Genomic DNA, 57,671 nt, shown 5'->3' with positions numbered 1-57,671 from the left:
CCGCGTTTCCATATATGATCACTTCATGCCTGAATGCCCATTTGTTGCGGATAGAATAATGCTTCGCGCCGGCTTCTCTGATAATAGAAACCCATTCTCCTCTTTTGAAACCCCGTAAAACGGAAAGCGGCGCGTCATTTTTCACGAGATAGGATTTGGAAAACAACTTCGTCAGGTACTTGATGGAATAGTGCGCCAGTGCATTACGTTCGAGGTCGTTGATGACCAGGACAGTCTTATTTTTCATTGCAAAAGACACCAGCTCAGCAAGTTCCGCGTTCGTGAGGTGGTGACAAAACAGACAGGCGTGAATGATATCAACGCGCCCGATGTGGGAAAACAAGTTGCGATAATCGTCGCAGATCAGGCGTGTGCCGCTGCCTTTCAGGTTTTCGGTGGCATATTCAATGCAAACCGGTTTGATATCGATACCATATAAATCCAGATCAAAACCAGCCCCCCTGTTCCATTTGGCGATCCTTTTAAGAGTATCTCCGCCCCCGCAGCCAATATCCGCCAACGTGTAGGACCTGTTTTTTGACAGTACCTGCTTCAAAGCGGCAAACGAAATCGCATAACCGCCCAGCCAGTGATTGATAAAATCCAGCTCCCGAAGATTTCGAAAAAGGTCGGCCGGAGGGATTTCATCCTGATCCAGCAATTCTTTTTCGGTGCTCCTGAATCTAAACATATTGAAGCTGCATGGTTTCAATGCTGAGTCCGGGACCGAAGGCGGCGGCGAAAATCCTGTTACCCTGATGCTCCGGCTTGGCTTTTTCCAGTACTTCTTTCAGCACGAACAAAACCGTAGGCGAAGACATATTTCCGTAGTCTTTTAATACCTGATAAGTAGGTGCCAGGGCACACTTGTCCAGGCCAAGCGCGAGTGCAAAATCATCGACAATGCGCTTGCCGCCCGGATGAATCGCCCAATGCTTGAAATTAGCGACGTCCAGATTGACCGATTTCAGCATCGGCTCAATGTTTCTGCTGATCAGATCGGGCACATAAGATGATAAATTCATAATAAAACCCTTTTCAGAAAGCCGCCAGGCCATATCTGAATAACCATTGTGCAATACCATCGAATTAAAAGAAGCAATGCTTACGCTGTGGCGGTATTCGACGGAAGGTTGTGAGGTTATCAATGCGGCGACTGCCCCGTCCCCGAAAAGCAGATTGGAGAGCAGGTAATCGTCATTGTATTGTTTTTGAAAATGAATGGTACACAGCTCCGTGCATACTACAAGTACCTTGGCCTTGGGGGTGGTCCGGCAAATCGCGTCGGCTTGCTTTAAAGCGATGATTGCCGCATTGCAACCCATAAAATTGACACTGCTGCGCTGAATGATCGGGTTCAGCCGCAACTCGCGCATCAGCTCCACGTCAAGCCCCGGCGCAAACAGACCGGTGCATGTTACGGTAATCAGGTGGGTTATCTCCTTGTTAATCTGTTCGAATCCGCGGATCTTTTCAACCGCTTTAACAGAAAGCTTTGTGGCGTTTTCCTGATAAACCTGCATGCGCTGGCTCAGGCCTGGCTCGGGAAGTAAGTCCGCAGATTTACTGAAAAACTCGTATTGCCCGGGATCTTTATCAAAATCGGCGATGACCGAATACCTCGTTTCAATGCCCGTTTTACCGGCCACAATTTTGATTTTCCGTTTGTTAATCAAATCGTCTGTTGAGCCCGAGTAAAATGAAGCTAATGTTTCCTGCGAATAACGATAGTCCGGAACGGCGGTCTCGATTGCTGATATGTAACTCAAAGGAATTTTGTTAATGATAATTAGTACTATGAAACAACTATTCATGCAAATTGCCGCCACCCAGTTCATCCGCATCGTGTTCCTGAAATTTGCCTCCCTTTTGTCTTTTTTGACCAGATAAGACCAATATCCAAAGTAAGCTACGATCGGCACGAAGAACACCTGGACGATAAAAAAAATCATTCCAAGGTTTTTCGACGTAAAATACAAATAATAAAATCCATTGCAGAGCAAAAACATGAGCGCCGTAAATGCAAATGTGCCGGCATATCCCAGCTTGTAGCTCAATGTCACGATACCTTCTTTCAGGTCTTGCCGGTGCTGGTAAATCTGCGTCAAAGGGTAGGCACCTGCAATCTGAAATGAGCATCCCAGGAGCACAAAGCCATTTTCAGCGTTTAGTTCAAGCAGGTTTCCCGAGATCCCGGCAATGGACATGTAATAGGTGAACGCTCCTTGAAAAAACACAACTGTAAGAAAGCCGGCATACGGATATTTTTTCAGCCGTATCTGCCGCGAGCTGTAAGCTCTTGAAGCAGCTATATACAGGACCAGGCAAACCGCGAACGAAGTATTTACGAAAAAAACAGCCAGCAGGATCGCCGACAAATCAAGAAAAACGGTGAGATAGAAAAGCTGCTCTGTGGGCATAGGCGGTTTTTCCAGTCCGCCGATGCTGTCCTCGTCGCGGTCGACGTAGCTATTGTACCCATTACTTGACGGATATACCAGCAAATGAATAATCAAAAATGCCCAGAGCGCCTGATGGTGCAAAACCGTTTCCGCCTGACTGTATGCGAACAGAAAAAGCGGCATCAGGAAGAATGAGAATGGTATTCTCAGCAATTTGAAGGTGTTACCGTCGATGCGCATGACCTAATATAGGAAATATTCATTTCAACTGCCACGCCGCATTTTGTAAAAACAAAAAAAATTTGCGATCAAACCGAACTATAAGCGAAGTCTATCTGTATTATCAGCATATTATACACAATAGCCATACAATACCTGAACAATATTCGAAATAACACCCCTTTAAGAGAATATGACCCCCTCAGAATTCACACTTGACAAAACCGACCTCAGTATTCTCCGGCTCATGCAGGAAAATGCCCGCATTACAAATGCCGACCTGGCCCGGGAACTGGAAATGGCGCCGTCCGCAGTATTGGAACGCGTCAAAAAACTGGAACAGAAAAATGTAATTAAACAATATACTACGCGGATAAACCCCGCTGCACTGCACCAGACCATGCTCGCGTTTATTTCCATCAAATCGGCAGAGGGAATGGGGAGTAATGAGACTGCAAAAGAACTGGCGAAAATCCCCGAAGTACAGGAGGTACATCACATCGCAGGTGACGATTGCTACCTCGTGAAAGTGCGCACCACCGACTCGGCTTCCCTGATGGAACTGATGCGCAACTCGTTTAGTAAAATTCCGAAAATTTTGTCCACACGCACCACCATCGTTCTCGAAACAGTCAAAGAAGAACAACTATTAGTAATACCTGAAAAATAAATGGTCATGCAAACGGAAAACAAAACTCCTTCCGCAACCCTGGTTGTGCTGGCTTTCGCCACGGTTTATATCGTCTGGGGCTCTACTTACTTCTTTATCCAGAAAGCATTGGCTGGCTTGCCTCCGTTTTTCCTCGGCGCATTTCGGTTCATCATTGCCGGACTGATTATGCTGGCATGGAGCTTGTCCAGAGGTGAAAAAGTTTTCTCGCTAAAAGCGATCAAGCCTGCTATCATAACCGGCTTGCTGCTGCTTTTTGTGGGAAACGGGGTGGTGATCTGGGTGGAGCAGTTTCTGCCCAGCGCCATGGTAGCGATCATGGTATCGTCGTCGCCGCTCTGGTTTGTACTGCTCGACAAGCCGAAATGGTCAGAGAATTTAACCAACAGGTCGACCATCCTGGGCCTGCTGATCGGTTTTGCGGGCGTAATTTTATTGTTCAGCGAAAAAATAATGGCCTCCATGTCATCGCTCAATAGCTCCCGGGATCTCTTCGCGATGTTTTTGGTGGTATTGGGATCAATGGCCTGGGCAGGCGGTTCTTTATATTCTAAATATCAGTCCGGCTCCGATTCTGCTACGGTCAATTCTACCTGGCAAATGTTTGCTGCCGGCGTAGCATTCATTCCCGGCGTTATATTTTCGGGAGAGCTGGAAAACTTTGATCCCGCCGCTGTTCCAGCGGGTGCATGGGGTGCGGCAGTATATCTGATTATTTTCGGGTCGATTATCGGTTTCAGTGCCTACGTGTGGCTTCTGAAAGTTCAGCCTGCCACAAAAGTCAGCACCTATGCATATGTCAATCCGGTAGTCGCGGTGTTATTGGGGATATTTTTTGCCAAAGAAAGCATCAGTCCGTTGCAGATCCTGGGATTGGTCGTGATCCTGGGGAGCGTACTGCTTATTAATCTGCACAAATACCGTAAGCCAAAAGCTATGGCCGCCAACGCCGCTTAAAACGGACGATCTGTTGTAAACGCATTAACAACAGATCGTCATATCTGCTACCCTTTCTACTTTGTAAATATTACTGTTTCGGCGGATTAAAAGCATAATATGCTCAAAATCAATTAGCCGCGACACTTCGAATGCGATAATGCCGACGAATTTCTTTCCCTTACTTCTGAAATCCAGGCGCTTGATCCTGGCACCGTTCACCGATTCGACCGTGGAGGTAATTTTATGGAGATTGACTGCGTCGCGGTAAATAATCCGCAACAGGAAAATATCGTTCATTTGGATTTTGTTAAATAATGGCTAATTCCAGCTCCCTCCCGCGGGGCGCTCGCACTGACTTATAGATTTCGGTAATCGTTGCGACGACCTGATCAACCTCCTCAAAAGTGTTGAACTTACTGAATGAGAAACGCACGTTTTCCTTTTCCCGCTGACAGGGTAATGCCGCGATCACATGAGATGTACCGAGGCCGGAACATGCACTGCCGCCGGAAACCGCAATACCAGCCTGATCCAGTAATGCTACAATATTGCCGGCAGGAAGGCAAGGAAACGAAACATTTACCACATTCGGAATACTATTCTCTTCCGATTTGCTATCGCCATTGTAACAGATATCCCCTATCCGGCTGATCGCCAGCTTCGAGACCAGGTACTCCTTCAGTTTCCAAATCTTCAACTGGTTTTCTTCAAGGTTCCGGCAGGCAACTTCCAGTGCTTTCGCCAGTCCGACTATACCGATCACATTTTCGGTGCCGCCGCGCTGGCCGCGCTCCTGCCCGCCACCATGTATTTGCGGTGCAATCCTGTGTTTCTTATCAATATACAGAAACCCTACGCCTTTCGGGCCGTGGAATTTATGAGCAGACCCTACGATAAAATGGATTTCCAATCCGCTCAAATCGAAAGCGATCTTTCCTATCGTCTGCGTCGTGTCAGAGTGAAAAATTGCGTCATAACGTTCTGCCAGTTTACTGATCGCGCGAATGTCGGTCAGATTACCGATCTCATTATTGGCATGCATTAAGCTAATTAAACTCCGCGGATTGGCCCGCAGCAGGTTTTCGAGATGGTAGGTATCCACATTTCCCCGCTCATCAAGCCGGACGTAGCTAACCTCGATATCCCCCTCCTTTTCATGCGCGAGCAAAGTTTGCAATACTGCTTTATGTTCGATCCGGCTTGTGATGACGTGGCTGATCCCGTAGGCTTTTATCGCGCCTGTCAACGCAAGATTGTTCGCTTCCGTAGCACCGGAAGTGAAGTAGATCTCACCGGGGGTGGCACCAAGCAAGCCGGCAACCGCTCTCCGCGCATTTTCGACATCTTCCCTGGCCTGGCGACCTGCCCAGTGCGACGAAGATGGGTTACCAAAATTTTCTGAAAAATACGGGATGATCGCATCGATCACTTCCGGGTCCAGCGCCGTAGTTGCAGCATTGTCACAATAGATTTTCATACGCACATTTGTCTTTTCGGTAAAACATAGTTTTTCATCCGGCGACCGATAACGCGACAATCGCGCATTAAACTTTTAGCAAAAACAGCAAGCATTCCGCACGGCTGCGCAGCTATCAATCACTTTCAATTTCCTTGTAATCCGGTGGTTGGATTTCAGATTTATCAATAGAATTAGGTTGGGGCACCTTAAAAAGTCATAGGTTGCCAGAAGATCATAGAGCCTAACCTCTCCCTTCCTTCTTTATAAATCTAGTAATTCGATAGACAAAGATTACATAAAGAATCCGAATGTCCAAACAGGTGATGAAAAATTCGCAAAAATATTTTTATGGCATTGCCCAAAGGCGGCTTGGTGCTGATGCCTTTGGACAATTACGGTTTCAGTAAAAAATCGCCTGGGGTAAACGACCGTTTTGGTCTAATGGGGCAAATCGCCTAATTACTTGCCGCTGCCGTCGCAGGATAACCTTGTTTCAGCAGCGCGGAAAGCTTCTCAGCAGTACTGGTGAATTGACTATTCTTTGCCAGATTAACAAATTCGTTCGGATCTTTTTCGTGGTCGTATAGTTCAATACCCGCATTCCCGCCATCCCACTCAGTATATCGGAAACGCTCAGTACGCACGCTGCGACCGAATATCTGGCCTCTTCGTACCTGCGTATAGGCGGGCTTATTCCAAACTGCGGCAGGATTTTTCAGTAAAGGGGCTAAACTCTGCCCCTGCAATTTTTGTCCGGGACCGAGTCCGCACAGCTCTGCCAGCGTGGGATAAATATCGAGCAACTCGACGGTCCGTCCCGAAGATTTACCTTTTGACTTTCCGGGAGCCGAGATAATAAGAGGTACCCTTGCCGAATTTTCGAAAAGGCTTTGTTTCATCCATTGCCCGTGCTGACCTACGTTGTACCCGTGATCGCTCCATAGTACAATAATGGTTTTATCGGTCAGTTTCAATTTGTCCAATGCATCCAATACCCGTCCCACCTGCGCATCCATAAACGAAATTGTGGCATAGTAGGCGCGCAAAGCTTCCCTGCGCTGGCCCTCGTCCAGTCCCCAGTGAGCAGGTTTTGTAAATAACGCAGCTTCCGGGATATCATCCAGGTCGCCCGGGATTTCTTTGGGTAGCGGCACGCTTGCGAGCGGATACTGATCAAAATACTTTTGCGGTGCCACATAAGGAGAATGCGGACGATAAAATCCTACCGCCAGAAAAAACGGTTCGTCCTTATGTTCTTCCAGCAATTTGATCGCCTCGCTCGCCACCATTCCGTCTGTCTGCTCATCGTCCTTACCTTCCGTCGCACGCCAGGCGAGCGCGCTGCCCAGGCCGCGATCGGGTGTCAGGTTTTTAACAAGCGATTCCTCCGTTTTATCCCTGCCTTTCGGGTTTACCTTATGGTTCCAGGAGATAGGATCATCCAGCCCATCGGTCCCGATTTGCCCTGGAACGCCGTAATGGTAAATTTTCCCTACGCGCGCACTGTAATACTGATTGTTTTTGAAGAGTTGCGGCAGCGTAACAATGTCGGGCAAATTTTGCCGGAAATGCGTTTGCAGTTCGTAAATCTTGGTCACGTCGGGTCGCTGGCCGGTCAGCAGCGAGGACCTGCTCGGGCTGCATAATGGAAACTGCGTATAAGCCCTTTCGAACTTCACTCCTCTTTTTGCAAGACGGTCAATATTCGGGGATTTTACATAGGCATTACCATAGCAACCCAGATCATTATTCAGATCATCAACAGCAATGAAAAGTACATTGTACTTCGAACCGGCCCCCGAAGTAGCCTGTGCGTAGCCAGACGAAACGGCGATCACAAAAACCGCCAAAAAAGAAATGAATCGACTCTTTCTCATAAAGGATAAAATAACAACATTCATTCATTCTCTCACTTCCCCGCCTTCGCCTTATCGTAATCGTAAAACCATTTGAAAGTCTTGTCATACTCCTCCGCCCCGACGCGTTTGTACCAGGATTCGTATTTAGCGGCCAGCTTATCAGCGATTTCGGGTTGTTTGGCAAACTGATCGTACAACTCCGACCGATCGGTTTCCATATTGTAAAGCTGCCATTTCTCTGTTTTTTCCGCTACCAGTTTCCACTTTCCGTCGCGGATTGCACGATTACCTTCGTGCTCCCAGAAAATCGGGTTCTTCCGTGCAAGGTTTTTTCCGGTAAATGCAGGCCGCAGGCTGGTACCTTCGAGTGGCAGTACCGGCTTGCCGGCAAACTCGGTCGGATACTTCGCCCCGCCCAGGTCAACCAGCGTGGCCATGATGTCGATAATATGAGCCGGCTGTTTTTCAAATTGACCATTTCGTGCAGCCGGAATGCCCGCGGGCCAGGAAATGATACCCGGCGACGAAATCCCGCCTTCGTGTGTATGGTGTTTATATGCCCAAAAAGGTGTGCAGGCTGCCTCTGCCCAGCCCTGACCAAGGAATACCGTCGATTGGGAGTCGCCCGGCCGGGCACCTTCATACCTTCCTTCACTGCCAGGCTCTGCATTTCCACCATTATCCGACACGAAAAGGATCACAGTATCATCGAAGACCCCGCGTTTTTTCAGGCCTTCAACCAGGTCGCCAATGCTTTTGTCAAGCCTGTAAATCACTGCCGCATAGATCGCCATAATATCGTCGTACCGCTTTTTGTCCTCAGCGCTCAGACTTTCCCATTTTGGAATATTCGGATTGGAGGGCGGCAATTTCCAGGAAGCGTCGATCAATCCCAGCTTGATCTGTTTTTGGTATCGTTCCTGCCTGAGATTCTCCCAGCCTTTGAGGTACTTTCCCCGAAATCTTGCTATATCTTCTTCCGGTGCCTGCAATGGAAAATGGGGTGCATTGTGCGCGAGATACAACATAAACGGTTTCTTCTCCTGGACCGCCTCATCGATAAAACGCAAGCCGAAATCAGTCCATAAATCGGTGGAATACCAGTTTTGCGGCAGCTTTTCCGAATCATTCGCAAGCCCCTCACCGTTCAGAAATATCTTGGCATTCTTTCCGTCGCCATAATAAAATCCGCCGGCCGGTGCATTCAGCGACCGGTCAAAACCGCGCTTCCAGGGAACTGTTCCGTGCGGCTGGCCGACGTGCCATTTTCCTGTCATTGCTGTAAAATAACCGGCGCTTTTCAGCACTTCCGCAATCGTCACGCTTTTATCGTTCAGCTGGCCGCGATAGGCCGGATGTTCCGCGCCCTTATCTTCCATCATATGACCAATGCCAGCCTGATGACTGTAAACACCGGTCAGCAAAGCAGCTCTTGTGGGACAGCAACGGGCGGTATTGTAGAAGCTGGTCAACCTGATTCCGTTTTGCGCGAGCTTATCCAGATTAGGCGTAGGGATCTCACTTCCGTAGCACCCAAGATCCGAATATCCCAGATCATCAGCCAGTATGACGATGATATTAGGTTTTTTCTGTGCAAATGCGCTTATATGAATAAGAGCTGATAGTAAAAGAATGTATTTGCTGGTCGATTTCATGTGTCAAATTCAAATAATTATGATCAGGAGGAATGCGCCATTCTGAACGATTTACATTATACGCATTAGCTACCCAGGCTTTGGCAGAATCATTTTCTTAACAAACTTTCCAGTTTTTCTTTGTCCCCGTTCAGGCGACCGCTTTCCCCTTTCAGGTATCCGAAATTGTGAAGATCCTTTTCCGCATTGTCGGCTACCCAAAGCAGGAATTTCTTTGCCTCAGGATTCGTGTTTTGTCTGTCAATTGAAAAATGGATGTATTCGACCGGCACATTCTTCACCTTCTGACTTTCCAGAGCTGTAATCCATGCTTCGCGGTTGCCAAGTGCTTTCTCGTCCCTGGACACTTTTCCATTACCGTCCAGGTCAACAGGGATCACAGTCAGACCTTCCACTACCTGCCCTGTTTCGTTGTTGTAGGCCAGCCCGATTGTGGTATATGTCACGCCTGTCTCATCTTTTAACAACGCCTTGATCAGGTGTTCATCGGCACCGGCAATGCTTTTTCCTTTGATTTGCTGTTGCTCATAACCAAAGTATTTAGCAAAAGTGACGGGCGCACCGGCTTTTTGCAATCGGGTGTAGATCGTATAATTCTCCGGAAGCGCCTTGTCTTTTTCGGCGTAAATATCATGGAAAAACAGCTGTTTATAAGTCTTTTCGGTGAGTCCTTTTTCACTGTATTCTTTTGCAAATACCGATTTCGCATTCGCGACAGGTAACAAGGCATAACGCCCCAGCGACACATATTCCCGTTTCTCTTTTGGCTCCTTATTCAGCTCGTAGGCTTCGATCAGCAAATCGTATTTCTGGGGATCGGTAATTGTCCTGGTTTCTATCCTGATATTGGCCTGCGGGTTGATCGCCTTGTAATCGCTGATCCATTTCTCGACAATCGGATAAGCGAAACGAACGCCTGTAATCACGACTTCATTGGACGATTGGCCAAAGACCGGGCCATTTAAGGCAAGCAGCCCTAGTGCTGCAAGTACTGATTTTGCAATTTTCATGAGATCTTAAAAATGTGAGTGAAAGCAGTTTCCCGCCGGAAAACCGATTGAATGTTTAACCTAATAGATACATCTGTGTTTACTGGCAACAACAGACGCGCAATACAGAAAGCCGATTTGAGAAGACCACCATTGCCGCGGAAATGCGGACCGAAGAAATTGGATTCATCGATATCATAAGTTAATAATAAATGATAAACGCTTATCCCGGCTGGTGGTTAACGAGGATAATCTACTTATTTGATAGACAAAGTAAATTTAAAGAAAATGAAATAACAAGGAGTTGTATTTTTTTTCCAGAAAAATCAGGAAGCTGCGGGTGTTACCAGAGTACTCCAAGACCTTCGCTCGCGTAAGAGTGAATGGTTTTGTCGGCTGTAATCAAAGTATACTGGCTTGAAATCGCCTGCCAGATGAGTATCCTGTCAAACGGGTCTTTGTGAATCCCTGGGGGCAGGTTGTGATAGGTACTGGCTACATAGGAATCCAGCTGAAGGATTTGAAATCCAGTTGCAAGGCAAGCTTGTGGAAAAAGATCAGGACGATAGTTAGAGATTGACAACTTGCCAAGCGAATACTTCAAAGAAATTTCCCAGAAACTGATTGTGCTGACGAAAATAGTGTTCTTAGCGTCGGACAAAACCCGGCTTGCTGCCTTTGACAAATTTTCCTGCGCTGTCAATGCCCAGATTATCGTGTGTGTATCCAGCAGGTAGGTCATAATCCCAAAAATTCCTCCTCTGTCATTTTAAAATCTCCTTTAAATTCAACCTTTACCTGTTCTTTTAAGATACCAAGTTTTCTTGGCTGGGCAGGTTTATCCTTAGGCACCAGCATCGCCTTGACCTCTTTTTTCTTCCCGAAAGTAATGCCGATTTTTTCGCCCTGCTCTACTTCCTTCAATACTTTCGAAAATTGGGCTTTGAACTCGCCCACAGACATGGTTTTCATTGAATCGTTTTTTGATAAAGATAAATCAATCTTGTCAACTTGTCAAGTTGACTGGCACGATACGCTATTCTACGCGTTTTGTCAATGCATTCAATTCAGTATCAGTGGGTGTTGCGGAAGGTATGCCGTTTTCGGGCACTTCAATTTTCGCTGACCAGACAATTGCGTTCAACACCAGTTTCCTAAAATTATCATCCTTCCAATTCTTATGCATATGTCCGCCCGTAAATCCAAAACCCCGGCCGCCATCAGGCCTGTCTAATGCCCAGGCAAGTGTCTGTAATTCCTTTCTTTCGAGTACTGACTCGCGTACATATTTGTTGTTCGAATGCGTACCGTCGGGTAGTTCCAATGTTTCCTCCGGCGGTAATGCCTGTAAAACCGGTGTGATATTTTTCATTCCATCAGCGAAACGCATGTGATAATACCACTCATCCACGATTGAAAAAGGTTTAACCCCGCTGGAAACAGGGTGGTCGGGGAAACTTGCGAACCTGGCTTCCCATACCGGATTCACAGACCAATTTGTTTCAAAATACCCGCCTATCCATTTTAAGAACTGATCCCCTGCATTTCCTTTCGGAACTTCCAGCGAAAAGTGAAGGAACACCAGCCCTACACCTTTGCTTGTAAGCCTGTTGACCTGCTCCGCATGCAAAAAGGCCATATGGTTATCGCCTCCGCCATCCGAATAAATTACAATTGCATCAGCGTCTTCCAGGATCCCGGGATCTTCCGGCCAGCCATTCCGCACAATGACTGCATTGACGCCAGGCACGCTGTCGTTGATCGCTTTGGCCAGCAACGTACACCCGCCATTATGCTCATGTTCGCCTTTTCCATGACTATCGGGCCCTGAAATAAATACAATTTTTTTCTTTTCAACCTGTGTCCCGGCATGTGGCTGTGCAAATAGATGAACCGTGGTGACAGCCAGGATCAGTCCTATTTTCAATATCATTCTCATATGCTTGTCAGTTAGCAACAGCTTGGTGATTCTTAGAAGTAACATCACAGTCAAAAATCAGGCCAAGGCAGGCCGACAGCTCTCATTAAAAGCATGTTAACTGTACTATTCCGGGAAAGAACAATTTATAACGTCAATTGTCTTTTGATGAATCATTCCACACTATGGTCACTTCAAAATTCTTTGTGTCGAAATTAAACGTCAAACTTATACTACGATTCTCTAAAACGTATATATATTTAGGGCGTATAGCAGCTGCGCTCTATCCAGTCGGGCCAGGTAGTTGAAGGCATAATTTTATTACACTATACGTTCTCAGCAATTTTTAGCATTATGGAAATAGGAACAATCAAAGCTGTCCATATTTATATGCATAACAAGCTATATGTGACCGCCGAACTGGAGTTGAATGTCAAAGGGAGTAATTATTCGTTCGGCGGCGAGAGTGTTTTTGTGTCTGGTAAAAATGGAGGTGAATCATGCGACGCACCGGTATTAGGCCGGTTTTTATTCCGATGCATGCAAATCTGCGCGGTTGATAGCTGGGACCTGCTGAAAAGCCAGAAAGTTATGGTCGAAGTGTCACATGGAAAAGCAGTTGCAATAGCGAATGCTTCCGGGGACAAGTGGTTTAATCCGTCCAGCGAATTCGAAAGTCTAAGCGCAGCAAGAGAAAGTGAAATAAGCTAAACCTGCTTCCTAATCCAACCGGATTTCGTAACCATCGCCCGTGCCGTTTTCCGCTATGGTAATGGCCAGTTCTTCGGAACGGTTTTCGCGCAAATAGTTTTCAACTGCAAGAATCGCCTCGTTCTCCGATGAGGCTCCTGAAACATAAAGCGTGGCCCCTTTTTCGATTTTGCCAGACGGGTTTTTATTTTCAATTTTCGCCATTTCTTTTGAATTTAATTTCTGGGGTACGATAAAACTGTGCCGGCATTACCTTCCATGTTCATCGATATAAAAAGACCAATCCATTGCTGGACTGGCCTTTTCGGTTTGCTGCATCCAGCAAACTTATTTTTTCGGTATAGTACCACCGGTACCGGTTCCACCAGGAACGGTTGACGGAGTAGTAGTGCTGCCTGGAACGGTTGAAGACGGCTGTGTCGTACTGTTAGGCACACTTGAAGGCTCCGTTGTGTTATTTGGGATGTTGGTTCTTGGAACATTTGTCCCCGGTGTTGTAGTACTTCCCGGCACTGTGCTAGGCTGCGTCGTAGAGCCAGGCAACGATGAAGGCTGGGTAGATGTACGCGGTACAGTACTGGAAGGCTGCGTGGTGGTACCAGGCGTAGTGCTGGTAGCAGGCATATTTGTTCTGTCAGGAACAGTTCCCGGCGGCACGGATGGTTGAGTCGTTGAACTCGGAACTGTCGATGACGAAGGTTGCTGCGTAGTGCTGCCAGGTTGTGTCGCCCCGGGCAAAGTCGATGGCTGAACTGTACTTCCCGGCACCGTTTTCGGCTGCGTAGCAGAGCCTGGCGTGGTGCTGGAAGGAGTTGAAGATGGCGATGTGCTTGATGGTGTAGTTGTTTGGGCAAAAGCGATAGTCGATCCTAACAACGCCAAGCCTAACAGGTTCAATTTTAACGGTTTCATAATTTTCTATGTTTGTTGATTATTCTTTTTAATACTAAGTATTGCCGTGAAAGTATAAAAGATCGTACCAGGAGCGGTTAACACAGCCACCAGACTTATTATGCATGCATACATGAATTGGGGCCACCCCATTTTTTCCCAAATTATGTCTTATATACCCCTCTTATTATACCAGTTTACACACCCTATCTATTTGAGAATTAACAGACATTTGAAGAAAAATCAGAAATCATGGAAAAACTGGGAACACTGAATGGAAATGTAATGGCGGGCAACGATGGACACCCCGTTGTTGACAGGGAAGAGTGGACAAAGGCCCGTATTGCGCTTTTAAAGGAAGAAAAAGAACTCAGCAAACTCTCGGAGAGACTAGCCGAAAAGCGGCGCAGCCTGCCTTGGGTGAAAGTCGACAAAGATTATGTATTCGAAAGTGAGGACGGAAAAGTTAGCCTTTCTGATCTATTCAAAGGAAACAGCCAACTCTTTATATACCATTTCATGTTCGCACCGGAATGGGAAGAAGGTTGTCCTGGCTGCTCGTTCATGGCTGATCATCTCGACGGCCCCAACCTGCACATTCCGCATCACGATGTATCGATTGCCGTTGTCGCCCGCGCTCCGTTATCAAAGATACTCCCCTTCAAAAAACGAATGGGGTGGCAGTTCCCGTGGGTATCTTCGTTTGAAAGCGATTTCAATTACGATTATCACGTCTCGTTTTCCGAAGAGCAGGTAAAGTCAGGTGAGATTTACTATAATTACGAGACCCTGCCGCACGACAGCGATACAGAATCGCCTGGTGCCAGTGTGTTTTATAAAGATGCCGGCGGCCAGATCTATCATACCTATTCTACCTACTCCCGCGGACTCGATATCGTACTAGGCGCTCATCATCTGCTTGATATGACACCCAAAGGGCGAAATGAGGATAGTACGATGGACTGGATGCGCCACCACGATAAATATGACGGCGTGAAATCCGGTGGTGACTCCTGCTGTCACTAAACGCAATCCCCTGTTTTGCGAGAAGATTCGGTTTCCATTTCGCTGCTGAGGTATAGCAGCCAGGTCTATTATCTGTTTTTCTGATAAAAGTGATTAGCTTTACTAACCAAATATTAGTAGTATACAAAAGGTTAGTATTTTTCAGATAACGAGATGCAGCAAGATTCGCAAACGACATTTTCTTCGGAAGCCTGTACAGGAAAACTAAATGCATTGGGCGACGCCTTGTATGTGATTGGCGGCAAATGGAAATTAAGGGTGATCATTGCGTTGAGAGAAGGCAACAAACGTTTCAACGAGTTGCAGCGTACGATCTCCGGGATATCCGCAAGAGTACTTTCAAATGAGCTGAAAGAGCTGGAAGTCAATGGATTTGTAAAGAGAAAAGTCCAGACGGATCCTGTGGTTGTCATCGAGTACGAACTGACTGCATACAGCGATACACTAAACCCAGTTCTTGATTCACTGATCAGCTGGGGAGAGACACACAAGGCTAAGATTCGCCAGGAATGGTCTACTGCTCTGGCAGAGAAACAGTAATATGCCACATATCGCCTGAATTAGTCACTTTTTCTGTCCCCCAAACACCGGGGCCGCCGTCGGCGCGCAGGTAAACTTTGAAAACAAGTGTAGTTATTTCCGATCCTTTAACCAATATGCTCCCGCAAGCTGCTCCGTTGTCACAGTCGCCGGTAATAGCACTTTTGTCGTGAAGGATCTTCGTTTGGGTATCATCTATAAAAAGCTCCTTGTTACCCGAAAGCTTTGTTAATGTAAATGTAGGCGTTTCCAATTCCAGCTCGGTAGCAAAGCCAAGCCGCTTGTTGCCAAAATTAGTCGTGGCACCCAACCCTAAAATAGATAAAACCGGGTTACTGACCGGCCTGCTGAACTTGAGCCGCAACTTCCCGTAATAATATCTGCTCGTATCTGTCCTGGGCGAGTTCGCCGCTAACAGCGGCTTGGCAGATAAGAAGATCTGCACACCGGGATTCGTATACAAATTCACCCCCTGACCGACCGGGCCGTTGGGATGTGCCGTAAAAACTGTTCGTGTTGTATCCGTGTAATAGTAGTTACTATTCAGCACCGGAACTGATTTCATATTCGTACTGCTCGCGCCGGAAGCTGCCCCGAAAGTCATGCCGGTTACATGTTGGGGAACATTGATATAAGGCTGATCGTCGAAGCTGAACGTCAGTTGAAGGTCTTTTTCAAGCTTCTGAAAATAGATCCCTCTGTCTGAATTACCATCTTGGTTAATGAAAAACCTCAATGTTTGCGGAATGGAAGTCGGGCCTTTGAGGACGGGCGGCGAGTAACTGTTATGAGTGCCATCCTGCACAAACTCGATCGTATTCTGGCTAAAAACCGGGTTGAGGTTGCCTAGCAACAATGCCGGAAGCAATGCATAAAGCATTGAAAGGTTTAATAAAGAAAGCATGTGTAATTGAACAATATTGTTGAGAATAACTCCTTGCATTGGCAATATAGGAGTTCTGACAATAGGTTACCAACCCTCCCATCAGGCATTTTTAAATTTTACGATAAAATCCAAAATATTCAAGAATGAGTGCCAGACGCGAATTACAACCTGATTATGAAATGATTATAAAAGTCAGACAAATATATCCTGATAATAAACAATCAAAAAAATCATTAATCCATCCCTTTCTTGGCTGCGTGTTTATTCCGTATATGCCCTAAACCACCGGTAACCATATGCTTCCAGCGTGATAGTATGCCTGCCGCGATCATCCAGCTGGCTTTCAATGTTATTGCAAAGGTCAATAAGTCTCCCCGCCCCCGCCTGCTTCTCGGGCACTACCAGTTCAAGGGATGTTTCTTTGAAATTATGCCAAAGCAGCAGGATCTTATTGCGCCACATATATTTCATCCCCAGAATTTCAGTATATCCTGTGTCCATTATCTCCCAATCGCCATAACCGATTTCCGGGCATTCTTTACGCAGCCTGATCAGGGTGGTCATCCAGTTAAGAAGCGAATTGGGATCGCGGCGTTGATTTTCCACATTGGTGTGCTCGTAAGCATAGTATCCGTCCGAAACCACCGGATTAACGAGTTGTTCGGCACTGGAAAAACCTCCGTTCTTCTCACCGGACCATTGCATCGGGGTACGTACAGCCTCGCGTTCCTTAAGTGACAGGTCTTCTCCCATTCCTATCTCATCGCCGTAACGGATTACAGGTGTTCCTGGTAAGGAAAACATCAGGCTATATGCCAGCTCCGTCTGTTGCCGGTTGCCCAGCATGGGGGATAACCTTCTTCGGATCCCCCGGTGATATAATTGCATATCTTTCTCAGGCCCGAACCTTTCAAAGACTGTTTTCCTTTCTTCTTCCGAAAGCCGGCCCAGGTCCAACTCATCGTGATTTCGCAGAAAATGCGCCCACTGACTCGTTTTCGGAATACCCCGGGTCGCTTCCAGCGCTTTGATTAACGGCCTCGTGTCGCCGGTTGCAAGTGCGTAAAATGTATATTGGTTAACAAAAAAGTTGAACATCAGGTGAATACCGTCGCCTGCTTCCCCGAAATATTGCTTACTTTCTTCCGGCACTACATTCGCTTCGCCCAGCAGCACCGCATCGCCCCGTCGCCATTGTAAAAACTTGCGCATATCTTTCAGATATTCGAAATGCATAGGTGGCTTTGTCACGCCCGGGCCAGGCGATTCCAGAATAAAGGGGACCGCGTCCACCCGAAAACCTGCAATTCCCAGTTCAAGCCAATATCCCATGATTCTGGCAATCTCGGCCCTCACGCGCGGGTTGTCAGTATTTAAGTCAGGTTGAAATTCGTAGAACCGATGAAAATAGTAAGCTTTGGCTTTCTTGTCCAGTGTCCAGGTCGCCTTCTGCACCCCTGGAAAAACCATACCCTTGTTCCAATCCTTCGGCTTTTTTTCTGACCAGACATACCAGTCACGTTTGGGATTGTCTTTGGAGGAACGGGCTTCCTGAAACCAGCGGTGCTGATCCGAGGTATGATTAACAACCAGGTCGATGATTACCTTAATACCAAGTTTCCGGGCCTTATGAATAAAATCGACAAAGTCGCCACTCGATCCGTGACGCGGGTCCACTCCATAAAAGTCGCTGATATCGTAGCCATTATCCCGATTGGGAGTTGGCTGAAAAGGCGCCAGCCAAATCGTGTCCAGCCCCAGTGCATGTAAATAATCCAGTTTATTGCATAGCCCTTCGAAATCCCCCGTGCCGTCGTTGTTCCCGTCCATGAAAGTTTCCAGGTCCAGACTATATATTACTGCATTTTTGTACCAAAGGTCTTCGATCATTATTTTTATCGTTTTCCCCAGAGCATAAAAAAGCAGTGCCATGCAGCCACTTTTCACACATGAATATACTGATTATCCAATATCCCGATGTATCCATTCTTCGATATCCGAGCTATTGTGAGTAACAAGCTCCGGGCTGTAAATTTCGATAAAAAGCCGGTTTTGCTGGTCGAACTCTCCTTCACGCCATTCTTCTTCATCCACCCGTCTGAACCTGATCTGCGCGCCGTCTTCCGGCAGTTTTTTCTCTTCCATAAAAAATAGCTGGCAAAGACAGGACAACCGTCCTGCTATGCCAGCTATGAATAAAACCTTGCCCGATCAATCCTCCTGACTATACATATTAAATGCTATCAGGTGCTTTTTAAACATTTCTTCGTACTTGGTCGCCTCCGGTTCCTGGCGAGCACGCCTGCATTCCCGGACGATCGTTTGCAGGATAAAAAGATCAACATTCACATCCCGGCTGCGCTGATCACTGTTTTCCCTCAGCCAGGTAAGATTGTCATCCGACCGCCTGGCCATTATCCGCGCGGAATCCAATGCTTTCTTATTCTCCCCTACATCGAACAAAGCCCCGACAAAGCCAACAGAAACCTGGTCGAACGGGATGGTATCATCCGGCATTACCGACATGCCTTTGTCGATCACCTGTCGCGCTTTGTCCACACGTTTTTCTGCAATGAGCTGCTGGGCAAGTCTCAGAAAAGAAAGTCGTGCGGTAATCACCGGTGAGCCGCGATAGGTATCGTCGTAATACACTTTCGGGTTATCCATCTCCCGCCAGAAAGTTTTATGCATTAGATTGTCATACATCATATCCGAGTTTACGTAACCGTCCTCCGCGCCCGGAACTCGCACGGGCAGCAGGCGGTAGGCGTAACCTTCCAGCTGCAGATACTCCTGTAATCCCAAATTGTGGGAAGAGCCCATTGTAGAAGAGAAGTAAACGGGTCTCTTCCAATTGTTGCTGGCAATAATATCGAGCATGACCAAGTCACCTTTAAGCAGATCCTTATTACCAATTTTCCAGCTCATCAAGTCGCTTAACAATGGTACCAGCTCCTTTTTGACGATGTTCATTGCCCGGACCTGCGCGGCGTCGACAGGTAGAAAGAGATTGGAAGAAGGGAGAATAGAAGCCATATCGCCGCTGGTGAGCGGAACCTGGATTGCCTTATTTTCCTGCTGGATCAATTCAAGGTACTCTTTTAGATTGATACCGTTTTTCACGGCGGGTATTTCATAGAATGGGATGTACTCGTTCTTTCCTTTGGCGTACGCGTTGGTATCGAGTGAAAGCGGCAGAGCGTCCGATTTGTTCATTTTTCGTTTGAGCTGATTGATGTACCAGTCACTGCCAAGGAAAGTCTGAACACAAACCCTGACATCCGTTCTGAAACCCTCCACTTCCTGAACATACCAAAGCGGAAAAGTATCATTATCCCCACCTGTGAAAAGAATGGCATTCGGCGCGCATGAGTTAAGGAGGTTTCGGGCAAAATCGACAGAATGGTAACGGTTGCTCCGGTCATGATTATCCCAGCCTTCACTGACGAGAATCACCGGCACCGATAAACTTGCAGCTACGGCGAGTCCGGCCCTTGTTACACTATTTTTAATCATTTGCGCAAGCATCCCCGCAACAGCCAGCACCCCGACACCGATCCACATACAAAAAATATAGAATGAGCCTACATATATATAATCTCTTTCCCTGGGTTCGGACGGTGGTGAATTAAGGTAAACAACCAGCGCGACACCGGTTAATGCAAACAAAAAACCAAGTACGAGCAAATCCCTGCGACCGCGATAGTACATATAAACAAGCCCGGCAATTCCCAGCAAAAAAGGAAGCATCAGGAAGTTGTTGTGCGCCCGGTTTGATAGGATGGATTTCGGATAAGAAGATGCTTTCCAGGGAAGTAATGTCCCTGCACCTTCCCGGTCGCTTTCCCGGCCAACGAAATTCCACAGAAAATACCGCCAGTACATATGCCCGAGCTGATGCGAAAACAGGTAGGAAAGATTGTGCCTCAAAGTCGGCTTCTGCCCTTCCGCAAGTCCGGTCATTTGCTGATAAAGAGCAGGGTGCCCCGGCAGAGAACTATACATCCTGGGCAGCAGCATTTTACTTCCAGGCTCATATTCATAAACCGGCCGATAGTCGGTAACCACATATTTGCCGTCTTTTTTGGTATAAACCGGCTCGCCCCTTTTCTGACTGACGGGATTGGATACGAACGAAGGCCCATACAGCAACGGCCTGCTTTCATATTGCTCCCGCTTTAAATAAGATACAAACCGCAATACATTGCTCGGATCATTTTCATTAATAGGCGGATTGTATCCCGAACGTACCAGTACCAGTATATAGGATGAATAGCCGACCAGCACGAATGCCAGAGAAAGCAGCGCAGTATTGAGCAGCACCTTTTCGGCTTTCTGCGAGTAACGGATACCACAGGCAAGTGTTCCGATAAATAGCAACACAAAAAACACAATGCCGGTATTGTATGGCGTACCCAGTGTATTGACAAAGAAAATCTCGAATTTCCCGGCCAGCTCCGGCAGACCTGGGATAATGCCCGCATTGATAACTCCAAGAATAACCAGTCCTGTTAAAAAAGCAATTGTCCCGCCGAGCAGGCCGGGTTTAGGATATTTTTTGAAGTAGTAAATCAGCGCCAGCGCAGGGATTGCGACCAGGTTGAGTAAATGGACGCCAATCGACAATCCGATCAGGTAAGCGGTGAGAATCATCCAGCGGTTCTCAGCAGCCGGGTCTTCCGTCCTTTCCCATTTAAATACCGACCAGATTACGATGGCAGTAAAAAAAGAGGATAATCCGTAAACCTCCGCCTCCACCGCCGAAAACCAGAAAGAGTCGGACCAGGCGTATGCAAGGGCGCCGGTAACGCCTGAACCGAGGACTAGTATCGTTTCAAAAGTACCCAGCTCATTTTCCTTCTTTCCGACCAGTTTTACGGCCAGCAGAACAATGGTTTTGAAGAGAAAAAAGATGGTAAATGCACTGCTCAGCACAGCGACCATATTAACCCAGTATGCCACCCTGGTCAGGTCACCCAATGCTAACAGGGAGAAAAGCCGCCCAACGAGCAGAAAAAAAGGGGCGCCAGGGGGGTGCGGGACCTGCAGTTTGAAAGCACAGGCTATGAATTCGCCACAATCCCAGAAACTGGCTGTGCGCTCCATGGTCAATAAGTAGGTGCCCAGCGCGAGTGCGAAGACGCCCCAGCTGGTAAAAATGTTGAGCTTTCGGAAAGAAGTCATAATGAAAAGGTTTTGGATCGAAATCAGACGATTCAAAACTATTCAAAGCCTTCGGGGAAGCTGTCGGCCGGATTCTTAAAAAAAGTTAACCGGCCTGGCAATCATATACGCTTTAACTTTCTTTAACACTGCCGCGGCCGTGAGGGACGGCCGCGGGTTTTGCCAACTCTATTTACCTGCTGACAATGTAATGGATACTGTAAATGATAGAGGTCCAAAGGATCGATCCGGCGATGACAGTGAAAATGACTGCACCAATAAAGGAAACGTCCTTTGCGCTTGCTTGGGTTACTGCGGTTCTCATCGAGGCATTAGTTGCTTTTTATAGATTTCTACTTTTTTAAATAATTCGAGAATATTGGTTACTTCCAGTTTATCAAAAATCCTTGCTTTATAAGTACTTACCGTACTCTCTTTGATATTCAGATCAATTGCAATGTCTTTTGTCCATTTACCGATCAGGAGCATATCCATTATTTCAAGTTCCCTGTTGGACAATGTTTCGATCGGGCTTTGCTTGCGGTCCTTTTCCAGTAAGCTGTTACTAACCAGCTGGTGTTGAATTACATTGCTGATATACGTCCCTCCATTTAGTACGGACGTTATGGCCTTTTCAAGTTCGTCATTGGAAGAATCCTTTGGCAAATAGCCGCTTGCGCCTGCCTTGAAGTAATGCAATGCATACAATTCCTCATCCTGCGAAGAATATACCAATATTTTTACCTTTGGTTGAACAGCCTTGATCTTACCGATCATATTCAACCCCTCGCCTCCCGGAATTTTAATATCTAAAATAACGAGATCGAAAAATCTGGTCTGCAAATGTTTCAGTGTTTCATTAAAGGTACCTGCCTCCACAATAGTCACAGTCGGAACAAAATCTTCAATCAGCATCCGCACGCCCATTCTGACAATTGAATGATCCTCAACTAGTAAAACTGTTTTCATCAAACTTGATTAAATGTTACCAGTCTTAAAGTTAATGGATTGCCCCGAATTATAGATGTAGAGAATTAACTACAATGGATTATTTTTCGAAAAAATAATATGAATCGCCGTTCCTCTGGGTTCGAAAGGAACTGCATGTAGTTTAGCCCTTAGTAGTTCACTGATTTCCTTTACAATCAGCAAGCCCATTCCGAAGCTCTGCGGGTTGTCGTCCGGCCCCGGGACTTTGGCCGGGCTATTGATCCAGTTCATGATTTCCGGGCTCATTCCCTGGCCGTCATCGCAAACTAAGATATGCAATTCATTGCGGTAGTCTTCGAACTTCACGATGATATTGCCTCCGGAAGTTACCTTGTTGGCGTTATCGATCAGGTTATGCAACACGATTCCTACCAGCTGCACATTACTCTTCACGATAACGCCCGGTGCAACTTCGTTGACCAGGGTATTAGAGTTTGCGACGGCCTGTGCGGAAAAAATCTCAAACGTCTGAGCAACCAACTCACTGACATCCAGATAGGTAAAGGTAATACCGGTATTCTTATATCTGAATTCGGTGTATTCAAGCAGGTTCTTCATAAAATTATACAGCCTGTAACTCGATTGGCTGATCGCCCGCACAGTTGGCAAATCGGGATGGCTCGTGGCGAGCCGGCCGGTCGTAATCATTAAAAATCGCAGAGGACTTTTAATGTCATGAGAAATACTGGCCAGCAAATGCTTTTGATGAACAAGTTCCTCATGCTGCTTTTGCTGCAGTTTCTCTTGCAAATTCAGGTTCTCCGTCAATTCCATCGTACGCGCATCCAAAGTCCTGATCGTTTCATTGAAAGCACTGAAAAAACAATAGTGTATGAGGATGAAAAATATCAGATCATTAACCAGGAGCAGTCCAACCGCGATATTATCCGAGCCAGCCGGGCCGAGCCGTATCTGAGAGCCGACCTGGTGACCGGTCAGCATAAATACGATGAATGCAGTCAGAACGACCAGAGAATATGCAATACCCCAGCGATTTCCCAATCCATAAAAGGCACACAGCACCAGTATGGCGGCATATTGAAGGGTAACCACGTCAATGGATTTGTCGAGTATGAACAGATTTGTCCACACGATCCCCATAAATATCAAAACCGCAGTGTGTATCGCCTTACGCCACTGCAAACCCACCGAAAGCGCGATGTAAAAAAGTATAGAGATGATCAGGAGCGCACCTACTCTGAATGTCTGCGGTGTGTAGTCACGGGACAGGTAGAAGGCAAGCAACATTCCCGTGGAAACGATCCTGAGGTGGAGCACATAAGCCAACACTTTAATTCGCAGCCGATGAAGTGTATTTGTTTCAATTGCGAGCTGCTTGCGGACAGGCCATTCCAGAAATGCTAAATTCATGTGCGGCAAATTAGGTAATCAGGCCTCATTACCGTCATGTATATACGACAAGTGCCCTTCCAAATCTACCCAAAAAAGCAATATGAAACGTAGCGAAATTGCTACAACTGAAAAAACAGCTATCTACATTGAATGTGTGTTTGCCGTTGTATAATTGTAACATGTTTCAGGTTCAGAATCGGAAGTCCTTCAAACGATGTTCGTCCGATCCGGGGCCGTATCGAAATATGTTATAAACGTTGAGTATATCTTACACCTTCCGGTACATGCTGTGAAGGTGTTTTGTTGTAATAACTGCGCGGTACAGAAGAAGAAAGAGGAACGAGAGCAGCATTGTTGCGCAAAAATCGTAAGCGCCGGTATTGAACTTTTGAAAGAAGCCAGGAAGCGGCAGGCGAACCCTAGCTGTTTGCGCCGGGATTTTCTTTCAGTAGTCTTTTAGACTTTTTCACCTCTCCTGGTGTGAACTCCCCATTTATCCATCTTACAAAATTTTTGGATTGTACCTGGTACACCTGTGCAGACAAGGGTTTAAGGTCGGACTTTTCAATTTCTAAAAGATAATCCGCAAGGAGCCTGTTAATCTCGTCCAAGTACTTACTTTGTGTTTTCATGCTGATCTGTTATTGGGGTTAACTGACAAAAAGAATTTTTCCAATACGAAAGCTGGCATTCTGACTATCCAACTGGTTGCAAGTATAATTTATTCATTTTATTCAGTTCTGCTTTTTGTGGTAACAATGGCAAATTCAAGGGTTAAGCAGGCTGTTCATGGGGCAGAAATCTCTAATCGTCAAATCCTTTTACGGCGCCCTCAACTTCTACTACAAGTCGCTGTCTGTCACCAACTACCGATTAACGGGCTGCTGCGGCCCTAACATATAGGAAGATATTTATAGGATTATTTCTACTCGCCAATTTAAAACATTTCACTCCCGCACAGGAAAAGGTTCAGTTTGAAATTGAAGTAGTCGGAAGCAAAAATAAGAGTAATAATCTAATCGGGTGATTTTATTAATATTTATGAAATGGACAATTTAAAGATTGTTTTCGGGGTAACAACAAGAAAAAGCGGTGCCGCCCGGAACATCATCCGTGCGGCACCGCTTTTTTCATGGCCAATAACAGCTTACTTTTTTTGCCTCAAATACACATTATTGCTGATCGATTCTAGTCTTACATCCGGGCCGCCGCCTCGGATTGTACCTTCAAGAAGGTATCCGACAATGGGGCTTTTTTCATGCTTGTTTTTGAAGTCAATGTTCAGATCAGAATACACCTCGCCGGTAATGGTCTTCATCGCCACATTTGCCCCATTTGTTCCCGACCAGTTCATATCAACGTAACCGCTGATCGTTTTTGCTGAAACCGCTGAATTCGCTCCTTCGATGTCAATATTACCGTCGATCGTTTCCAGTTTGAGCCTCGCGTTCTTTGGCAAAAAGACCTGGTAGTTAATTGTTTTGCACAGATAGCGTGTTACCCCATCCTTGTCTGTCCAGTTGCCACTTTTCGACTCAGGGCAATCCGACTTTAAACTCTGTTTTAAGATTTCCTGATCAAAGTCGGTGCTGAGCTTCACTTCCTCAGAAGTTTGGCTGGTTTCGATGGTCAGCGCATCGTTCAGCCGGCCACCGTTGATGGTAATATCCATTTTTACAAGCGCATCCGGTTTGTCCCAGTAACGCACGGTGATGCTATCGGCAAATTTCAGCCCAAGGTTCACGGTCTGGCCGCTTTTGTAGGGCAACGTTTTGTCAACCTTTTTTTGCGCAAAAGCAGATGTTGCGAGCAGGCAAATGCATAGGATTTTGAAATAATCTTTCATGTTCATGGCTGTTTTTATTTCTGTTTACGAATATAAATATTGCTGCTGATCGTATTAAGCTGTAATTCAACCCCTCCTCCATTTGTACTGCCTTCAATATTCCCTCCTCCTCCCACACGGGAAAGCCCTTCTTTTGAGCTTTTCACCCCCAGCTCAAAATCGGTATACATTTCACCGTTGATAGACCTGAGTTTCATATCGGATTTCGCGGTGGCAGGCAGTGACACGTCTATCTCGCCACTGATCGATGAAATAGCAGTGGGTTTGGACTGGCTCAGATTCGAGAAAACCACATTAACATTTCCGCTGGTACTATTCGCGACAACCGGGCCGGTTACATTGTTCAGGTTGATATTCGCGCCATTAGTCCGGATTTCGAGATCACCACTCATATTATTGACCACCAGTTTTGACCCACCCTGCCAGTTGGTTTCCTGAAACAATACTCCCGCCTGTTTCGGTATGCGGATCGTGTATTTCACCTCTTTTCTCGTCACTTTTTCGATCTTCACGACATTGCCCTCACTCGTCACTGAAAGCCCTATCCCCGTGTTATCCACGCCGGTATAGTAAAGTGGCTTTAATCCCTTGGCACGCTCGGGTGGCGCTTCGAAACCCGATGAAGCCTGAATGACCAGATCATCAGAAGCGCCGCCTTCGATCTTCACGTCGGCAGCAGCCATCTCCATGACCACCTTCTTGTCCTTCGAATTGGCCAGTTTTGTTTTAAACTCGCGGGTCTGCCCCTGCACGCTGGCAAGGCAAAACAATACCCCTACACACATTAACAGTGTCTTTTTCATGGTTTTTGATAAAAAATAATGGTACTATGATTGATTTTCAAGCCAGCCCCTTACAGGCTGCGGACATTGACATTATTAAGCTCACTGATTCCCTGCTCAGCTTTGAGGCGGACCACTTCCATGACTTCCTGGTTTTGCGCAAGCTGCACAAATTGATCGTTAGCGCGCTTTTCCCTGAGTGCCACCAAAGCTTCGATCAGCGAAATCTGGATATTGGGGTCTGTTTGAATGGCCAGAGAGCGGATCAACGCTTCATTTACCTCTGGTTCATTCTCAAAATGCAGCAATGCCTGACAAGCCGCAAGCCTTACATTAATGTTAGGGTCAAAATTGAGAGTGTTGATCAAAAGCTGAGTGGTTTCCCTGTCGGCATTGGATAGCTCATAACTTTTATTAACCGCCTGAATGCGTTCGCTGGCGGAAGTGCCGGACATCTTCTCAAACGTGAGCACATTTTTCATTGCATTGACAGATGCCTCATCAGCTGCATCGGCAACATGGCCGTCGTTTTTCCCGCTTTGGAAAACATATCCCCCGGAAAAACCGACGAGAAGCAGTACCAGACCCGCTGCAATCCTCGCCACCCAGCCTGTGAACCTCCGAACAGGCCCCTGCTGTGGTGGGTCGAGCCTGGCTGCCAGTCCGCTTGTGAAGGTCAGGGACGGATACTCGTTTCTAGCATCCGTAAAATAACCGAACTGTGCGGCGTGACTTGCGAGGTGATCAGGCACATTTTCTTCACTGAAAAACCTTTTGAGTTCTTTTTCTTCCTCAATACTGGTTTCACCCTCGTAATATTTTTCTAACAGTTTTTCAATATCCATTTTCATAATTGCTCGCTTTAAGGTAGCTCTCACGCAGTTTCTGCCTCGCCCTTGAAAGTATCACGCGAATGTTGGCGTTGCTCAGGCCGGTTACTTCTTCAATTTCTTCGAATGAATACTCCTCCACGTCACGCAAATGAAGCACCAGCTTATGCTGTTCAGGTAAACCACCAATCAGCTGGTGGATCAGTCTTGAACTATCGCTGCTTTCCAGTAGCGCATAAGGCGATTGTTCGCCTGCCTGCACTTCTGTAATATCTGAACCGCTTTCCATTTTTTGGTTCCGGTGAGATTTCAATCTGTCCAGGCAGAGATTTTTTGTCATTTGCACCGCCAGCGCTTCTATACTCTGATAAGTTTCGAGCTGCTGTCTGTTCGTCCACAACCTAAGCAACACATCCTGGATGGCGTCCTCTGCCTCTTCCCGGTTGCGAAGAAACATCTGCGCTAATCGGAAAAGGCGACCCTGGACGGGCAAAATACGTTGATTGAAGGTTTGTAAATCCATTTCAATGACAAAGACGATTGAGTGTGATATTCGTTACAAATCCTTCGAATATTTTTTCAGGGACGTCCGGTCGCGAACAGAAAGCGTCCACATTCAAACAGCTAAACCCGGCCCAATCCTTCAACAACGCCACAAAAGCGGCTTTTGACTTTGGCAGGACATTTGAATTTGCCATTGTTGGTGTTGTCACCAACAACATCCGACAAAGCGCCGGTGACAACACCGGCACTGGCGTGAAACAAAGTGCCGGCCAAGTGAATATAAAATACAATCATTTCCGCCATTGTTGGTGTTGTCACCAACAACATGCGACAAAACGCCGGTGACAACACCGGCACCGGCGGAAAACAAAGCGCCAGCAACAAGTGAATATGAAATACGATCATTTCCGCCATCCCGCCATTGTTGGTGTTGTCACCAACAACATGCGACAAAGCGGCGGTGACAACACCGGCACCGGCGGAAAACAAAGCGCCAGCAACAAGTGAATATGAAATACGATCATTTCCGCCATCCCGCCATTGTTGGTGTTGTCACCAACAACATGCGACAAAGCGCCGGTGAAAACACTGGCTCTGGCGTGAAACAAAGCGCAGGGCCAAGTGAATATGAAATACAATCGTTTCCCGCCATTGTTGGTGTTGTCACCAACAACATACGACAAAGCTGCGGTGACGGCACTGGCGTGAAACAAAGTGCCGGCCAAGTGAATATGAAATACAATAATTCCCGCCATTGTTGGTGTTGTCACCAACAACATGCGACAAGCGCCGGTGACAACATCGGCACCGGCGTGAAGCAAAGTGCCGGCCAAGTGAATATGAAATACAATAATTTTATTTAGAAATTTAGCTTTTAAAAACAGACTCACCCCTATGAAACTCCCGCTCATTCTGCTACTGCTCGCCTGCTGCGCAAATATGGCTTTCAGTCAACCCGACTGTACATCAAAAGCTGTTCAGGACAGTTTATTTAGGGAATTTTCAAAAAGGGCTGATAACTACGCGATTGAAGATCCTGCACGGGGGCAGATTTACGATTCACTTATTTCAATTTGTCCCAATATCTCAGAAACCTACCAGGAAAAGGCGCTTGGGTTTATCGCAAGCCGGGACTTCGAGCAGCTTTTCGCAAACATTGACAAGGCTGTGGAACTTGAAACAAACCGCTGGCTCCCCTATCGCGGATATCTGCATTGCATTCTCGCTAAAAACTATGAAAAAGCAATTGCTGATTTTGAGACAGCCGAGCAAACAATGCCGCATGCATTCACGATGGACCATACTTTTTCATTTTTTATCGCGATGGCTTATCTGGGATCTGGTGACCTGGAAAAAGCGGAGCAATACTTTTTAAAAGATATTGCAACGCAGAAGCGCGGTGAAGGGAAGAACGATATTCATTATAACACCTTACTGTATTTCGGAATTACGTACTATCTGGCCAATGAACTGGATAAAGCCCAGGAGAAGTTCAGCGAGTGTTTACAGCAATATGAACAGCATCCCACTGCTAACTATTATATGGGCCTCGTCATGAAAGTGACAGGCAACAGGCAGCACCAGGTCTATTTCCAAAAGTCCAGGCAATATCTGGAAGAGGGTTACCAGATCAACGAGCCAAATTCGCATTATGTACCGTACCCCAGACAGGTAACCCTCGCCGATCTCGACAAATATTGATCACGAAAATTTCGCTTCGATCCAGAGTGCGGCAAAGCAGGTTATCAATAATGCAAGCCAGAACCAGTCCGGCAATCTGGCGGTAACACCTTTTAGATTTTCCCGGTCTCCTTTAAGTCCGGACAGCTGATTTTCATAGGCATTTACAAAATCCCTGACTTGCGAAGTGCCGGCAAAGTCTGAGGTTTCTTCAACAAATACTTCGGCATTCAAAGAATCCCCCAATGAGATCCATCCGCTTGTGGCAGGTATGAGTGCCCCGTTTTTTGCATTTTCGTTAAAAGGTGATGGGGCTGTAAATAGTGTGTCCGCCCCCCATTTCAAAAGGTTGCCTCCGGGCTTCACATTGTTTAGTTCAATTTGATTCTGGCTTCCGGCGATTACGGGGGCGACGATACCAATACCATTTTCCTGCACCGGACGCAGATATGCAAGTATTTGGCCCCAAACTTTTTGATACCCCATACTATCACCAGCCAGCTGCATTGGAAAAGTCTCATTGAGCAAACTAACCGCCACTTTCCCGGTACGCTTTTCTACCGCGACCGGGAAACCAGGAATTTCCAGCTGCCCCGGCGAAGCAGCAAATCCAAATGGAAGCGCAGTAAGCCCGGCCGAAACATCCACTATCGATTCATTCGAAATCTTTCGAACCTTAAAATGAGTACCTAAGGCAGTATTGATTAGTGAAAGCTGGGTCGCAGGATCTTCAAAACCAAGGAACAGAATGCTCGCCCCACCGGACACAGCCTTTCGGATTGCGGGATCCTTTGCATTTCCGGGAGTAGTTACAAAAAGCTCCGGCACTTCTGCCCTATTGATCTCGACAGACGCCTTCAAATCCCTGGAAATCAACGCGTCATAAGTCACCGCATTTCCATTTTTTCCCAGCCAGGCAGCGAGATTTCGCGTTTCAAAATCAGGACTTTCGAGTTTAAACCTCACTGCTAGCGGCTTTACCTGCCGTGCAAAAAACCTGAGCGTATCTACCGGTTCACCGGCCAGATCAAGTATTACCGCAGTACGGCCCTGTGCGAATGCGGGAAAGTCAATCCTGAAATCATTCATTCCAGGATTCAAGATAACACTATCCAGCACATTAGCTCCAAAAGAAACCTTTAATACCTGCTTTTTCGAAGATTCAATACTGCCATGGATCGCCTGCATGGCTCCGTGATCCAAAACCCCTTTCCAATTTAACCGGCGTAATTCGTCCGGGCTGAAATAAGGAATCCATTTCAGAATAGGTCGGCGGTGCGACAGTTGCAGACCGGCGAAAACGGATTGCGGTATTTGCTGTCCAAAAAGCACCAGCGTATCAGGTACTTTTTTCCGAAGCGATATCGGAGGCAACAATTCACTGTTTGGCAAGCTGTCCCTTAAACTTTCTATCGCATTCCGTGGCACTTCACTTCCGGCGACAATCCCGGTTAGGGATCGCATTGGCCAGCTGAAATAAGGCTGTAAAATAAACGCAATCAGGCTCAGCCAAAGCAATACATTCAAGCAAATTTTTAAACGCAGCCTGCTCGCCGACCGGATTTCGACTCTTTTAAGAAGCAGCCACAATTGCAAGGGCAGCAGCACAATCGCCAATACCAGCACAAGCAGGCTCCACGTATCCGACAAGTCAAAGTCTAATTGGATCATTTAGTGTGGGTTTGTCGCTAATGCATTTTTTTCCAGAAGGCATCTTCCAGCTTTTTGCTGCTGGAATAGCCACTTCTGGTTTGCAGGGCACGATTGGAATATTTGTAAAGTTCCGTCTTCAACTGCTGCTTTTCGGCATTTGAAATGGTCTTGCCGCCAGCCAGCTTCTGTAATGCTGCAATTGTTTGCCAAAGCCGCGTAGCGCTTTTCGTAGGTTCCGCATTCAGCAGCCTTTCACTGAGCGCATTACCGGCCAGCTGTAATTGCGCCTGCTGTTGTTTCCGTATTGCTGTCTGGTCCAGAAAACCAAGTACTTCGGCTGCAAGCTGCGCCGTTGTTTTCTCGCGATATTGCTTTTTGGTATTAAAATCAGCCGCCAGCTCTTTCAATTCGCCTGTCAGTCTCTTTTCATTTTGTTTGATCGGCGGCGGATCGTAGCCGCTTTTCTTCACATAGGTACGCGCCTTTTGTTGCGCGGTTTTGAGGTATTCGAGCGCCTTGTTTTCAAATGGAAGCGCCTTTTCCGGCTCATAAGTGCGCAAATGCAGCTCCGATTGCCACATTTGTTCCAAAGCCATTTTCAGCAGGCTGCGTGTCGACTGTTCGTAAAAAGTATTTGTTTCAGCGTCATCGTGCGAGTGGGTGTACTGTTCCATCAAAGCAGCCAGCGGATCTTTGGAGTCAGTACCGTCAGCTGGCTTTCCGTGGTCGTGATGGTCGTGGTCGTGCTTTTCACTTGCCGGTTCTGTTGCCCGTTCGGCGGCACCTTCACCGGTTCCATCGGAATGGTGCGTAAATGCGTCGACGATATTGCCGCCTTCCTCAGGTATCGCGCCTCCGCCTATATTAGTCTCAAATTCTTCACCTAAATACTGTCCGTAACGCAGCCTGAGCAACTTTTGATCATATCCAATCTCATTGGAAGCACTATTGAATGCCTGTTTTGAAAGCTTTTTTTGTCGCGCCAGCAGCTTCTCGGTATCAATGATAATCTGTCGCTGACTACGGAAATACTCGGGCATAATATTCACGGCCATGGTGGCCAGCTCAGCTTCTTCAATTTGCGCAGTATCCTTATATACAATGAAATAAGTATCTGATTTGGTAAAATTTGCCTCTGGCTTTCTATTGTCAGCCGCGGCCCAGTAGTAGTACAGCTCGTCACCCGGCGAAAAATTTAATCCTTTGAGATCGATGGTTTTTTGAATCGTGGCTTCCTTAAACTGCCCGGGCGAAAGAGGAAATTTTATCTCCCGAAACTTCACATTTTCCCCCGCGCCACGCGCCACAGTGGCAACGATAAATGCCTGACTTACCTGAAAATCGTCCGATATTTTGGCAGAAATTCTAATTGATTTGCTGTCTTTCAAAAAGTGATATTGGTAAAGCTCTTTCGACGCAGGTTCGATTTGGGGCGGTAAATCGGGTACCGCTTCCAGCTTATAAAAGTCAGACTGATAAAAGAGCGAATCCTTGTAATAGGCTTTGATCGTGTACAAACCGGAGCCGGTAACCGCGTCTGCATATTCAAAAGAGCCTGCTTTTTTCAAAAATGACACTTCTTCGCCGCGCATATTCGCGAGTTTCACGGCAACCTTTTCCGCATCGTCAAACGCCACATTCCACCGCAGCCGCGAGCCTGCCAATGTACTTACGTTGAGATCCGCAGACTCCCGCGCCGGTAGGCGACTATAAGCAGGCGGCTGGATAAAGACACTTGCAGAAGCCAGTGCAGGCAGTTTTCGAGGATTTTCTTTTGTCGAAAAAACCTTCTTCAAAACATCACTTTTTGTAACAGCTGCGCTGGGTTTTATTTGAGGATAAAATAAATAAACTGCCGCAGCCGCAAGCACAATAACCGTATAGGATCTTAATGGTGTGTATAATTTCAAATGGGAGAACTTCGCTGACCGTGCGCCAATCCGTTCCAGTTGCATTCGCTCTGCTATATTAAGCTCCTCTTTTTCAAGTAAATGCAAACTAAATTCCGTTTCAGCGCTGTATCTGTGGATCAGAATGATAGCTGTCTGCTTTTTATTTTGATACAAACCTGTGCGCCAAATTCCGAACACGAGCGCTACTAAACCCGCAATTCCTGCATAAATATCCGGCACGAACGTAGCGACAAACAAATATGCAGACGCAGCAAGCAATATGCATCGGATCCCGCTGACCAGATACAACTGATTTCTAACCTTGCTGACCAGTTTCCGCCAATTATCCATAACTCGCCGGGGTTGATTTCCGTAATGCAAGCCACCTTTCAAGCATCGTCAAGAGCACAAGTAACAGCAGCAGCCAGCGCCTGAGCGAATCAGCGGCAAGCTCGGCAGCCGGTTTTACCTCGACAAACCTGCCTTGCAACTGCCTGATGCTCAGTAATCCGCCATTTTCATTCAAACCATAGTGCGTCGTCATAATTTCTCCCAGCCACTCAGGCAATCTTCCATTCTGAACAAGTTCAGAAGCAGATAGCCGCAAAGAATCAGGCAGATAATGCACATTTCTCTCGTGCTGAACTGGACTGGCCTGGCCAGAAATTACATAAAGCGATTGCGGATTGACAACGCCCGGTACCTGGTCGGACAATACCCAATCGTACTTTTTGCCCGCAGTTTCCTTTTCATCCATGTTAAAAGGAATCTGATAAACTTCTCCCAACGCACCAATAGCTGCCTTCACGGTTTCCCCTTCAAGACTATTTTGAAATCTGACCAGAACATCAAATTTACCTGAATGCACAGGTGCCTCGGCAAAACGATACCCCGCGGGTTCTGCCGCAATTTTATGCAAAATGCCGGTTTGCGGATCAATTGCGAGCTTTTCTTTGCTGTTAATCGCCAAATAGGGCAGCGTCCCGCCGCTTGCCGGATCCGTTGCCGGGTGCAAGCTAAATACACCAGGCACATAGATTTTGGGATAGTTGAGTAACTTCTGGCTTGAATTAAGGTAAATCTTGTATTTCACACCGGGTTCCGACACGGTATTAATCGTATTTTGAAGAAAGGATACCGGATTGTTAACCCTTGGAATATCGCCGGTTGTTTTCATTTCAGCAGCCTCCTTATTGATCCAAATCACTTTTTCTCCGGCTTTCTTTGCATTTTCAAGTTCGAACCGATAGTTATTGACCACAGCCGGATCGGGTTCAACAATATGTACCGTTCTATCGGCAGCGCTATTTTTCAAATTATTTAAGATTGGCTGGCTGAGGATCAATGCGAGCAGCAAAACCAGCAGACAGCGGATCAGTGATAGTAAAATTTCGTGCAAACGGATACCCCGGTGTTTCAAAGAGGTTTCATCAAAAAGCCAGCGAGAAGCCGCCCATTCGATTACTTCTCCCTTTTTTTGATACCAGAAATGGATTGCAATAGGTAAAATTACCCCCGTAGCCCCCCATAACATCCAGGGTTGCAAAAATTCCATCAGCCTTTTCTTTTGGTTAAAAATGCTTTCAGCACCATTCCGATCGGGTCTGTCAGTCTCACGGTAATCAAATGCACTTGTGGCAGTTGCAGTTCAGTTTTGAGGTTTTCGAGATAGCTTTCCAGCGCGTTCCTGAATCTTTCCCGGACAGAGCCTGCATCCAGCTCTACCTCCCGGCCGGTTTCCAGATCTTTGAAACGATAAAAACCTTCCAATGAAAACGCGGCTTCCTGTTCGCCTAAAATCTGAAAAATAATGATCTCACGATGCGGATTAGCGAGCGAGCGGATCACTTGCAGCCACTCGTTATCTGCCTGTAAAAAGTCGCTTGCGAAAATCAGCTGCTCTTTCTTGCGCGATTGCAATTCCAAAAGCTTGCTCCCCTCAGCTGCTTTCCACGCTCCGGAAGCAACCGCTTTTTCCAGTCCGACCAATATTTTCTGGAAAGCCTGGCGCCCTGAGCCGCCCGAACCTGTGGCGCTCAAAGTTTCGACAATCCCGTTTTTCAGTGCATACAGGCTCATTTGGTCATTTTGAATATAGCCCAGATAAGCCAGTGACGCGAGCAGGATCTGCGCATATTGCAGGCGGCTCACCCCATTTTCACTGTAACTCATGGAGCCGGAAAGATCTAATACAAAGCGGACCTGCCGGTTGCTTTCGGTAGAAGATTCTCTGACCAAATGCTTATTGGTACGTGCAAACAGCTTCCAGTCAATGCGTTTCGGGTCATCCCCCGGCTCGTAGTGCCGATACTGCTCAAACTCGATACCAATACCCGAGCGCTTGCTGGAATGGATCCCAAGCATCAACTCCTCACTAACCAGCTTGCCGGCTAGTTGCAGGTTTTTGAGCTTGATGAGCTGTGACGCCAGTAAACCGGTTTGCTTTTGCATTGGTATTGGTTTCACCTCTGGATGGGTGTTCTTGATTGTAGCTTAGTTTGAAAAAATCCCTTTTCAGGGGGCGGAGGGTACTAGCCTAAGCAACTCTCCTACCACCTGATCGCTAGTAATATTTTCCGCTTCGGCCCTGAAATTCATGGCGATACGATGACGGAACACCGGGTAAGCGAGCGTTTGAATATCTTCCGGAACTACCGCAAAACGTTCATTTAAAACTGCCCTGGCTTTTGCACACAATACGAGCGCCTGGCCAGCGCGCGGGCCTGCTCCCCAATCGCACCATTCTTTCACGAAGTCCGACGGCGTGCCTTCCGGTCTTGTAGCGCGTACGAGTTTGTTAATCCAGACAATCAGCTCGTCGCTGATATGCACCTGCCGCACCAGACTTTGAAGATCGCGGATATCTGTGTCCGAAAGTATGCGTTCAACCTTTGCTCGTTGCGCCCCCGTCGTGGTTTTCAGTACATCGAGTTCCTCCTGTTCGTTGGGGTAGCTCAGTTTGATATACAACAAAAACCGGTCTAGCTGCGCTTCCGGCAGCGGATAGGTACCGGCCTGCTCGATCGGATTTTGGGTGGCGATGATCAGGAACGGGTCGGGAAGCTGGTAATTATCACCTGCGTAGGTTACGCTTTTTTCCTGCATTGCTTCGAGCAGCGCAGCCTGCGTTTTGGGCGGGGTACGGTTAATTTCGTCGGCCAGGACTACATTGGCGAATATCGGCCCGCGGTTGAATTTGAAAAATTTCTTTCCCGTTTCGTGGTCCTCTTCCAGTATCTCGGTTCCCACAATATCACCCGGCATTAGGTCCGGTGTGAATTGTATCCGCTTAAAACTCATATCCAGCGCCTCTGACATGGTTTTAACCATCAAAGTCTTCGCCAGCCCCGGCACACCTTCCAGCAGACAATGCCCCGAAGCCAGCAGTGAAATCAGTATTTCATCAATAGCCTCCCGCTGCCCGACGATAACCTTGGCGATTTCCGTCTTCAACAAGGGAAGCTTTGCGACTAACAATCTGTAATGTTCCGGCGAAGTATTCAATTTAAATTAGTGACTTGGTGGATATTGTTTAGGATTTTGTTCGAAATGGTTCAGGGTTGTTTTTGCGCTTTTGTTGGTGTGTTAGCCTTTGTTGGTGTGTCAGCCTTTCTTCAGCCTTTGTTGGTGTTGTCACCAACAACTTGCGATCCGCATATCGGTTGCCGGTGACAACACCGGCAAAGGCTCCTCCCTTCCTCCCCCTACCCCCCCATCAACGCATAAACCACAATATTAACCCCAAATCTCGTATTATCGACAGCCAGAAACCGCTTGTTACGGAAATCGTAATCCCATTCGCAGCCATAATCTTTGTTGCTGTACAACACGCCGATGCGACCGTTGATGGTGATTGCTTTGAGGTAATCGTGTACGAGGTCGTCGCCCCAGCCGTTTAATTCAAATGAGGTCGTTGGGGGGCCGTCTTCGAATTTGAAGAAGGCTGAGTAAATAGGGTGATTGTTCGGGATCTTCTGTAAAGCTTTCGGCCCAAATGTTCGCTCCATTTCCTGTTCAAAGGATTTGGCAAAAAGCCCGTCAATATCGTGGTTACAATCGTCAACAAAAACGAAGCCGCCATTCTGAACGTACCGGCGGAAATGGTCGCGTTCCTGTGTCGAAAATTCAACCAATTTGTGCCCGCTCAGGTAACAAAATGGACTTTTGAAGATTTCATTGCTATTCAGCTGCACGATCTTTTCCTTTTCATCGATCGGTATCGTAGTATATTCAACCAGCGAATGCAACAGGTTGGAAGGCATTCGCTGGTCGGTGTCCCAGTTTCCCGATGTGTATTGAATACGTGTGAAAAAGAAAGGCTTCAATACTTAAACCGCGTCCGAAAGTGATGAAAATGTAAATTCCCTGATTTTCATAGGCGGTATCAAATAGTTCCGTTCGGATTCGGTACTCACCACCCGCTCTGCCTTACCCAGGGTTTCGAGGTTATTAAGCATGATCACAGGACTTTCGTTAAAACGGAAGTTCTTGACCGGATGTTTGATAACGCCGTTTTCTATATAAAAAGTACCGTCGCGGGTGAGTCCGGTCAATAGTAAAGTTTGCGGGTCCACTTCGCGGATGTACCATAGTTTTGTTACCAGAATCCCCTGCTTGGTAGACTTGATCATTTCCTCCATCGTGGCCGTACCGCCTTCCATGATCACATTACTAGGGAAAGGAACCGGCTTAACATTGTTTTTTTGTGCCCAGTAGCGGGAATAGACCATATTTTTCACCACGCCTTTCTCGATCCAGTTCATTTTATTGATCGGCAGCCCCTCTCCCGACCAGGGTGAGCCCGGCAGGTCAGGATTGGACGGGTCAGAATAAATATTGACCCTTTCGTCGACGATCTTCTCATTCAGCTTCGTTTTTCCGCCTGGCTTGCTTAAGAAAGACCTTCCTTCGTCGGCACTTCTTGCGTCTAAATTAAAAAATATGTTTTCCAGCAAAACAACGGCGGCCGTCGGTTCCAGGATCACGGTATATTTACCCGGCTCCAAAGCTTTCGCACCCACTGATCCTTTCGATTTCTGGACAGCGATCTTCGTAGCAGCTACGGTATCGAGCTTTTTAGAATCACTATAACCCCTTGCTACATAACCAGATCCGGTTCCGTCGGGAGTTCTTACAGTCAATGAAAAATTGACGTTGGTGCTGGGGTAATAGGCGAAAAGCCCCTTTGAATTCATCATCGCCGAATACCCTTTCTGGTTATCCAGGAAACCGGCCGCTGTCAGGTTTTCTGACCGGGTTATATCGAGGCTGTTACCAACTGCACCGGCACGGAAATCTGCATTGATTGCGGCTGTGGAATCAAAAAAACCGGTGCTTTTCTGATAAGTCTGCGGTTCAAGCACACTGACATATTCAGGGTTTTCGGGTGCCAGCTGGGCGAGCTCTTCGGACCTTTTTACAACTTTTTGTATGGATTCGTCACTGAATTCGTCGATCGTCGCAACTCCTACTTTTTTACCAAATGCGGATTGGACGGATAGGTTTTGGTTGATCAGCGAGCCGCTGGTGGACACCTCGTTCCTTGCGTAGCGGATGTTCCCTCTTTCTTCCCCCAAAATATTCACCTCACATTCATCCGCTTTGGAGTAACTCAGCACTTTCTGCAACAATGCCTTCGCTTCTGATTCTGATAAAATGATTGACATGATATTTTAATTTTGAATGATTGATTGAATGGCCGGGGTTGCCGGTTCTATGGATGGTTTCTGAATGACTGAGTGATTAATTCTAAAATTCAATCATTCAGTCATTCAGTCATTCAGTCATTATATCTTCCTCGCTGTATTAATCACATTCACTCCATTAAAACGGGCCGTCGAGCTGCCGTGCGAAACCGCGCTCGATTGCGACGGCTGACCTTTTCCGTCAAAGAAAGATCCGCCCAGACGATAGTCCTTTTCATCGCAGACCTGTACACACGAATTCCAGAATTCCTGCGTATTGGACTGATAAGCCACATCTTTCAGCATTCCGACAATTTTTCCGTCCTTAATTTCATAGAAAAGCTGACCGCCAAACTGGAAATTGTAACGCTGCTGGTCTATTGAAAAAGAACCGTCACCGATAATGTAAATGCCCTTTTTCACATCCTTTATCATTTCATCTACCGACAGAGGCGTTTTTCCGGCAGCCAGCGAAACATTCGGCATTCTTTGAAACTGAACAGAACTCCAGCTGTCGGCGTAGCAGCAACCATGCGATTCCTTTTCGCCGATAATATGCGCCTGGTCGCGGATCGCCTGGTAGTTAACCAGCACACCGTCCTTCACCAGATCCCACTTTTTGGTATTCACACCTTCATCATCCCAACCTACCGCACCCAGCGAGCCTACCTGTAATTTGTCGGCGATCAGATTGACCTGCTTGCTGCCGTACTGGAAATTTTTAGATTGCCACTTATCCAGCGTCGCGAAAGAAGTGCCTGCAAAATTAGCTTCATAGCCCAGTACCCGGTCCAGTTCCAGCGGGTGACCAACCGACTCATGGATGGTCAGCCAGAGGTGGGAAGGATCAAGGATCAAATCATATTTACCAGCCTCGACCGATTTGGCAGTCAATTTATCTTTGGCCTGTTTTGCCGCCGCGGTAGCATCTTCCAACATATCATAACCCATATTATAGCGGGTCGTAATGCCGGTTACCTTGTCGGCAGGGTTGGATTGTAAATAGTCATAACCCATTCCCATTGGCGCACTCAATGCATTTCTGGTTTCAAATTTCCCGCTTTTCGGATCAATGGTCGTGATATTGAATATCGGCCAGATCCGGTGTACATCCTGATCGATATAAGATCCGTCTGTGGAAGCAAAGTACTTTTGTTCATTGACCAGAAAAAGGATCGAATTGACGTAGTTTGCGCCATTTTTCATCGCTGCATCATTGACCGACAGCAGCAGATCGACCTTTTCTTTAATAGGTACCTCGAATCCATTCTTCTTGATCGGCGCTTTCCAGCTCACCTCGCCAAACCCTTTCTGGGGAGCGAGCTGAACAGGTTCTTTCATCAGCCTGGCATTTGCCTTCGCGATCGCCACCGCATCCTCCGCGGCTTTCGCCATCTGGGCTTCGTTATTTACATCGACCACCGCCGCAAATCCCCAGCAGCCGTTTGCGATCACGCGCACCCCTACCCCATAGGATTCCGTATTGACGATATTCTGCACCTTTTCCTCGCGGGTGATGACGAATTGATTGAGGTACCTGCCAATGCGCACATCCGCATAGGAAGCGCCTTTGGCCTTGGCAGCATTGAGGGCGGCATCCGCCAGCCGCTTTTTTACAGCTACGTCGACGCCGGGTTCCAGGAACGCTTCCGGCGAAACGCTTCTGCCCATTGCAAGGCCGGGTAACATGAACGCTCCGGTCCCTAACCCAGCCAATTGAATGAAATCTCGTCTTTTCAAGGTATGTATATGTTTGCTAATAGTGACGGGGATTGATTTGAAATACAGCAGATCATAAGTTAATAAAAAGCACAGCCACATTCAAAAGCCTTATTATGTGTGGCTGTGATTGTGTTTAAATGGTCAAACGTTTTAGACTGCGTCCGAGAGGCTTGTAAATGTAAAGTCCCTGATTTTCATCGGTGGTACCAGGCTTCCGCCCGCCCGCACCGGCTTGCCGATCGCCTCCACGTTATTGAGCATGATCACCGGGCTTTCGTTAAACCGGAAGTTTTTGACGGGATATTTGATCTGCCCATTTTCAATATAAAACGTACCGTCGCGCGTCAAACCTGTATATAATAATGTTTGTGGATCCACTGCGCGGATATACCAGAACCGGGTTACCAGAATACCTTTTTCCGTGCCTTTGATCAAATCCGCGATGGACTCATTTCCGCCCTCGAATATAAATCCTCCTGCCGGCGGAGTCGCTTTAACACCTTGCTTTTCAGCCCAGAAACGAGAATAGGACATATTTTTTACCACTCCGTTTTCTACCCAAACCACTTTTTCCTGCGGCCTGCCATCGAAGCTGTACGGCGAACCCGGGATTTCGGCATTCATCGGATCTGAGTAAATGGTAATGCGCTCGTCGAACAACTTTTCGCCCAGTCGCGTACCGCCTCCTTTTTTGCCCAAAAAGCTCCTGCCTTCGTCGGCGCTGCGGGCGTCGAGGTTACGCGTAACGTTCAACAGCAGGTCCGCTGCTGCTGTGGGTTCCAGGATCACGGTATATTTTCCCGGCTCCAATGCCTTTGTATTCACGGAGGCCAGCGCCTTTTGCATTGCAATCTCGGTCGCCGAAGATGTATTCAGTTTCGAAGCGTCGTTGAAATCTCGTGACACATAACCCGATCCCTTTCCATCCGCCGTGCGGACCGTGATCGAAAAGTCGACGGATGTGCTTTTGTTGTAACCAAAAAGGCCTTTGTTGTTTCCCATCGCCGAAAATCCGGCGCTGTCTTCCATATACCCCGCAGCCGTCAGGTTCTTTTTTACGCAGGGATCAATGCTGTTAAATGCGGCCTGAGCGCGGTAATCGGGGCTAATAGCAGCTGTACTCTCTGCAAATGCTTTGCTTTCCTGGTATTTTTGGGCTCCCAGCATGGGCACATATTCCGGATTGTCCGGCGCCAGTTTCGCAATTTCCTCGGCCCGGCGCACTGTTTTTTCCAGTGAGGCATCATCGAATTCATTGATAGTAGCAGTCCCCGATTTCTTGCCGTAAACCGAAGTGACGGAAAGCGAAAGGTCCGAAGTTTCACCACTGGTAGAAACCGAATTTCTCGCATACCGGATATTACCCGTGCGATTGCCCGACAATCCAACGCTAATCTCGTCCGATTTGGAAAATGCCAGGACCTTATCTATTATTTTCTTTGCTTCTTCTTTGGTTAAAATAGCCATAGTTAAAGATTGCTTTAGCTTTTAGCCGTTAGCTTTTAGCTGCCAGTTTTACATTCATTCATTCAGTCATTCAATCATTAGATTTAAATCTTCCTCCCCGTATTAATCACACTCACCCCGTCGAATCTCGTTGTGGAGCTGCCGTGGGAGACTGCGCTGATCTGACCGGGTTGTCCTTTTCCGTCGAAAAATGAGCCGAAAGTGCGGTAATCGTCTTTGTCGCAAAGCTGCGTGCACGAATTCCAGAATTCCTGGGTATTTGATTGGTAAGCGACATCATCGAGCATTCCGGTGATTTCTCCGTTTTTGATCTCGTAAAAGACCTGCCCGCCAAACTGGAAGTTATAACGTTGCTGATCAATAGAATACGAGCCTCTTCCGATAATATAAATACCTTTTTCTACTCCTTTGATCATATCCAACACACTCCGCTTTTCCGAACCTGGTCTAAGGGAAATGTTGGGCATTCTTTGAAATTGTACCGATGACCAGTTATCTGCATAACAGCATCCGTGAGATTCTTTCTCTCCTATTATTTTCACCTGATCGCGGATCGCCTGATAGTTGACCAGTATACCGTCTTTAATAATATCCCACTCCTTGCAAGGCACTCCTTCATCGTCATAACCGACCGCGCCGAGCGTGTGCGCCTGCGTTTTGTCCGCAACAATATTGACGAGCTTGCTTCCGTAAGCGAAATTTTTGGATTGCCATTTATCCAGCGTGGCAAAGCTGGTACCTGCATAATTAGCCTCGTAACCTAATACCCGGTCGAGTTCCGTTGGGTGCCCTACGGATTCGTGGATCGTCAAACCGAGGTGGTTTGGATCGAGTACGAGATCATATTTCCCCGCCTGTACAGACTTTGCAGTCATTTTTTCCTTCGCTTGTTTGGCTGCTACGATCGCATCTTCGACCATATCGTAGGAATTCCGGTAGCCTATTAATCCATTTGGCCCCGCGATCTTTTCTGACGCCAGTCCGTCAAGGTATTCATAGCCCATTCCCATCGGCGAGCTGATCGCGTCGCGGGTTTTGAACTTGCCTGCGGCTTTGTCGGTAACGGTTACCGTAAATGTGGGCCACACCCGGTGAATGTCCTGATCGATGAAAGAGCCGTCGGAGGAAGCGAAGTATTTTTGTTCGTTGATAAAAAACAGATTGGAAGTAACGAAGCTGGCGCCATTTTCCATCGCTTTTCCGTTCACATTCATCAGCAGGTCTATCTTCTCCCGGCTTGGAATTTCGAATGCATTTTTAACAATAGGCGTTTTCCAGGTTTTGTCGCCTACCCCGCTTTGCGGCGCAAGCTCGACCGGTTCTTTCTGAAATTTTGAATTGGCTTTCGCAATCGCCACCGCAGTGGCAGCACATTTGGCAATGCCGTCGGGCGTAACGTCGCTGGTGGCCGAAAACCCCCAGGTACCGTTTGCAATCACACGGATCCCGATCCCGTAGGATTCTGCATTGATAATATTCTGCACTTGCTTTTCCCTGGTGAAAAGGTACTGCTGCAAGTATCGTCCGATACGCACGTCGGTGTAAGTGGCGCCTTTACTTTTGGCCGCATTCAGCGCGACTTCGGTCAGTTTCTTTTTTGCCGGCGCATCCATCCACGGATCGAGTAATTGCGCTTCGTGGACGGAGCTGCCCATAACCGGTATATTGGGGAGCATCAATGCGCTCAATCCCACACCGGACATCTGCATGAAATCTCTTCGTTTCATTTGATAAAGTTTGGCCTTTCGAAATAAAGATGAAGGATAATTTTGTGTAGGAAAGGCTGCACAATGTAATCAATATATTTTTTTACCAAATGTTGCTTTGGCAATTTTTTTCGGAGAAAGGCAATGCCATTATGTTCGTGAAAAAACAGCACGAGTTTTTCCAGGATCTTGATCAGCCTGAGGTTCTGAGAAGCAGCTATTTGGCAGTCTGAAACTAATTATGGGAAGACCGGGTGATCAGATTCCGCAGCTGTTGCTCGTCCCACGGTTTGTTGATATACCTGTGGAAAAACCCTTTGATGGCCGCATTCCTGATCTCATCGGTATAGGCATTTCCCGTCATCAGCACACGCACACTTGACGGGTATTTGGCGGAGGCTAGCCGGAGAAATTCGAGCCCGGTCATTTCGGGCATTTGATGGTCTGCAAATATGACGTCGATATCTTTTTCTTCCAGAATGCGAAATCCCTCGGAGGTGGAACTCGCTATAAAAACTTCTGCATCCCGGCGGAAAGTAGCTTTAAAAGAATTCAGGTTGTTAACTTCGTGATCGATGTAAAGTATGCTCATAGGCGCTTGCAAGGAAGGTTTCTAAGCAGCAAAAGTCTCAAAATATTTTCCCCGATAACAGATTTTAGATCTTTTTCTTAGCAAATTTCCTTCAAAAACGCTGAACCCACTCTTCTAATTTAATTCATCCGATCCATATCTCGCTTATAATCAGACAATTTAAAGGTTAACAATTTATTTAACGGTACAAGCGCGTTACCGCCATTCACTTCCTCCACGGATGAACTTTTCACAAAATTACCCTGCCAGCCTCGGAAGCACTTCTCTTCCAAAAGTCTCAATGAACCCGGCCTGATTACGTCCCACGTTATGGACAAAAATACCGTCAAATCCCAGATCTGAAAGTCGCTGCAAATACCCGACATATTCCCCGGGATCGGTCGAAATCAGCAAATGCTCGTCCATATCCTCCGGGCGCATTGCTGCAGTGGCATTTTCAAACTCGGCGACTTTGCGGAAATTAGCACATTTCTCGGGCGCGAGCGTATTTACCCTCCATTGTTCGAATGCATTCTGGCGGGCTGCTTCCATCGTTTCGGCCCAGCTGATGTGCACCTGTACATATTTAGGCTTATCAGCACCGCCTCCCTCGTTGAAAGCCTGCATTACCTGCGCCAGTACATCCATGGATTTATTAACAGTCACCAGCCCGTCGGCCCAGCCTCCCATCCAGCGTGCTGTTTGGGTAGTAAGGGCTGCTCCGAAAATTTTTGGTGGAATTTCCGGCAAAGACCAGATCCTGGCTTCATCCGCATAGTGATAACCCTCTTTGCTGGTTACCGTTTCGCCGCGAAACAGTGAGCGCATCATTTCAGCTGCCTGCCTGATCCGCTCATTCCGCTCTTCCTTCGCAGGCCAGTTTGGTGAAACCACCGTTTCATTAAGTGCTTCCCCGCTGCCCAGCGCGATCCATTGAAAGCGGTTTGGAGACATTTGCGCCAAAGTTGCCGCCGCCTGGGCTACCACAACCGGATGGAACCGCCAGCCACCCGGAATGCTCAAAGACCCAAAAGGGATAGAATGAGTGATTTGTAGTGCAGCGCCGAGCCACGAGAAGCAATGTCCCGACTGTCCCTGTTGCCTGCTCCAAGGATTCAGATGATCCGAACTCATAGCAGCGCGGAAACCGCCCTGCTCGGCCATTTTTACATAATGAAGCAGTTCGGAAGGTGAAAACTGTTCGTGCGAAGCGTGGTATCCAATCATTGCCATAGCCGTATTCGGTTAATATCAGCTGCTGGCGCACAAAATTTGTGCCCGACCCAATTAACCGCGCTACTTTTCCCGACGCCGGAGAAATGCTTCAGCGTAGCGTTTACCCAATTCCCTGGCCGACCTGGCATCGAAATGAGTTTTGTCGCCCTGGTCGGTGAGGCCGCCGGAACTCACGAGATATACATGACGGTGCGAGCCGGCATAACGGGTAATAGTTTCGTTAATCTTAGCGCCGCCGGGCTTGGAAGCAACATAAAAATCCCCCAGCGTCCCGACCAGCAACGGTACTTTCCTTGTACCGGTTTCTTTTCTCAGTTTTTTAAAAAAAGCTTCCAGTTTTTGCTCATAAACTATGTTTTTCCCGGGAGAGCTGTCTGATTCACCCTGGTGCCAGAGTATGCCCTTGATCCTGCCCGTTTTTTTGGCTTCCTTCACCCGCCGGATCATTTCATCGTAAGCATAAATACCCGTCTGCTCGTGCTTTACGCCGGTTTGCCAGTCATCGATTCCACTGCCTCCTACTGCACACGGTATCAGGCCGATCGGCTTGCCGGGATTGCCTTTAAGTACTTCTTTTGCAAAACTCAGCCCGGGCCCGACACCTGTTACTGTCGGCTTATCAAAGTGAAGCGGATCGGCGGCGGGCTGCCAGACATTTTGCTTGTTCAATACCCAGATACCCGATGAGTCCGCACCCGGCTCCCCGTCCGCCTTGCCCCTTCCTGCCATATTGGATTGACCAATCAGCAAATACAAATCGAGCTTTTCGGGAACTGACTGTGCTGCGGCCGTCAAAGCACATAGTGCAAAAAAAGAGATCGTAAAAAGTCGGGCAAGGATGGATTCAATCATTTTAGAAAAAATTGATGCTGTTAATACTTTGAAACATAATCAGACCGAAATATAGAACTCTTTGAGAGCATTTGAATGTCAGCATCTTATAAAAAAGGCCGAAAATTTGAATAGAATTTTCTTGCAGCGGAAAATTATAATACTACTTTTGCACCACGTTTTTCAGAAAAAGCGCTGAAAAATAAAGCCTGGTTTGGTAGTTCAGTTGGTTAGAATACATGCCTGTCACGCATGGGGTCGCGGGTTCGAGTCCCGTCCAGACCGCAAAAGCTCAGAGAAATCTGGGCTTTTGTTGTTTTAAATCACCTAATTTTCGTTGTTATCAGAAAACGTAGAGATGATGTGCGAAAGGCTTGGTTTGCGGGGGATAAGGGGTTTCTTAATCGGGGCGGGGCTGTTGATCCTTGCCTCCTTCCTGTTTTCCGCCCGTGCCGCTGAATCCGGCCGCGTTCTCCGCTATTCGCTGAAAGAAGGTCTTTCTTTCGGGATCGTTAACAGTATTGTCCAGGACACCACCGGCCTGATCTGGTTCGGCACGGGCGACGGATTGAACCGGTTCGACGGCACTTCATTTAAAGTCTTCAAACATGATCCCGACGATCCGCAGAGCATTTCAGGAAATTATATCAAATCCGTTTTCCGCGACCGGGACGGCGGTATCTGGACTACTTCTCGCAGTGGGATCAATGAATATCTGCCGGAAAAAGAAGCATTCCGCCGCCACGCACCCCGACCTGCAAAAAACAGTTTGCCGAGCGACGTAAGTGATATTGCGCAGGCCCGGGACGGGAATCTCTGGCTTTCGCTAAACGGCGCAGGTATAGCATTATTCAATAAGAAAACCCGGCTTTTCACCTATTATAACCAAAGTACATTACCCGCTCTCGGTACAAATTCCATTTTAAATGCATTCGAAGATTCGCACGGTTTGCTATGGCTGGGCACAAGGGAATCTGGCATTGAGGTTTTTCAGGTTGACAAAAACCGCCGGCTGACCGCAGCCCGGCTGACCACAGCCCGGCTGACCGCAGCCCGGCTGACCGCAGCAAAACTCAGTCTTAACAATATTCCTAAAACGAGGATCAACCAGATTTACGAAGATCACCTGCAAAACGTGTGGATCGCGTCTGCCAGCGGATTGATCCTGTACAAACGGGATGAAGCGAAATTTTACAACCTGCGCATTCCTAACCTCCGGCAAAGTGACACCTATCTTTCCATTCAGGAAAACCGGCAGCAAAAACTATTGATCGGCGTACAGGATGGCGGCCTATACAGCCTTGACTTGTCTGACTTAAAGCGAGTTAGCCCGAACGAGCTGACATTTAAAAAAGTTACAAACTCCCAGAACGAGGGTATCACGCAGCGGTCGGTTCAGGCAATTCATGTAGACAGGGATGCGAATACCTGGCTGGGAACCTATGGCGAAGGGGTTTACCTGATCAGCAGTATTGGTGAGAAATTCAGGAATTTTGAGAAAAAGATCAAGGATTACCGTGCGGAAGGCTACCTGCGTTATTACGGAATGTGCGTGGATAAAAATGGTGATCTCTGGCTCGGTACCGACGGCGATGGGATTTATAAAACCAAAAACACCGGCGAGCCGATCCGGCACTACGCAGTCGACGGAAAACCGGGCAGCCTGACCGATGGGGCGATCATTTCTGCTCTTTGCGACAGGGACAACAATCTTTGGTTTGGCTCCTATTCGAAAGGATTGTTCCTCTATAATCCCGAAACCGACTCTTTTAAAAACTTCTCAAACCGGCCAAACGACCCGCAAAGTCTGGGGCGAAATGATGTGCGGGTCATATTTGAGGATTCGAAAAGGAATATCTGGATAGGGACAAATGGCGGCGGCTTGTCGCTCTTTGACAAAAAAAAGGGGGCTTTCAGAAGTTTTATTCCTTCCAATAGCAGCATCAACTCGAATGATGTGCGCGCAATAGCGGAGGATAAAAGCGGCAACCTCTGGATCGGCACTTACGGCGGCGGTTTGAATTACCTGAATGTGACAACGCAGGAATTTAAGTCATTCTTCAATGATCCCAGGCGGCCCGATTATCTCTCCAACCACATTATTTTTTCTTTGCTATTCGACGCGAAACAGCGGCTTTGGATTGGTTCGGAAGGAAATGGACTGCTGATGTACGACATTGTCAGAAAAACAACGAAGCACTTCAACGAAAAAAACGGGTTGCCAAATCAGGTTATTAATGCGATACTGGCCGAAAATCCGGAAAAGATCTGGCTCAGTACAAATGAAGGCATTTCCAGTATCGACCTGACCAGGAACAGTGTTGAAAATTACGACCAAAGTAATGGTTTGCAGGCAGGTCAGTTCAATCCGAACGCTGCATTATTCGATCCCAAATCCGGTATCATGTGTTTTGGGGGGACTGAGGGCTGGAATTTGTTTTACCCAAAAGCGATTAAACCGTCTGTATACCGGCCGAAAGTGATGATCACGGGGCTCCAAATATTTGGCAGAAATGTAGAAGTCGGCGAAGAAACCGACGGAAAAACGATCCTGTCACGTGGTTTATCCGATCAGAGAAAGATCGTTTTACAACCCAAGCAATCCGTTTTTTCGATCCAGTATACTTCGCTGAATTATTCCTACCCGGAAAGTAATCGCTTTGCTTACAAACTGGAAGGCCTTGACGAGCACTGGAACTACGTCGAAAATGAGCGGTCAGCCACTTACCGTTATTTACCGGCTGGTACCTATCATTTTAAAGTAAAAGCGGCAAACCAGGACGGGATCTGGTTTGACAATGAGGCAAACCTGGAAATCCGTATTCTGCCTCCCTGGTACCAAACCTGGTGGGCATACTTGCTGTATCTGGCGGTGATCGGGGCACTTATTTATTCGTATCAGCTTTACAAATTGCGGCAGGCCCAGCTCAAATACGAGGTCCGGCTGGCGCAGGTGGAAACGCAAAAGGAGAAAGAACTGAATGAAAAGAAACTGCAATTTTTCACCAACGTTTCACACGAATTCCGGACACCTTTGACGCTGATTATCAACCCGGTAAAAGCGCTTTTAAAAGACCGGGCGCAACAGTCGGAAGGTAACCTGGAAATTGTGTACCGGAATGCCAAAAGGCTGTTAAGTCTGGTCGACCAGTTGCTGCTGTTCAGAAAGGCGGATTTGAAAGCGGACAAGCTGAAACTGGCAAACTATAACCTGCGCGAGCTTGCATTGGAAGTTTTTCAATGCTTTTTACAACAAGCTGAGGAAAAAGAGATTACCTACCAATTTATTTGTGAGAACGAGGATCTCCGCCTGAACTGCGACCGCGAAAAGCTCGAAATCGCGTTGTTTAACCTGGTGTCCAATGCGCTGAAATTTACGCCAAGGCACGGCAGCGTAAGTTTAGAGCTGATCGATAAAAATGAGGAGATCGAGATTCTTGTCAGAGATTCCGGCCCTGGCATTCCACCCGAGGCCGCGGATCAGATTTACACGGTTTTCCACCAATTTAAGTCCGGCCGCTCGGCTTCCAAAGGCGGGTTTGGCATCGGACTGTTTCTGACTAAAACCTTCATAGAAAGCCATTTCGGGCAGCTTAGCTATCAATCGGTTATGGGACAGGGTACCGTCTTCCATATCAATTTGCCCAAAAGCCACCCCCAGCTGGTACCGGATTTTGAACCCGAACCAGGGGCTGACGGGACTTCCATATTCCTCGAAGAACTTTCCGGAAACTATATTGCCCCGTCGCCGATCGCAAAATCCCGGCAACAGATGGTGGTAGACGAACTCAGTTCTGATGAAAAAACGATGCTGATCGTCGACGATGATTCGAATATCCGGCAATATATCGGCCAGATTTTCCAGGACAAATTCAAACTGTTACAGGCAGAGAATGCCGAAGACGGAATATTATTGGCTAAAAAGCATATTCCCGATATTATCATCTGCGACGTAATGATGAGCGGAATCAGTGGAATTGAAATGTGCCGGCTAATCAAATCCGACTCGGCCGTGAGCCACATTCCGGTAATCCTGCTCACTGCAAGTACTTCCCAGCACGTGCGGCTGCAAGGTATCGAGGGCGGCGCGGATGATTATATCAGCAAACCATTCGACCAGGAATTGCTGGTTGCCCGCGTGACTGCGATTTTGAAAAATAGAAATGATCTGCAACGTTACTTTTACAATGAGATCACATTGCAGGCTAACGATTTTAAAATTTCGCCCGAGTACAAAGATTTCCTGAAAGACTGTATTCAAATTGTCGAAAGCCACCTGACCGACCCCGGGTTTACGATCAAGGTACTGGCGGCCGAGATTGGGATGAGCCACTCCACGCTTTACAACCGGATCAAATCGATCTCGGGACAATCTACCAACAGCTTTATACGCTTTATACGCCTCCGCCGGGCGGCGCAGATTTTGATCACTACGGATATCACTATTTCTGAGGTTGCTTATCAGGTCGGGATTAACGATATCAAATATTTCAGGGAAAGTTTCCACAAACTGTTCGGGATGAAGCCTTCGGAATATGTCAAAAAATTCCGTCGCCCGTTCCATGAGAATTTCCAGGTCGACAAGGGGATTTTTCAGAACAAATTGGACAATTAGAATACCCGATTTAACAATTCCGCAATAAAAGCGCCTGATCCTCTTCGGATCGGGCGCTTTTTACTGGAATACCCCCTTTTTAATGTGAGAATGTCCCCCCTCGGAAACATTCAAATAATCCTACTTTTGATTGTTCGATTTATAAAAATCGCCCACCTGGTTCAGTACCCCATCATTATCATTTCCAACCATTTCTGTATGAAAAAAACTTTTCATCAAAAGCCTCTTGCCTCCCGGCTGCGCAAAAAAAATGTTGCGGCTGTATGGGGAAAGGGAATTTTCGCACTACTATTTCTGACACTCTCATCCCTAAGTTTCGGCCAGTCCTTCAATGTGAAAGGGACGGTCACTTCGGAAAACGGAGAGACTTTACCCGGCGCCAGCGTCATTCTGAAAGGCACTTCCACCGGGACTACGACCGATGTGGACGGTAAATATTCGCTGGATGTGGCCGACGCAAACGGAACCCTCGTGTATACCTACATTGGCTACGTCGCGCAGGAAATTCCGATCGCTAACAAAAGCCAGATCGACGTAAAGCTGCTCAACAACGACAAAACGCTCGAAGAGATCGTGGTTGTTGGCTACGGCACCCAGAAGAAAGCGACATTAACAGGCTCTGTTTCAGAGGTAAAGGGCGCAGATATTGTAAAAAGTCCGCAACCAAACCTTTCCAACTCACTGGCTGGCCGCTTTTCGGGATTTGTAGCCAATAACCGCGGCGGCGAGCCGGGTTATGATGGTTCGAGCTACACGATCCGGGGTTTTGCCTCGACCGGTAACAATGACGTTTTGATCGTTGTGGACGGTATTCCCGGCCAGGTAGGCGGTCTGGAACGTCTCGACCCGAACGATATTGAGAGCATTTCTATCCTGAAAGATGCTTCCGCGGCAGTTTACGGCAGCCGGGCTGCAAACGGGGTGATTTTGGTAACAACTAAAAGAGGTACTACCGGAAAACCTGTGATCTCTTACAGCTTCAACCAGGGTTTTTCTTCCCCTACCCGCCTTCCCAGGTTAGCCGACGCACCTACTTATGCGACGATCCTGAACGAAATCGATTACTACAACAATCCTGCGGGCGGTATGAACCAGTTTTACACTGCCGAAGAAATCGAGAAATTCAGAAACGGATCGGACCCGATCAACTACCCTAATACGAACTGGCAGCGTGAAACTTTGAAAAACTTTGCGCCGCAAAATCAGCATAACCTGGGCATTAACGGTGGCACCGATCATGTGAAGTACTATGTTTCGCTGGGTACGATCTACCAGGATGGTTTATACAAAAACGGGGCTACCAAATACAAGCAGTACAATTTCCGCTCTAACATCGATGCCAATGTAACCAAAGACTTCAAAGTAAGCCTCTCTCTGTCAGGGCGTCAGGAAAACCGCCAGTTTCCGGTTTCTTCCGCGGAAAACACGTTCCGCTCCATTTACCGCGCCTATCCGACTGTTATTGCCAGATATCCGAACGGGTACTACTCTACCGGGGTTGAAAACAGCAATCCGGTTGTTTTGGGAACGGATATGGGCGGTACGACCAACAACCCTACTTCCGTGTTCAACGGAATTGTGCGTGCGAGCTACAATATGCCATTTGTAGAAGGTTTGTCTGTGGATGGTTTTTACTCGGTTGACAAATCCTTCAACTTCAATAAAACGTTCGCGATTCCCTATACGCTTTACAACTACGACAACGTAAATGACGTGTATAACCGCGTGGTTACGGGTGGTTCGGCAGGAGCGGCTTCACTTAATCAGAGCCAGATAAATATCACCAATATCACGCAAAACATCCGTCTGGCTTATCTCCGCAGCTTTGGCAAACACAATGTGAATGCATTTGTTGCCTACGAACAGAACAAGCGGAATGAAATCACTTTCGGAGCTACCCGGATCAATTTCCCGACGGCTTCCACACCGGAACTTTCGCAGGGCGGTGCCGCAGCTACGGACAGGAACAATTCCGGAAAGAGCTACAACTTCACCAGAAAAAGCTTCATCGGTCGACTGGCTTATGATTTTAATGAGAAGTATCTGGCGGAGATCCAGGCGCGTGTCGACGGTTCTTCTGTATTTCCACGAGGGAAACAATATGGCTTCTTCCCTTCTGTATCAGCAGGTTACCGGATTTCCGAGGAAGATTGGTTCAAAAGCAGTGTCGGATTTATCGATGACTTGAAATTGCGCGCGTCTTATGGTTCTCTGGGTAATGATAACGTGGGACAATTCCAGTATTACAACAACTACTCTTTTATCAACCAATATGTTACCGGCGACAATATCATTACGCCGGGCATTGACCTGACCAAACTCGCGAACCCGAATATTACCTGGGAAACTTCCAAGAAAATGGATATCGGTCTGAATGCAGTGTTCTTGAAAAACTTCAACCTCGAAGTGATTTATTTCAGCCAGAAAAGATCCGATATCCTTGCTGCCAGAAGCGCATCTATCCCCAATACATCAGGAATCGTCAATCCGCACAAAACCGATGACAATACGCCGCTGGTACCAGACGAAAACCTTGGAAAAGTTAACAGCAACGGTTTTGAAGCCACTTTGGGCTATACCCATTCAGGAAATTTCAGGTACAATATCTCGGGTAATGTTACTTACGCAAAAAGCAAAATCGTTTTCATCGACGAAGCGCCGGGCGTACTGGATTACCAGCGCCAGACAGGCGGCGCATTGTATCGTGACCTGTACTACCGCTCACTGGGAATTTTCCGCAGCCAGGCAGATCTTGATAAATACCCACACCTGCAGGGCGCTCAGCTAGGTGACCTGATCCTCGAAGACTACAATCAGGACGGAAAGATCACTGCCGACGACCAGGTAAGATCGGACTACGGAAATGTGCCTCTGCTTACTTATGGGGTGGTTTTCAATGGCGGCTATAAAGCTTTCGACTTGTCAGTTGTATTTGCGGGACAAGGTATGGTAAGCCAATACGTACTGCCGGAGTCGGGCCAGGTAGGTAACTTTTACAGCAGCTGGGCCGACAACCGGTGGAGCCCGTCTAACCCCGAAGGTACTTTCCCAAGGGTAGACACAAGGGCTTCCTCGTCGGTCAATGGTGGTCTTTACAAAAACGATTTCTGGCTGAACAATGCATCGTTCATGAGGCTGAAAAATGTAGAGATCGGCTATACGCTGCCGAAAGAGACTTTATCCAAAATCAAGATCTCTACGCTGCGGATCTATGCAAGCGCATTCAACCTGTTTACGATCACGGGCGTGAAAGATTATGATCCCGAAGGAAGCCAGACGAGCGGACAGTTTTACCCGCAGCAAAGAATCCTGAACCTGGGCCTGAACATTAAGTTTTAATTGTAAAATATTGAATATGAAACGAATAAAAAATATAGCTGCACTGGGAGTCGGAGCAATACTGGTCTCGATGACCGCTGTGCTGACTGGCTGCCAGGAGAACTTTCTGGACGTGGTACCAACCGACCGGGTATCAGATGCTTCTATCCTTTCCGATTCAGTGCTATTTGAATCCTACGTCCTCAACCGCTACATGGGAACGCGGCTCACCGACAAAGAAGCCGAAGGTACCAACCCGGGTTTTGGCCGCGGATTCGAATATGCCATGTGGTCGTCACTTACCGACGAGTCCATTTATAACAACGATGATAATACATGGCTGATCCAGCGGGGACAGATCGCCCCTGAGAATACGGGTATTGCAGGTACTTTCTGGGGAAGAAGTTACAGAAGTATCCGCGAGATCAACTATGCATTGGCGAATGTAGATAAAGTCCCGATGAGCGAAGGGAAAAAGAGCAGGCTGAGAGGCGAAATGCAATTTATCCGTGCCTTCCGCTACCACGACCTGATCCGTAATTATGGAAAAGTGGTTTTGGTGGGTGATAAAGTATACGAGATCAGCGACGACCTGACCAGCGACGAACTTTTCGACCGCGCTGAAATCAAAGCCGGGATTGACTATGCAGTAGCCCAGCTAGATGAGGCAGCTGCATTGCTTCCGGCCGCTAACGATAACAACTGGAAGCTTGGCCGCGCGACAAAAGGTGCTGCACTGGCTTTGAAAGCGAGATTGTTGCTTTACGGAGCGAGCCCATTGTATAACTCGGCAACCTGGCAGCAGGCCGCCGCAGCAGCGAAAGTGGTCATGGATCTGAACAAATACTCGCTTTACACAGGCGGTTACAGCAATTTGTTTTTAACCAATGATAATCCCGAGGTCATTTTCAGTCGCATTTACGCCCGGGGAGCGCGCCACGTCACGCTGGAAATTGCCAACGGACCGAACAGCTATAATGCATGGGGTGGTAATGTACCTGTACAAAACCTGGTCGACGATTATGAAATGATGGACGGTACCAAAATTACGGAGGCCGGTACGAGCTACGATCCTTCACAGCCTTATAAAAACAGGGACCCACGGTTTTATGCCACTATTTTGTACAATGGTGCGCCTTACCGCGGCAGTGTGATCGAAACTTTTACACCGGGCGGAAAGGATAGCAAAGACGGCCCGTCGAACTGGAATACATCCAAGACAGGCTATTACCTGAAGAAATTCATGAACGACGCGCTACCGATCGATAATCCCTGGGATGTTGCCGGAACGCAGACGTGGATTTATTTCAGATATGCGGAGATTTTGCTGAGCTATGCAGAGGCTCAGAACGAAGCAGTCGGCCCGGATGCGTCGGTATATGCTGCCGTCAATGCTGTCCGCCAGCGTACAAGCGTGGGGATGCCTGCTTTGAAAGCGGGACTGACACAGGCACAGATGCGTGAAAAGATCAGGAACGAGAGGCGTATTGAGCTCGCTTTTGAAGAGCACCGCTACTATGACGTGCGCAGATGGAAAATTGCGGACAAAACCGAAAATGTGCCCGCATATGGTATAGAGATCGGAAAAAGTGGAAACGCATTTACCTATACCAAAAAAGAAGCATTGACCGGCAAAACGTTCGCCGAGAAGCAATACTGGCTGCCGATCCCGCGGGCAGAGATCCAGGCTTCGAACAATAAGCTGGAACAGAATCCGGGATATTGATTTCCCAAGCCGCCTTTTCAATCCGGAAAGGCGGCTTTTTTATTTAACCTGAAACCAAAACTGATAGCGATGCAAAAATACCGTCAGCTACTTTTCTCCTTAAGTATTTTCTCTTCCCTTGCTGCCTGCGCAGGCAACGAGCCCGCCAGCCAAAATGCGCCGGATATACCTGCGGCTATAAAAATTACGATTGACCCTGCCAAAACTTACCAGACCATAGCGCATTTCGGCGCTTCTGACGCATGGTCTGCGCAGTTTGCGGGCAAATGGCCGGATGCAAAAAAGAATGGAATAGCAGACCTGCTTTTCAGCCGGGATACCCTGGCCGACGGACGGCTGAAAGGTATCGGGCTTTCGATGTGGCGTTTTAATATCGGGGCAGGCACGGCCGAGCAGGGCGAGCAAAGCGGCATAAAAGATGAGTGGCGGCGCGCCGAATCGTTTTTAAACAATGACGGAACTTATAACTGGGACAAACAGGCCGGCCAGGTTTGGTTCCTGAATGCCGCCAAAACGCGCGGAGTCAATAGCTTCCTGGCATTTCCAAACAGTCCGCCGGTTCAGTTTACGAATAATAAGAAGGGCTACGCGGACAATGGCAAACCTAACCTATCGGCCAATAAATTCGATCAGTTTGCAGGATTTATGTCCGACGTGATTGCCGGAATTGAGAAAAAAACGGGCATTCTGTTTGACTATATCAGCCCTGTTAACGAGCCGCAGTGGGACTGGAGTGACGGCGGGCAGGAAGGAACGCCATTTTACAACAATGAAATTGCCGGCATTACGAGGTCGCTGAGCAAGGCCCTTCTGGAAAAGAACCTGACTACCAAAATCAATATCGCCGAGGCCGGACAGATCGATTATCTCTATTCAGAAAGCAACAAACAAGGCCGCGGGAGCCAGATTAAGGCTTTTTTTGATAAAAATTCAGCTGAATACGTCGGCAACCTGTCCAATGTACTTCCGGTCATTTCGGGCCATAGTTATTTTACAACTTCCACTTATAAGAATGCGGTACTTAAAAGGCAGCAGGTTTCGGCTGCATTGCAAACTGTGCCGGGAATGCAATACTGGATGTCGGAATACTGTGTTTTGGGCGATAACGAGGGTGAGATCAAAGGCGAGGGCAAAGACCTGGGCATTGGCCCGGCATTGTATATTGCCAAAGTGATCCACAACGACCTTGTAAATGCGAATGCGACAGCCTGGCACTGGTGGATCGCGATATCACCTTATGACTACAAAGACGGGCTGGTTTACATTGATAAAAACAAAAACGACGGAAACTACGAATCGTCGAAAATGCTTTGGGCACTTGGAAATTACAGCCAATTCATCCGCCCAGGCGCAATACGCGTCGATGTTTCAGGTATTTCCGAAAACGAAAAACTGCTGATTTCTTCTTGTAAAAATGCGGACAATAAACTGGTAACCGTGATCATTAACTCCGACGGCGCACCTGCGGAGGTTGAGCTTACCGTCGCAGGAAAACAAGCCAGCAGCCGAAAAACCTACGTTACCTCCGCCTCTGTTGACCTGCAACCAGCAGGAAAAATCGAAAGCGCATCAATAGTAACCGTGCCGGCACGGAGTGTGGTGACTGTCGTTGATCTGATCAGATAAATTCGGGAAGGCGGAATTGTCCTGTTCCGCCTTCCCTATAACACGGATTCTGTTAAAAAGTGTGATTCCTGATCTCACCATACGCCGCCGACCCATCGCTTTTGATGGCATAGGCGCGGTAGAAAAAAAAGTACCGGCCGGCGAACGCATTACCGGTATACTTGAAATTGTTAGCGCCAGGCGTGAGCGTGCCATCGAATTTTATTCTGGCACCATGATCTATTCTGGGAACGTAGTCAGTATCATTTGATGCGCGAAAAAACGCCAGGTACAGTATTCCGTGCTCTGTCGTGGGTAAGTCGCCCATTTCAT

General features: G+C 47.4%; 50 protein-coding genes, 1 tRNA gene and 1 riboswitch (3 of these 52 only partly in view). Of the genes, 12 read left to right on the top strand and 39 right to left on the bottom strand.

Features of this window, described 5'->3' with window-relative positions:
- Positions 1-12, bottom strand: partial view of an NAD(P)/FAD-dependent oxidoreductase gene (locus FXO21_RS21305; RefSeq protein ID WP_149641969.1) — the start only. It extends 1,113 nt beyond the left edge of the window; only the first 12 of its 1,125 coding nucleotides appear in the window; it begins with the start codon at positions 10-12; its stop codon lies beyond the left edge, outside the window.
- Positions 1-691, bottom strand: the 5' portion of a protein-coding gene (locus tag FXO21_RS21300; RefSeq protein WP_149641968.1) for a methyltransferase domain-containing protein. 5 nt of this gene lie to the left of the window's left edge; only the first 691 of its 696 coding nucleotides appear in the window; its start codon is at positions 689-691; its stop codon lies off the left edge, out of view. Before FXO21_RS21300 ends, FXO21_RS21305 begins: the two co-directional genes overlap by 17 nt.
- Positions 684-2,642, bottom strand: a complete 1,959-nt coding sequence (locus FXO21_RS21295; RefSeq protein WP_149641967.1) for a UbiA family prenyltransferase — start codon at positions 2,640-2,642, stop codon at positions 684-686. The genes FXO21_RS21300 and FXO21_RS21295 overlap by 8 nt, the downstream gene beginning before the upstream one ends.
- Positions 2,643-2,814: 172 nt before the next feature.
- Here FXO21_RS21295 and FXO21_RS21290 point away from each other — a divergent pair, with 172 nt between their 5' ends.
- Together FXO21_RS21290 and FXO21_RS21285 are read left to right on the top strand one after the other, a co-directional pair.
- Entirely contained in the window at positions 2,815-3,291 is a 477-nt protein-coding gene (locus FXO21_RS21290; RefSeq protein ID WP_149641966.1) for an Lrp/AsnC family transcriptional regulator, read from the top strand.
- A 6-nt stretch (positions 3,292-3,297) separates the two neighbouring features.
- Positions 3,298-4,248: an EamA family transporter gene (locus FXO21_RS21285; protein ID WP_149641965.1), complete on the top strand. Its 951-nt coding sequence runs from the start codon at positions 3,298-3,300 to the stop codon at positions 4,246-4,248.
- Positions 4,249-4,272: 24 nt separating this feature from the next.
- Here FXO21_RS21285 and FXO21_RS21280 read toward each other — a convergent pair whose 3' ends face one another.
- The 8 genes from FXO21_RS21280 to FXO21_RS21245 all read right to left on the bottom strand — a co-directional run bounded on the left by FXO21_RS21280 (position 4,273) and on the right by FXO21_RS21245 (position 12,131).
- The gene (locus tag FXO21_RS21280; protein ID WP_149641964.1) at positions 4,273-4,527 is read right to left on the bottom strand and encodes a hypothetical protein; all 255 of its coding nucleotides are present in this window, start codon (positions 4,525-4,527) and stop codon (positions 4,273-4,275) included.
- A gap of 10 nt (positions 4,528-4,537) precedes the next feature.
- Positions 4,538-5,707, bottom strand: coding sequence for a cysteine desulfurase family protein (locus FXO21_RS21275; protein ID WP_149641963.1), 1,170 nt, complete (start codon positions 5,705-5,707; stop codon positions 4,538-4,540).
- Between the two features lie 158 nt (positions 5,708-5,865).
- Positions 5,866-5,959, bottom strand: a riboswitch (SAM riboswitch).
- A gap of 185 nt (positions 5,960-6,144) precedes the next feature.
- A complete protein-coding gene (locus FXO21_RS21270; protein ID WP_149641962.1) occupies positions 6,145-7,566 on the bottom strand; it encodes a sulfatase in 1,422 nt (473 codons plus the stop codon).
- A gap of 32 nt (positions 7,567-7,598) precedes the next feature.
- Positions 7,599-9,203, bottom strand: coding sequence for an arylsulfatase (locus FXO21_RS21265; protein WP_149641961.1), 1,605 nt, complete (start codon positions 9,201-9,203; stop codon positions 7,599-7,601).
- Positions 9,204-9,292: 89 nt separating this feature from the next.
- Positions 9,293-10,213: a hypothetical protein gene (locus FXO21_RS21260; protein WP_149641960.1), complete on the bottom strand. Its 921-nt coding sequence runs from the start codon at positions 10,211-10,213 to the stop codon at positions 9,293-9,295.
- Positions 10,214-10,535: 322 nt separating this feature from the next.
- Entirely contained in the window at positions 10,536-10,934 is a 399-nt protein-coding gene (locus FXO21_RS21255; RefSeq protein ID WP_149641959.1) for a type II toxin-antitoxin system VapC family toxin, read from the bottom strand.
- A complete protein-coding gene (locus tag FXO21_RS21250) occupies positions 10,931-11,164 on the bottom strand; it encodes a type II toxin-antitoxin system Phd/YefM family antitoxin (RefSeq protein WP_149641958.1) in 234 nt (77 codons plus the stop codon). Before FXO21_RS21250 ends, FXO21_RS21255 begins: the two co-directional genes overlap by 4 nt.
- 64 nt (positions 11,165-11,228) lie before the next feature.
- Positions 11,229-12,131, bottom strand: coding sequence for a ThuA domain-containing protein (locus FXO21_RS21245; protein WP_149641957.1), 903 nt, complete (start codon positions 12,129-12,131; stop codon positions 11,229-11,231).
- A 333-nt stretch (positions 12,132-12,464) separates the two neighbouring features.
- On the opposite strand from FXO21_RS21245, the gene FXO21_RS21240 reads away from it, so the two are divergent.
- Positions 12,465-12,821 carry a hypothetical protein gene (locus FXO21_RS21240; RefSeq protein WP_149641956.1) on the top strand — a complete coding sequence of 119 codons (357 nt, stop codon included), beginning with the start codon at positions 12,465-12,467 and terminating at the stop codon, positions 12,819-12,821.
- A 9-nt stretch (positions 12,822-12,830) separates the two neighbouring features.
- Here FXO21_RS21240 and FXO21_RS21235 read toward each other — a convergent pair whose 3' ends face one another.
- Complete coding sequence (locus FXO21_RS21235) at positions 12,831-13,025, bottom strand: hypothetical protein (RefSeq protein ID WP_149641955.1); 195 nt, start codon at positions 13,023-13,025, stop codon at positions 12,831-12,833.
- A 123-nt stretch (positions 13,026-13,148) separates the two neighbouring features.
- The gene (locus FXO21_RS28840; RefSeq protein ID WP_192579289.1) at positions 13,149-13,733 is read right to left on the bottom strand and encodes a hypothetical protein; all 585 of its coding nucleotides are present in this window, start codon (positions 13,731-13,733) and stop codon (positions 13,149-13,151) included.
- Between the two features lie 231 nt (positions 13,734-13,964).
- On the opposite strand from FXO21_RS28840, the gene FXO21_RS21225 reads away from it, so the two are divergent.
- Positions 13,965-14,738 carry a DUF899 domain-containing protein gene (locus FXO21_RS21225; RefSeq protein WP_225865786.1) on the top strand — a complete coding sequence of 258 codons (774 nt, stop codon included), beginning with the start codon at positions 13,965-13,967 and terminating at the stop codon, positions 14,736-14,738.
- 153 nt (positions 14,739-14,891) lie between these two features.
- Positions 14,892-15,278: a winged helix-turn-helix transcriptional regulator gene (locus FXO21_RS21220; protein WP_149641954.1), complete on the top strand. Its 387-nt coding sequence runs from the start codon at positions 14,892-14,894 to the stop codon at positions 15,276-15,278.
- On the opposite strand, the gene FXO21_RS21215 is transcribed toward FXO21_RS21220, so the two are convergent.
- From FXO21_RS21215 to FXO21_RS21160, 12 genes are all read right to left on the bottom strand, one after another.
- Positions 15,253-16,182, bottom strand: coding sequence for a hypothetical protein (locus tag FXO21_RS21215; protein WP_225865785.1), 930 nt, complete (start codon positions 16,180-16,182; stop codon positions 15,253-15,255). The two genes, FXO21_RS21220 and FXO21_RS21215, sit on opposite strands and share 26 nt — an antisense overlap.
- A gap of 243 nt (positions 16,183-16,425) precedes the next feature.
- On the bottom strand, positions 16,426-18,054 hold the full coding sequence (locus FXO21_RS21210; protein WP_149641953.1) for an alpha-amylase family protein: 1,629 nt from the start codon (positions 18,052-18,054) through the stop codon (positions 16,426-16,428).
- 72 nt (positions 18,055-18,126) lie between these two features.
- Positions 18,127-18,309 carry a hypothetical protein gene (locus tag FXO21_RS21205; RefSeq protein WP_149641952.1) on the bottom strand — a complete coding sequence of 61 codons (183 nt, stop codon included), beginning with the start codon at positions 18,307-18,309 and terminating at the stop codon, positions 18,127-18,129.
- Between the two features lie 66 nt (positions 18,310-18,375).
- The gene (locus FXO21_RS21200) at positions 18,376-21,348 is read right to left on the bottom strand and encodes a glycosyltransferase family 117 protein (protein WP_149641951.1); all 2,973 of its coding nucleotides are present in this window, start codon (positions 21,346-21,348) and stop codon (positions 18,376-18,378) included.
- 300 nt (positions 21,349-21,648) lie between these two features.
- A complete protein-coding gene (locus tag FXO21_RS21195; RefSeq protein WP_149641950.1) occupies positions 21,649-22,296 on the bottom strand; it encodes a response regulator in 648 nt (215 codons plus the stop codon).
- Between the two features lie 69 nt (positions 22,297-22,365).
- The gene (locus tag FXO21_RS21190; protein ID WP_149641949.1) at positions 22,366-23,688 is read right to left on the bottom strand and encodes a sensor histidine kinase; all 1,323 of its coding nucleotides are present in this window, start codon (positions 23,686-23,688) and stop codon (positions 22,366-22,368) included.
- 401 nt (positions 23,689-24,089) lie between these two features.
- Complete coding sequence (locus FXO21_RS21185) at positions 24,090-24,302, bottom strand: hypothetical protein (RefSeq protein ID WP_149641948.1); 213 nt, start codon at positions 24,300-24,302, stop codon at positions 24,090-24,092.
- Positions 24,303-24,817: 515 nt separating this feature from the next.
- Complete coding sequence (locus FXO21_RS21180) at positions 24,818-25,516, bottom strand: DUF4097 family beta strand repeat-containing protein (protein ID WP_149641947.1); 699 nt, start codon at positions 25,514-25,516, stop codon at positions 24,818-24,820.
- A 14-nt stretch (positions 25,517-25,530) separates the two neighbouring features.
- On the bottom strand, positions 25,531-26,319 hold the full coding sequence (locus tag FXO21_RS21175) for a DUF4097 family beta strand repeat-containing protein (protein WP_149641946.1): 789 nt from the start codon (positions 26,317-26,319) through the stop codon (positions 25,531-25,533).
- A 50-nt stretch (positions 26,320-26,369) separates the two neighbouring features.
- The gene (locus FXO21_RS21170) at positions 26,370-27,149 is read right to left on the bottom strand and encodes a HEAT repeat domain-containing protein (protein ID WP_149641945.1); all 780 of its coding nucleotides are present in this window, start codon (positions 27,147-27,149) and stop codon (positions 26,370-26,372) included.
- Complete coding sequence (locus FXO21_RS21165; protein WP_149641944.1) at positions 27,133-27,651, bottom strand: RNA polymerase sigma factor; 519 nt, start codon at positions 27,649-27,651, stop codon at positions 27,133-27,135. The genes FXO21_RS21170 and FXO21_RS21165 overlap by 17 nt, the downstream gene beginning before the upstream one ends.
- 101 nt (positions 27,652-27,752) lie before the next feature.
- Positions 27,753-28,121, bottom strand: a complete 369-nt coding sequence (locus FXO21_RS21160; protein WP_149641943.1) for a hypothetical protein — start codon at positions 28,119-28,121, stop codon at positions 27,753-27,755.
- 20 nt (positions 28,122-28,141) lie between these two features.
- Here FXO21_RS21160 and FXO21_RS21155 point away from each other — a divergent pair, with 20 nt between their 5' ends.
- Both FXO21_RS21155 and FXO21_RS21150 read left to right on the top strand, forming a co-directional pair.
- The gene (locus FXO21_RS21155) at positions 28,142-28,495 is read left to right on the top strand and encodes a hypothetical protein (protein WP_149641942.1); all 354 of its coding nucleotides are present in this window, start codon (positions 28,142-28,144) and stop codon (positions 28,493-28,495) included.
- A gap of 31 nt (positions 28,496-28,526) precedes the next feature.
- Positions 28,527-29,333 carry a tetratricopeptide repeat protein gene (locus FXO21_RS21150; protein WP_149641941.1) on the top strand — a complete coding sequence of 269 codons (807 nt, stop codon included), beginning with the start codon at positions 28,527-28,529 and terminating at the stop codon, positions 29,331-29,333.
- Here the strand turns inward: FXO21_RS21150 and FXO21_RS21145 are convergent, their stop codons facing one another.
- From FXO21_RS21145 to FXO21_RS21085, 13 genes are all read right to left on the bottom strand, one after another.
- On the bottom strand, positions 29,334-30,983 hold the full coding sequence (locus FXO21_RS21145) for a hypothetical protein (protein ID WP_149641940.1): 1,650 nt from the start codon (positions 30,981-30,983) through the stop codon (positions 29,334-29,336).
- A gap of 17 nt (positions 30,984-31,000) precedes the next feature.
- Positions 31,001-33,208, bottom strand: coding sequence for a DUF4175 domain-containing protein (locus FXO21_RS21140; RefSeq protein ID WP_149641939.1), 2,208 nt, complete (start codon positions 33,206-33,208; stop codon positions 31,001-31,003).
- Complete coding sequence (locus FXO21_RS21135) at positions 33,201-34,412, bottom strand: BatA domain-containing protein (RefSeq protein ID WP_149641938.1); 1,212 nt, start codon at positions 34,410-34,412, stop codon at positions 33,201-33,203. Before FXO21_RS21135 ends, FXO21_RS21140 begins: the two co-directional genes overlap by 8 nt.
- A complete protein-coding gene (locus FXO21_RS21130) occupies positions 34,412-35,308 on the bottom strand; it encodes a DUF58 domain-containing protein (protein ID WP_149641937.1) in 897 nt (298 codons plus the stop codon). The genes FXO21_RS21135 and FXO21_RS21130 overlap by 1 nt, the downstream gene beginning before the upstream one ends.
- Before the next feature lie 63 nt (positions 35,309-35,371).
- Positions 35,372-36,310: an AAA family ATPase gene (locus tag FXO21_RS21125; RefSeq protein ID WP_225865784.1), complete on the bottom strand. Its 939-nt coding sequence runs from the start codon at positions 36,308-36,310 to the stop codon at positions 35,372-35,374.
- 251 nt (positions 36,311-36,561) lie between these two features.
- Entirely contained in the window at positions 36,562-37,182 is a 621-nt protein-coding gene (locus FXO21_RS21120) for a DUF4159 domain-containing protein (RefSeq protein ID WP_149641935.1), read from the bottom strand.
- A 3-nt stretch (positions 37,183-37,185) separates the two neighbouring features.
- On the bottom strand, positions 37,186-38,523 hold the full coding sequence (locus FXO21_RS21115) for a TldD/PmbA family protein (RefSeq protein WP_149641934.1): 1,338 nt from the start codon (positions 38,521-38,523) through the stop codon (positions 37,186-37,188).
- Between the two features lie 120 nt (positions 38,524-38,643).
- The gene (locus FXO21_RS21110) at positions 38,644-40,281 is read right to left on the bottom strand and encodes a TldD/PmbA family protein (protein WP_149641933.1); all 1,638 of its coding nucleotides are present in this window, start codon (positions 40,279-40,281) and stop codon (positions 38,644-38,646) included.
- 132 nt (positions 40,282-40,413) lie between these two features.
- Positions 40,414-41,730, bottom strand: a complete 1,317-nt coding sequence (locus FXO21_RS21105) for a TldD/PmbA family protein (protein ID WP_149641932.1) — start codon at positions 41,728-41,730, stop codon at positions 40,414-40,416.
- 83 nt (positions 41,731-41,813) lie between these two features.
- On the bottom strand, positions 41,814-43,457 hold the full coding sequence (locus tag FXO21_RS21100; RefSeq protein ID WP_149641931.1) for a TldD/PmbA family protein: 1,644 nt from the start codon (positions 43,455-43,457) through the stop codon (positions 41,814-41,816).
- 214 nt (positions 43,458-43,671) lie between these two features.
- Complete coding sequence (locus FXO21_RS21095) at positions 43,672-44,028, bottom strand: response regulator (RefSeq protein ID WP_149641930.1); 357 nt, start codon at positions 44,026-44,028, stop codon at positions 43,672-43,674.
- 237 nt (positions 44,029-44,265) lie between these two features.
- On the bottom strand, positions 44,266-45,240 hold the full coding sequence (locus FXO21_RS21090; RefSeq protein WP_149641929.1) for a TIGR03885 family FMN-dependent LLM class oxidoreductase: 975 nt from the start codon (positions 45,238-45,240) through the stop codon (positions 44,266-44,268).
- A 63-nt stretch (positions 45,241-45,303) separates the two neighbouring features.
- On the bottom strand, positions 45,304-46,095 hold the full coding sequence (locus tag FXO21_RS21085) for a sialate O-acetylesterase (RefSeq protein WP_149641928.1): 792 nt from the start codon (positions 46,093-46,095) through the stop codon (positions 45,304-45,306).
- A gap of 190 nt (positions 46,096-46,285) precedes the next feature.
- Here FXO21_RS21085 and FXO21_RS21080 point away from each other — a divergent pair.
- The 5 genes from FXO21_RS21080 (at position 46,286) to FXO21_RS21060 (ending at position 57,359) form a co-directional block, all read left to right on the top strand.
- Positions 46,286-46,359, top strand: a tRNA-Asp gene (locus tag FXO21_RS21080).
- A 52-nt stretch (positions 46,360-46,411) separates the two neighbouring features.
- Positions 46,412-50,689: a hybrid sensor histidine kinase/response regulator transcription factor gene (locus FXO21_RS21075; RefSeq protein ID WP_225865783.1), complete on the top strand. Its 4,278-nt coding sequence runs from the start codon at positions 46,412-46,414 to the stop codon at positions 50,687-50,689.
- 198 nt (positions 50,690-50,887) lie between these two features.
- Positions 50,888-54,028 (top strand): SusC/RagA family TonB-linked outer membrane protein, encoded by a 3,141-nt coding sequence (locus tag FXO21_RS21070; RefSeq protein WP_149641927.1) that lies wholly within the window; start codon positions 50,888-50,890, stop codon positions 54,026-54,028.
- 16 nt (positions 54,029-54,044) lie between these two features.
- The gene (locus tag FXO21_RS21065; protein WP_149641926.1) at positions 54,045-55,733 is read left to right on the top strand and encodes a RagB/SusD family nutrient uptake outer membrane protein; all 1,689 of its coding nucleotides are present in this window, start codon (positions 54,045-54,047) and stop codon (positions 55,731-55,733) included.
- Positions 55,734-55,802: 69 nt separating this feature from the next.
- Complete coding sequence (locus tag FXO21_RS21060; RefSeq protein WP_149641925.1) at positions 55,803-57,359, top strand: glycoside hydrolase; 1,557 nt, start codon at positions 55,803-55,805, stop codon at positions 57,357-57,359.
- A gap of 52 nt (positions 57,360-57,411) precedes the next feature.
- Here the strand turns inward: FXO21_RS21060 and FXO21_RS21055 are convergent, their stop codons facing one another.
- On the bottom strand, positions 57,412-57,671 hold the 3' portion of the coding sequence (locus FXO21_RS21055; protein WP_149641924.1) for a hypothetical protein. 160 nt of this gene lie beyond the right edge of the window; the window shows 260 of its 420 coding nt (coding positions 161-420); the start codon falls outside the window, past its right edge; its stop codon occupies positions 57,412-57,414.

Origin of the sequence: Dyadobacter sp. UC 10 (assembly GCF_008369915.1) — a bacterium.
Taxonomy (GTDB): domain Bacteria; phylum Bacteroidota; class Bacteroidia; order Cytophagales; family Spirosomataceae; genus Dyadobacter.
Note: the sequence above shows the minus strand (reverse complement) of the source record. Positions and strands in the feature narration are given on the sequence as shown.

What these genes read in the sequence shown, in the direction of transcription:
- FXO21_RS21090 (WP_149641929.1), bottom strand. Translation starts at nt 45,240, where the DNA reads ATGGCAATGATTGGATACCACGCTTCGCACGAACAGTTTTCACCTTCC.
- FXO21_RS21070 (WP_149641927.1), top strand. Translation starts at nt 50,888, where the DNA reads ATGAAAAAAACTTTTCATCAAAAGCCTCTTGCCTCCCGGCTGCGCAAA.
- FXO21_RS21060 (WP_149641925.1), top strand. Translation starts at nt 55,803, where the DNA reads ATGCAAAAATACCGTCAGCTACTTTTCTCCTTAAGTATTTTCTCTTCC.
- FXO21_RS21180 (WP_149641947.1), bottom strand. Translation starts at nt 25,516, where the DNA reads ATGAAAGATTATTTCAAAATCCTATGCATTTGCCTGCTCGCAACATCT.
- FXO21_RS28840 (WP_192579289.1), bottom strand. Translation starts at nt 13,733, where the DNA reads ATGAAACCGTTAAAATTGAACCTGTTAGGCTTGGCGTTGTTAGGATCG.
- FXO21_RS21285 (WP_149641965.1), top strand. Translation starts at nt 3,298, where the DNA reads ATGCAAACGGAAAACAAAACTCCTTCCGCAACCCTGGTTGTGCTGGCT.
- FXO21_RS21225 (WP_225865786.1), top strand. Translation starts at nt 13,965, where the DNA reads ATGGAAAAACTGGGAACACTGAATGGAAATGTAATGGCGGGCAACGAT.
- FXO21_RS21205 (WP_149641952.1), bottom strand. Translation starts at nt 18,309, where the DNA reads ATGGAAGAGAAAAAACTGCCGGAAGACGGCGCGCAGATCAGGTTCAGA.
- FXO21_RS21290 (WP_149641966.1), top strand. Translation starts at nt 2,815, where the DNA reads ATGACCCCCTCAGAATTCACACTTGACAAAACCGACCTCAGTATTCTC.
- FXO21_RS21150 (WP_149641941.1), top strand. Translation starts at nt 28,527, where the DNA reads ATGAAACTCCCGCTCATTCTGCTACTGCTCGCCTGCTGCGCAAATATG.
- FXO21_RS21235 (WP_149641955.1), bottom strand. Translation starts at nt 13,025, where the DNA reads ATGGCGAAAATTGAAAATAAAAACCCGTCTGGCAAAATCGAAAAAGGG.
- FXO21_RS21260 (WP_149641960.1), bottom strand. Translation starts at nt 10,213, where the DNA reads ATGAAAATTGCAAAATCAGTACTTGCAGCACTAGGGCTGCTTGCCTTA.
- FXO21_RS21095 (WP_149641930.1), bottom strand. Translation starts at nt 44,028, where the DNA reads ATGAGCATACTTTACATCGATCACGAAGTTAACAACCTGAATTCTTTT.
- FXO21_RS21190 (WP_149641949.1), bottom strand. Translation starts at nt 23,688, where the DNA reads ATGAATTTAGCATTTCTGGAATGGCCTGTCCGCAAGCAGCTCGCAATT.
- FXO21_RS21250 (WP_149641958.1), bottom strand. Translation starts at nt 11,164, where the DNA reads ATGAAAACCATGTCTGTGGGCGAGTTCAAAGCCCAATTTTCGAAAGTA.
- FXO21_RS21295 (WP_149641967.1), bottom strand. Translation starts at nt 2,642, where the DNA reads ATGCGCATCGACGGTAACACCTTCAAATTGCTGAGAATACCATTCTCA.
- FXO21_RS21280 (WP_149641964.1), bottom strand. Translation starts at nt 4,527, where the DNA reads ATGAACGATATTTTCCTGTTGCGGATTATTTACCGCGACGCAGTCAAT.
- FXO21_RS21145 (WP_149641940.1), bottom strand. Translation starts at nt 30,983, where the DNA reads ATGATCCAATTAGACTTTGACTTGTCGGATACGTGGAGCCTGCTTGTG.
- FXO21_RS21185 (WP_149641948.1), bottom strand. Translation starts at nt 24,302, where the DNA reads ATGAAAACACAAAGTAAGTACTTGGACGAGATTAACAGGCTCCTTGCG.
- FXO21_RS21155 (WP_149641942.1), top strand. Translation starts at nt 28,142, where the DNA reads ATGAAATACGATCATTTCCGCCATCCCGCCATTGTTGGTGTTGTCACC.
- FXO21_RS21165 (WP_149641944.1), bottom strand. Translation starts at nt 27,651, where the DNA reads ATGGATTTACAAACCTTCAATCAACGTATTTTGCCCGTCCAGGGTCGC.
- FXO21_RS21170 (WP_149641945.1), bottom strand. Translation starts at nt 27,149, where the DNA reads ATGAAAATGGATATTGAAAAACTGTTAGAAAAATATTACGAGGGTGAA.
- FXO21_RS21115 (WP_149641934.1), bottom strand. Translation starts at nt 38,523, where the DNA reads ATGTCAATCATTTTATCAGAATCAGAAGCGAAGGCATTGTTGCAGAAA.
- FXO21_RS21105 (WP_149641932.1), bottom strand. Translation starts at nt 41,730, where the DNA reads ATGGCTATTTTAACCAAAGAAGAAGCAAAGAAAATAATAGATAAGGTC.
- FXO21_RS21215 (WP_225865785.1), bottom strand. Translation starts at nt 16,182, where the DNA reads ATGCTTTCTTTATTAAACCTTTCAATGCTTTATGCATTGCTTCCGGCA.
- FXO21_RS21200 (WP_149641951.1), bottom strand. Translation starts at nt 21,348, where the DNA reads ATGACTTCTTTCCGAAAGCTCAACATTTTTACCAGCTGGGGCGTCTTC.
- FXO21_RS21220 (WP_149641954.1), top strand. Translation starts at nt 14,892, where the DNA reads ATGCAGCAAGATTCGCAAACGACATTTTCTTCGGAAGCCTGTACAGGA.
- FXO21_RS21210 (WP_149641953.1), bottom strand. Translation starts at nt 18,054, where the DNA reads ATGATCGAAGACCTTTGGTACAAAAATGCAGTAATATATAGTCTGGAC.
- FXO21_RS21195 (WP_149641950.1), bottom strand. Translation starts at nt 22,296, where the DNA reads ATGAAAACAGTTTTACTAGTTGAGGATCATTCAATTGTCAGAATGGGC.
- FXO21_RS21270 (WP_149641962.1), bottom strand. Translation starts at nt 7,566, where the DNA reads ATGAGAAAGAGTCGATTCATTTCTTTTTTGGCGGTTTTTGTGATCGCC.
- FXO21_RS21135 (WP_149641938.1), bottom strand. Translation starts at nt 34,412, where the DNA reads ATGGAATTTTTGCAACCCTGGATGTTATGGGGGGCTACGGGGGTAATT.
- FXO21_RS21140 (WP_149641939.1), bottom strand. Translation starts at nt 33,208, where the DNA reads ATGGATAATTGGCGGAAACTGGTCAGCAAGGTTAGAAATCAGTTGTAT.
- FXO21_RS21245 (WP_149641957.1), bottom strand. Translation starts at nt 12,131, where the DNA reads ATGAGAATGATATTGAAAATAGGACTGATCCTGGCTGTCACCACGGTT.
- FXO21_RS21100 (WP_149641931.1), bottom strand. Translation starts at nt 43,457, where the DNA reads ATGAAACGAAGAGATTTCATGCAGATGTCCGGTGTGGGATTGAGCGCA.
- FXO21_RS21255 (WP_149641959.1), bottom strand. Translation starts at nt 10,934, where the DNA reads ATGACCTACCTGCTGGATACACACACGATAATCTGGGCATTGACAGCG.
- FXO21_RS21130 (WP_149641937.1), bottom strand. Translation starts at nt 35,308, where the DNA reads ATGCAAAAGCAAACCGGTTTACTGGCGTCACAGCTCATCAAGCTCAAA.
- FXO21_RS21085 (WP_149641928.1), bottom strand. Translation starts at nt 46,095, where the DNA reads ATGATTGAATCCATCCTTGCCCGACTTTTTACGATCTCTTTTTTTGCA.
- FXO21_RS21175 (WP_149641946.1), bottom strand. Translation starts at nt 26,319, where the DNA reads ATGAAAAAGACACTGTTAATGTGTGTAGGGGTATTGTTTTGCCTTGCC.
- FXO21_RS21065 (WP_149641926.1), top strand. Translation starts at nt 54,045, where the DNA reads ATGAAACGAATAAAAAATATAGCTGCACTGGGAGTCGGAGCAATACTG.
- FXO21_RS21275 (WP_149641963.1), bottom strand. Translation starts at nt 5,707, where the DNA reads ATGAAAATCTATTGTGACAATGCTGCAACTACGGCGCTGGACCCGGAA.
- FXO21_RS21240 (WP_149641956.1), top strand. Translation starts at nt 12,465, where the DNA reads ATGGAAATAGGAACAATCAAAGCTGTCCATATTTATATGCATAACAAG.
- FXO21_RS21265 (WP_149641961.1), bottom strand. Translation starts at nt 9,203, where the DNA reads ATGAAATCGACCAGCAAATACATTCTTTTACTATCAGCTCTTATTCAT.